Here is a 57,134-nt window from a genome sequence, read left to right on the forward strand (position 1 = left end):
TTGATATTTTGATTTTAAGCTTTCCGTCCATGTTTCCTAATCTGATAGTTGTGCTATACAGTGATCAATTTCGCGAATTAATGAATTTATTTTAAGCTTTGTCTCTCTCTTATTATTGTCGCTGCCGAGCAACGAATTGGCTATTTTTAGTGTTTCATATTGCTTTTTCAAAGCTTCAATTTCTTCAGATTGTTTCTGAATAATTTGAACAGCTTTGGTTAATTCTAATTGTAAAACCTGATTGTTTTTCTCCAGACCTTTTGATTTCTCAAACAGCCTCTGGACTTTATATTCAAGAGTATCAATTATTTCGGCAATTACACTCATTATAAATCCTATTCATTACTTAATCATACAAAGTTAGTATTCCTTTTTATTAATGCAATTTTTTATCGATTTTTTTACATTAAAAATAGGTAAGTTAATGAAATTCAATTATTTGTGTTTTTGTGTGTTAACTCTCGGTTTTTCCCTGTTAATTTTTTATCTTAGCAAAAATGTTAGTTATGAAATTCTCCGTATTTGCCTTTTTGTGTTGTCATTTTGTTTTCGCTCAGACACAATATCCTAAAGATTATTTTCGCCCCCCACTTGATATTCCAATGCAGCTTTCGGGAAATTTCGGGGAATTAAGGCCGAATCATTTTCATGCGGGCTTTGATTTAAAAACAAATCAAAGAGAAGGATTAAATGTTTATGCGATTGCCGATGGCTATGTATCGAGAATAAAAATTTCGACTTTCGGAAACGGAAAGTGTATCTACATAACCCATCCAAATGGCTATACTTCTGTTTATGGCCATTTACAAACTACAGTGGGCTCAATTCAGGAATATGTTACTAAAAATCATTACAAAGAGAAGGCCTATGAAATTGAAATGTTTCTAAAACCAGGCGAACTTCCGGTAACAAAAGGACAATTAATTGCACTTTCAGGTAATACTGGATCTTCAGAAGGGCCGCATTTGCATTTTGAAATTAGGGATTCAAAAACTGAATTTGTAATTAATCCGATCTTTTTTGGTTTTGATAAAAATATCAAAGACACTAAAAAACCAACTTTGTCCAGTTTATATGTTTATCCGTTAGATAATTCAGTCGTAAATCAGTCAAAACAGCCTTTGTTGCTTAATTTAACTTTGCAAAAGGATGGAACTTATCTTGCCGGAAAAGTAAAGGCAAATGGGAAAATCGGTTTCGGAATTAATGCAGTTGATACTGATGATGTTTCGTTTAATAAAAATGGCGTTTTTAATGTTTCTACTTTTTTAAACGGAAATCAGAATTACAATTATCAGTTTAACACCTATTCTTTTGATGAAATGCGTTATATAAATGCATTTATTGATTATCCAAGATATAAAAAGACAAGTCAGCGTGTACAAAAACTCTTTATGAAAACTCCATTTGCATTGAGTATTATTAAAACAGATTCGCTTAGAGGGATAATTTCGGCTGAACCAAATTTGGCTTCTTCATATAAAATTGAAGTTTCGGATTATTTTGGGAACGCAAATTCAATTACTGTTCCGATTGAATATGATAATGCAACTCCGCTTGTGGCGCCGGAACCTGTCACATCTCCATATTTTGTGAGATATAATAAAGATACCAATTTTGAAAAAGATAATATGTCGGTCTTCTTTCCTGCTAAAACATTTTATGATGATTTTAATTTAAATTTTGATGTAAAAAACAATCGAATTTATATTCATGATGATACAGTTCCAGTGCATTCAAATTTTACAATTACCATAAAAAACGATACTTATCCGGAAAACTTGCGCGATAAACTTTTTATAGGAAGAATGAGTGGTGCAAGCAGTAGTTATAATGGTACAATTAGAAAAGGAGATGTTTTTACCGCCAAAGCTAAAATCCTTGGACAATACGGATTGGTTCTGGATACCATTGCTCCGGTTATAAAAATAACCAAACCGGTCGAAGGAAAATGGATTAGTGACCAAAGGAAAATTGAGTTTATTATAAGTGATGCATCATCCGGAATTAAATCGTACAACGGATTTTTAAACGGAAATTGGGTTTTATTTGAATATGAGAATAAAAATAGAAAAATTACACATACTTTTGATAATCAGTATTTAACCGAGGGTGAAAATACACTGAAAATTGAAGTAGTTGATAATGTAGGAAATTCTGCTATCTTTGAGACTAAATTTTTTAGAAGTCAACAAAAATAAAAACCAAGTCATTGAAGGTAAACAGGATAATATTCGCTTTTCTTTTTCTATTTTTTACAAGTCTTTCATTTGCTCAAAATGCACATGTTAAAGGAATTATTTTAGATAATGCAAATCATCCTGTATCCAATGTTAATATAACAACAGGAAAAAACAGTACACAATCTGATGCGAATGGTTTTTTTGAAATTGATGTGGTTTCAAATAAAAAAACTTCGATAATTTTTACTCATATTTCATTAAAAATGATAAGCTTGACGGTGAATTTAAAGCCAGATGAAGTTTTTGTTTTTAATCCTGTTATGAATAATTCCGAAGAACAGATGGGTGAAGTTTTTGTTTCTTCTAAAAACAGAAAACGTGTTCAGGGAATTGTTACTGTTGATGTTGGAACGATAAAAAGAATTCCTGGAGCCAATGCCGGAATCGAGAATATTCTTAAAACACTTCCGGGAGTAAATTCAAATAACGAATTAAGTACGCAATATGCTGTTCGAGGCGGAAATTACGATGAAAACTTAGTGTATGTTAACGAAGTCGAAGTCTATCGTCCTTTTCTGATTCGTTCTGGACAACAGGAAGGTTTAAGTTTTACCAATACAGATTTAGTGCAAAACGTTGATTTTTCGGCGGGTGGATTTCAGGCTAAATTTGGGGATAAATTATCTTCCGTTTTAGATATTACTTATCGAAAGCCAACTCAGTTTGGAGCCGCTTTTGAAGCGAGTTTTTTAGGTGGAAGTGCTGCAGTTGATCTTGTTTCTAAAAATAAAAAATGGTCAGCCGTTACCGGAATTCGCTACAGAAATAATAGCCTTTTGGTGAATAGCCAGGATACAGAAACCAATTATACACCAACTTTTGCAGATATTCAAACAAACATCAATTACGATATATCCGAAAAATGGCAAATAAGCTTTTTAGGGAATATTTCTGAAAACAAATATTTATATCAGCCTTTAACCCGCCAGACCAAATTTGGTACAGTCGACCAACCAATGGCGCTTGCGGTTTATTATGAAGGTCAGGAAAAAGATAAATACGATACTTATTTTGGGGCTTTAAAAACAACTTATAAAGTTTCACCAAGTTTAACTTTAAAATTAATTGGCTCTTTATTTCATACCACAGAACAAGAACATTTTGATATTTTGGCGCAATATCGTTTAGGAAATGTTGATGAAGAAGGAAATACAGAAAATATAGATTTTACACGCGGAATTGGTTCGCAGTTAAATCATGCCCGAAATGATCTCGATGCTTTAATTGCGAATGCCGAAATTAAAGGTTTTAAAGAATGGTTAAATGACAGTCAGCTGGAATTTGGTTTAAAATATACTCGCGAATCTATTCGGGATCGTGTTGTAGAGTGGGAGGTAATTGATTCAGCCGGATTTTCTATTAATCAGCCGCTTGTAATTTTGCCAAAAAACAATCAGCCTTATCAACCGTACGCTGGTCCATTATTGCCTTATCAGGATGTTCGTGCAACCAATTTTAATACAATAAACAGATTTTCGGGATACGCACAATTCAATAAGAAATCAGAATTGGGTTCCAATCAGATTTGGTATCATCTTGGAGCTCGTTTTCAGAGTTGGAATGTTTCCGGTGCTTCAGTCGAAGGTAAAAATCAAATTGTAGTTAGTCCGCGAGCTCAGTTTGCGATGAAACCAGACTGGGATATGGATATGGTTTTCAGGGTTTCCGGAGGATTGTATCATCAGCCGCCTTTTTACAGGGAATTACGTGATTTGAATGGCGTTGTGAATCCAAATGTAAAAGCACAGGAATCGGTACACATTGTTTTGGGTAATGATTATAATTTCAGAATGTGGAATCGCCCTTTTAAATGGGTTACCGAAGTATATTATAAATCACTTTCGGATGTAAATGTGTATTCTATTGATAATGTCCGAATTCGTTATATTGCCAATAATAATGCAAAAGCCTACGCGCAAGGTTTTGATTTTAGATTAAACGGAGAATTTGTTCCGGGAACTGAATCCTGGGTTAGTTTTGGATATTTAAAAACAGAAGAAAATTACGAGAACAAAGGTTATATCGCCAGACCAACAGATCAGCGTTTGAAATTTGCAATGTTGTTTCAGGATTATATGCCAAATATTCCAAGTGTAAAATTGTATCTGAATTTAGTTTATAATACTGGTTTGCCAGGCGGCGCTCCGGCTTACTCAGATCCTTATTTATATCAAAACAGATTAAACGATTATAGAAGAGTTGATGTTGGTTTTGCTAAAGTTTTTGTAGATGCAAGTAATCAAAGCACAAAAAAAAGCTGGCTTAAAAACTTTAAAGAGTTGTCTCTGGGATTAGAGATTTATAATCTTTTTAATAATCAAAATGCGATTACCAATACCTGGGTTCGTGATGTTTATTCTAAAAATGAATATGTGATTCCAAATTATATGACTTCCAGGGTTTTTAACGTTAAGTTGAATGCGAGGTTATGATCGAAAAACGTGAAAAAAGGAAAAAGATTTTTTACGTGCCGGGAATGATTTCTTTGGTCTTGATTCCTTTGTTTTGTTTTTATCATTTTTATAAAGTTGATGCCTTTAAAGTTGTTGGTTGTATAGATGTTAGTTTTCCGGATGCAAACTCAGAAAAAGTATTCTTATCTATAAAAAGAAATTATCAAAAATTTACATTTAATAACTCTTTGATTGTTGAGAAAGAAAAGTTGAATGATCTTGAGATTGCCTTAAGAAAATTAAATAAAGAGAATGATACAATAAATGGTATTCAGGTGCATTTAGGAAGTAAAATGCAATACGAAGTTTATATTAGAATAATGGATATTTTTGCAATTGAGCAGATGCCAAATTTCATGCAATATAAAAATGATTTCTTTCTTTTAATGATGCCCAAACCTAAGCCAAATAAAAATTTGAAAAAGATACATTATTTTCGATGTGCTTATGAAGAAGTTAATAGAGATTATTTTTTAGAAATAAGGAAAAGAGAAGAGTTTGAACGTAATATAGCTTTGTATAAAAAGAATTGGCTTATTTTTTTAGGTTATTTAGGATTGGTTCTTTTAAATGTACTTGCTTTAGTAAAATTCAATAAAACCAGAAATTACAATCAAAAATAGTATATTTGATATTCTAATATAATTGCCATAAATGAAAAACTGTTTAAAATATATCGCCTTAGTAATCATCGGAACTGTAGTGAGTTGTAAAGACGAAGCTAAGAAACCGAAGGTAATTTATGATGCTGCAAACAAATCAAGCGTGATTGCAAAAACAGATTCTACGCAAATAGAAATTGCAGATTTGCCTATTCAGATGGAAGGAACGAATTATTTAATTCACCCAGTTGGAGATTTACGAGTTTTTGAAAGAGGTTCCAAAGCGCGTTACGGATCATCTAGTGTAAACGATGTGAGTTTTACGATTTCTAATTTAGGAGATAATGAAATTACAGGATATTTACAGAATTTAAAATTTCAGAAAGTAGATTCAGATTCAATTCGCCCTTTATCAGATAAACCAGTTTTGATTTTAACCGCTACTTATTTAAAAACAGTAGCTGATAAAACTCAGAATAAAGTAATGGTTTATACTTTGACGGATTCTGATACTAATAAAGACGGAAAAATTGATACCGGAGATATTAAAACTTTATACTTAAGTAATATCAGCGGAGAAAATTTTACCAAAGTTTCACCGGATCTTCAGGAATTGGTAGACTGGAGTTTGATAGAATCTAAAAACCGTTTGTATTTCAGAACCATTGAAGATACAAATCAAAATGGTCAGTTTGATAAAAACGACGTTTTACACTATAATTATATTGATCTGGCTTCTAAAAAATGGGAAGTTAAATCGTATAAGCCTATTTAAGAGGCTGAGGTACTGAGGCGCTAAGGTACTAAGGTGCTAAGGTTTTTTGCAAATTAAAAAAAAATATAAAAAGAAAATCGTTTAGGAATTTAAAAACTCCTAAACGATTTTCTTTTTAAGTCAACATAACAAATTATTTAATCCTATAATCCGTGGCAAAAAAACTAAGAACCTTAGTACCTTAGCATCTCAGGTCCTTAAATAAGAATATCACTTTCTAAATCTGATTTTTCGATTTCAAATCCAAAGCCCAAGCGTTCCACCAATTCAATTACCAGTTTTTTATACCAGTTTTCAGATTTGGGGTGAATGTAAATCTTCTCAATTAACTGATCGATGTTGACATTGATTTTTAAGCCATCATTTAATTTAATGTCGCTTTTTGAAGTATCACTGAGAATACGAACTTCTCTTTCGTATTGAAAACTTTTTCTTTTAAATAAAAAGGGAAAGAATAGATCATTAAATGGAATATATTCTTTTTTATAATCGATGTAGTTGACTTCGCCAATATATTGGTCGAAATTGTTTTCTGGTTTTACAGCCTTTTGCAGTCTTCCAATTGTAGACTGAATAGCCAAACCTTCATTGTTTTTTGTAAAAATCTGCCACATGGCAAACGACTCGTATTCGTTAATATGCCAACTGCTTATCGCAACTTTTTCCCGATGTGTTTTATAGTAATTTAAAAATTCGGGATTATCTACCGCCAATTTTTTGATCTCTTCATAAGTAGGTTCGCTAAAAGTACCTTCGTACTGATCTTCAAACTTGTCAGAACGTGACATGAATAATTTTTTTGAAAGTAAAAGATCAAGAAATTTAGATAAATCTAGGTATTTCCAGACAATGGTATTTGGATCGTCTGGCAGTTTTATATTGGGGTTTTTAAGATACATTTCAGGAAGCGTTACAGGATTTATTCTTTAACTAACCTAAAGTTATAAAAATAAACACAGATTAAAGAAATTAAACTTAGTTTTAATATTTCCTTAATCTGTGTAGAATATTTGTGGTCTTTATAGAAATCTTAAGATTCGAAAGATTGCATCGTTACCAGTTTATTATAAGTTCCGTTGTGAGCAATTAATTCCTCATGTGTACCTTGCTCAACGATTCTTCCTTTTTGCATTACTACAATGACATCTGCTTTTTGAATGGTTGAAAGTCTGTGCGCAATTACGATTGAAGTTCTGTTTTGCATCATATTTTCTAAAGCTACCTGAACAAATTTTTCACTTTCGGTATCTAATGCTGATGTTGCTTCGTCCAAAATCATAATTGGAGGATTTTTCAATACTGCTCTTGCAATAGATAAACGTTGTTTTTGTCCGCCAGAAAGCTTGTTTCCACTATCACCTATATTGGTGTAAATTCCTTGTGGTAATTCACTAACAAACTCATAGGCATTGGCAATTTTCAAAGCTTCGATAATTTCATCATCAGTAGCGTCTAGTTTTCCTAAAGAAATATTTGCTTTAATAGTGTCATTAAATAAAATACTATCCTGAGTAACTAAACCCATTAAGCTGCGCAGCGATTGCAGATTCATGTCTTTAATGTTGATGTCGTCAATAGAAATTGTTCCGTCATTTACATCATAGAAACGAGTCAGTAAGTTTGCGATTGTACTTTTTCCACTTCCCGATTGTCCGACAAGTGCCACAGTTTGTCCTTTTTTAATTTGAAGAGAAAAGTCTTTTAAAACCGTTTCGTCTTCATATTTAAAGTTGACATTCTGAATATTGATATTGTTATCAAAAGTTGTTTTCTCAATTGCATTTTCTTTAGAAACGATAGTGTTTTCCTGTTCTAAAATCTCAAGAACACGTTCTGCTGCGGCATTTCCTCTTTTTACTCCATAAGAAGCTTTAGAGATCGCTTTTGCTGGTGTCAGGATATTATAAGCCAATCCCATGTAGGCGATAAATGCAGCTCCTTCTAAAGTTTTATCAATCAAAACCATTTGTCCTCCATACCAAAGTAATATGGCGATTACAGAAATCCCCATAAATTCACTTGCAGGAGAAGCTAAATTCTGGCGATTTCCAATACTATTTGATAAGTTGAAAAAACGTTCTGTAGAATTTTGAAAAACACTATTAAAATAATTTTCAGAATTATATCCTTTAACTACTTTTAGTCCACCAATTGTCTCTTCAATCGTAGAAAGGAATCTTCCTTGTTCTTCCTGAGCTTTGGTGGATTGTTTTTTAAGTTGTTTTCCGATTAATGAGATAATATATCCTGAAACTGGAATAAAAATAAAAACGAACAAAGTCAATTTAGCGCTAATGATAAGCATAGTAGCTATCGTAAAAATAATCGTTAAAGGCTCTTTTACGATAAGTTCAAGAATTGCTAAAAAGGAGTTTTGGACCTCATTTACATCAGCAGAAATTCTGGAAATTACATCTCCTTTTCTTTTTTCAGAATAAAAAGCCAAAGGAAGTTCTAGTGTTTTTTTGTATAAAGCATTTCGCATGTCTTTTAAAACTCCGTTTCGCAAAAAGTTAATAAAAAACATTGCCAGGTAATCGGCTAAGTTTTTTAACAAAAAGATTGAAATTATGATCGCCACCATTACAGATAAAACATAGCCCGATTCATGGGTTCCTTTTGTCGTTGTAATGTAATAGCTTAAATAATTTTCGCCATATTCTTTAAGTCCTAATAAACCGGTATAAACTGGTTTAATAGTATTTGCTTTTGTTTTATCAAATAAAACCTGAAGCATCGGTATTAAAGCAACAAACGACAGTGTGCTGAAAAGTGCATACAAAACATTAAAGAAAATGTTTAAGAATGCGTATTTTTTATACGGATATATAAAAGGGACTATTTTTTTGAAATTACTCATTTTTATGAATATTGTTTTGTGCTATGGCAATTGCTCTTTCGAGTTTTTCTAATAATAATTTTTTCTCTGGTAATTGGGTTAAATAAGCCGAGACTTTGATTTGTTCGTCATTGTCAAGCATTAAATAATTAATTTGTTCCGGTGATTTTTCACTGCACAAAATTAATCCAATTGGTTTGTTTTCACCTTCTTTCTGCTCGTTTTTCTCCAGCCATCGAAGATATAATTCCATCTGACCTTTATAAGAAGCTTTAAATTTGCCTAATTTTAAATCAATGGCAACTAAACGTCTTAAGCCACGATGATAGAAAAGCAGATCGATGTAGAAATCTTCATCATCAATTGTTATTCTTTTTTGGCGGGCAAGAAAGGCAAATTCGCTACCCATTTCTGTAATGAAATTTTGTAATTGAGCTAAAATGGAACTTTCTAAATCCTTTTCTGAGTAACTGTCGTGCAGGCCTAAAAAATCTAAAAAGTAAGGATCTTTAAAAGCTAAATCGGGACTTATTTGTTTTTCGTTTTTTAAGAGTGCTAAATCCTGAATAATAGTTTCTTCAGGTTTTTTGCTGATGGCAGTTCTTTCAAAAAGCATGCTGTCAATACGTTCTTGTAGTGTTCTCACACTCCATCGTTCGTGAATGCTCATTTGAATATAGAAGTCACGTTTTATGTGGTCTTCAATATAAATTATATTTCTAATATGAGACCAACTCAATTTTGCACACAGTGTGTGCAAAATTGTAAAGTCTTCAATTACAGTGTTTAGTTTGATGAAACTCTGTAAGTTTCTCTTGTTAAAACCAATGCCGTATTTTTTTGTTAAGGCTTCGCTAAGCGCAGGAATAATTTTCTTCCCATAATCAGCTCTATCGTTTTTCAGAATTTCATCATTGATGTTTTTTCCGATATTCCAATATAAGAGCGTTAATTCCTGATTAACTGTTTTAGCGACAAAATGACGACTCTGATCTATTAATCCTATAATTGAATTTAATAGTTCTGGTTGAGTAGTTGTGTCAGGTTTGTCACTCATTGATTATTAATTCAATTGCATATCTGCAATGATATTTTGTATTTTTTGATCTAAAAAACTTTCGGCTTCAGTGAAATCCAAAACCGATTCTATTTCAGCATTTACACTGATGTAGAATTTAATTTTTGGCTCAGTTCCGCTTGGGCGTGCACAAATTTTAGATCCGTCTTCTGTATAATAAATCAATACATTAGATTTTGGAATATCCATTGTAGTTTCTTCATTGGTCAATAAATTTAATGCAACAGAAGATTGATAATCTTCAACCATAATCACACGCTGACCATTGATTTCTTTTAAAGGATTCTGACGTAAATTAATCATCATTTGATTGATTTCTTCTAAGCCTTCCATTCCTTTTTTAGTTAAAGAAACCAAATGTTCTTTATAGAAACCATTTTCAACATAAAGTTGTAATAGTTCTTTGTAAACAGAACTTCCAGCAGCTTTTGCCTGTGCAGCAACTTCGCAAATTAATAAGGTTGCAGCAACGGCATCTTTGTCTCTAACGGCATCGCCAACCATAAAACCAAAGCTTTCTTCACCACCACCAATAAATTGAAGTTCAGGGAAATCTTTGATCATTTTTGCGATCCATTTAAATCCTGTTAACCCAACTTTGCATTCAACACCATAGCTTGATGCTAGTTCCATCATCATTGGAGTCGAAACGATTGTTGAACCTACGAATTGTTTTCCGTTAATTTTTCCAGCTTTTTTCCATTGTTTCAATAAGAAAGAAGTCATTAAAATCATGGTTTGATTTCCGTTAAGCAAAATCATTTTACCGTCATTATCTCTAACGGCAACACCTAAACGGTCACAATCAGGATCTGTACCTACGACAATGTCAGAATTTGTTTTATCTGCCAAAGCCAAAGCCATTGTTAATGCTTCAGGTTCTTCCGGATTTGGTGATTTTACTGTTGGGAAATCTCCATCAGGAATAGCTTGTTCAGGAACAATATGAACATTTTTGTAACCAGCCTGAGATAAAGTGTCAGGAATAGATTTTATAGAAGTTCCGTGCAATGAAGTAAAAACAATTTGTAGGTTGTCTTTTGCTTCTGCAGGAGTATTAAAACTTGCATTTTCGATAGACGATTTTATAAACGCCTTGTCGATATCGGTATCAATATATTTAATCAGGCTTTCGTTTGCGTCAAATTTAATTTTGTCGTAGCCTAAATTTTCAATTACATTTATAATGGCTGCATCCTGCGGAGGAACAATTTGACCTCCATCTTGCCAATAAACTTTGTAACCATTATATTCCGGTGGATTGTGAGAAGCTGTCAAAACAATTCCGCATTGACATCCTAAGTATTTAAGCGCAAAAGATAATTCCGGAGTAGGTCTTAAATCTGAAAACAAATAAACCTGAATTCCATTTGCAGAGAAAACATCAGCCACAACTTTTGCCAAAGTACTACTGTTATGACGACAATCGTAAGCAATAACAACTTTTAATGCTTCATTTGGAAAAACTTCATGTAGGTAATTTGATAATCCCTGTGTGTTTTTTCCAAGTGTATATTTGTTGATTCTGTTGTTTCCAACGCCCATAACGCCGCGCATACCACCAGTTCCAAACTCCAGGTTTTTGTAAAAACTCTCTTCAAGTTCTTTAGGAGAAGTTGTCATTAATTCCTTAACAGCAGCTTGTGTATCCTGATCAAATGTTGGTGTTAACCATTCGTTGACTGCGTTTAATATATTAGGAGCTATATTCATGTAAATGTCTTTTTAAATAATTGTTTCTAATTAAAGATAAGTTTTTTTTCAGGAGCTAGTCCTGCTGCCGATATCGATCGGGACTATATCTTTTCTGTCTAAAGAAGCTACAAAGAGAAGGTTGTTTTCATTGTAACCAGCTTCTTAAGTTAAAAGTTAACCTCTCTCGCTACTTTATATCGTGCTTCGTTACTTTTAGTTCTTAAAATAATTTCACCAAGAAATCCTGCCAGGAATAATTGAGTTCCCAAAATCATTGTGGTTAAAGCGATATAAAACCAAGGATTGCTGGTTACTAAACTATATTTCATTCCGGTATACATATGGTATAGTTTTGAAACTCCTATATATCCTGCTGCCAGAAATCCGATAATAAACATAATAGAACCCATGGCGCCAAATAGGTGCATAGGTCTTTTTCCGAATCTTGATAAAAACCAAATGGTAATTAAATCCAGGAATCCGTTTATAAAACGTTCCATTCCAAATTTAGTTTCACCATATTTTCTTGCCTGATGAATTACTACTTTTTCACCAATTTTCCCGAAACCGGCATTTTTTGCCAAAACTGGAATATATCGGTGCATTTCGCCAGAAACTTCGATGTTTTTAACGACAACATTTTTGTACGCTTTTAATCCGCAGTTAAAATCGTTTAACTCAACGCCAGATGTTTTTCTTGCCGCCCAGTTAAATAATTTCGATGGTAGATTTTTGGCCACAACAGAGTCGTATCGTTTCTTTTTCCATCCGGATACCAAATCAAATCTTTCTTTGGTGATCATTTCGTATAGTTCAGGAATTTCATCCGGACTATCTTGTAAATCGGCATCCATAGTAATAATCACATCGCCTTTTGCTTTTGCAAAACCTGCATGCAAAGCCTGTGATTTTCCAAAGTTTTTCATGAAACGAATCCCTTTTACATTTGGATTTTCGTTAGAAAAGCTTTCAATAATATTCCACGATTCATCCGTACTTCCATCATCTACAAAAATGATTTCATAAGAGTAATTGTTGGATTGCATCACTTTAATAATCCACGAATAGAGTTCTTTAAGTGATTCCTCCTCGTTTAGAAGCGGTATAAGTATAGATAAATTCATTTATATTTTTATTCTTGAGTAGATTTGCTTTTGAAAAATGCAGCTAAAATTAATCCTAAAATAGAATAACCAACTATGCTGAAAATCAACGCTTTTAATTGTTCAATAGTGGAGAAAGGATTGTTTTCTTTCATTTTAGCTAATGCTTCATTTATTGAAGCAGCCGGAGTTCCGAATTTTTGCAATGTTTCAGCCATATATTTAATCAATAAGTCGCTTATGGTCGCTTTTGCTTCGGGATCAATGACGTTAAATAACAGGATACTGAACAAAGTAGAAATTGTCACAGCAATTATTGTAGTTATAAAAAAGGTAGTAAATGCATCTTTAAAAGAGAAAAAACCATTGATGTCTTTTTTTGTTTTGACAAGTAATAAGATACCTATTACTACATAAATAACGAAAGTTAAACCGCCAATCCAGCCTGATACAAATAATTTTAAATCTATGGCATATATAGCTGCTGTAATTAATGCCAGAATAATTCCTAAGGTAATTCCGTAAGTAACACCGTTCTTTTTTATAACTTCATTAATCATATTTCTATATGTTTTAAAATTAATCCACAAATATAGTAATTCCCACTATAATCGGAGATAAAAAAAGCTTTTCGAAATAAACTAAAAAAAAGTGGGCTAAGTATTTGTTTATTAAAAAAGAATTGTAAATTTGCACACTCAAAAATAATTAAATTTTTAAACAAAAAAAGAGTAGTGTTGTTTATACCTTTTTCTAACCATGGAAAAGCTTCAAGATAAAAATGCTCTAAACAATAAATAAAAGAAAAGATGAAAAAAGGAATTCACCCAGAAAATTACAGATTAGTTGCATTTAAAGACATGTCAAACGATGAGGTTTTTATCACTAAATCTACTGCAGATACAAAAGAAACAATTGAAGTTGACGGAGTTGAGTATCCAGTTGTAAAAATGGAGATTTCTAGAACATCTCACCCTTTTTATACTGGTAAATCTAAACTTATCGATACTGCAGGACGTATTGACAAGTTCAAAACTAAATATGCAAAACACGTTAAAAACTAATAACTGTTTTTACTTATACAAAAGCCTTCCGATTGGAAGGCTTTTTTTATGCGATTAATTTATTAAAGGGATATAATTTTAAAATAAGTGTGCTGGTAAATTAATAATTGATGAATTTGTGGCTATTTACATAAAAACATGTTTAATGTAAAACATAAATATTTGTAACTTTGAACCCTATAACCAAATCAAGATTTTAACAAGTTCCAAACATTTTATTTATGAACTACATTCTTTTTGACGGTCCCGTCCGGAATGCTTTATTACCTTTTACTTTTACAAGGCCGGTGGCTGATATCTTAATCGGGATTATGACGATTCGCCAAAAATGGGAAGCCCGTTTAGGTTCTACTATAACTACAATTACTGAAGAATATCTTTCAGAGAAATTTCCAATGGTTGAATTGGAAGAAAACGTAATGATTAATGCAGCATATTTGCCAAATGATGTGCTTGCGGAAATGGTTTCTGATTTAAAAGAAAATCAGGCAATCTTCAAAGGAGATGACGTAATTGCTTTTTTTACAACAGAAAATCAGGAAGAAGTTGATTTTGATTCTTATGAAATCATTCAGTATAATGATGATTGTTTGACAGTTGAACATACCTGGGATATTTTCTCTAAAAATGATGCTGCAATTCGTGCCGATTTTGTTTACCTGACTGAAGATAGAAAATCACAGCCAATTCCGAAAAGCGTTAATGTAATTGCGCCGGAAAATATATTTATTGAAGAAGGAGCAAAATTAGAGTTCGTAACTTTGAATGCTTCAACTGGTCCTATATATATAGGTAAGAATTCTGAGATTATGGAAGGAACTGTAATTCGCGGTCCTTTTGCTTTATGCGAAAATGCTTCTGTAAAATTGAATGCTAAAATTTATGGCGCGACAACTGTTGGTCCGGGATCAAGAATAGGAGGAGAGGTGAAGAATTCTGTTTTATTTCAAAATTCAAATAAAGGACATGACGGATTTTTAGGGGATTCTGTTTTAGGAGAATGGTGTAACATTGGTGCAGATTCAAATAATTCAAACCTTAAAAACAATTACGAAGAAGTGAAATTGTGGAGCTACGAAACAGAAGGTTTTGCTAAAACGGGACTTCAGTTTTGTGGTTTAATGATGGGAGATCATAGTAAATGTGGTATAAATACCATGTTTAACACAGGAACTGTTGTGGGAGTAAGCGCTAATATTTTTGGTTCAGGTTTTCCTCGTAATTTTGTTCCGAGTTTTTCTTGGGGCGGAGCTGCCGGATTTACTACTTATGTAACTAAAAAAGCTTTTGAAACGGCAAGATTAGTTTTGAGTAGAAGAAATATTGAATTTGATGAAGTTGAAGCTTCAATCTTAGAACATATTTTTGAAGAGACAAAGAAATGGAGAAAGGATTAATTAGATAATTAGTCAATCTGAAAATTAGATAATTTTTGCAAACCCGACAGGTTTTTTTAAACCTGTCGGGTTTTATGTTATTTGTCAATTCTGACGAAATTTCCCTGAGTATCAAATATTAATTCAATATTGCTTGAAAGTTCTATTTCTGTGTGCGTGCTTTCTTTGTCAATTGAGGTTATGAATTGATTTACATAATTTGTAGTTACATAAGTATTAATTTTTTCAGGAATCAATTCGACTGGAACCGGCTGATGATTTCCGTCAATATCAACCCAGTTTCCGTTGGCATCAAAATCAATTTCAAAACCATTGGTTAAGTAAACATCATAAATTGAACCGTCCCGATCTGCTGTTTTTTGCTTTTTTACCAATTGGTAAGTAGCGTTAGGGAAATATGTAGTAATAAATGTGTTTACACTTGCAGGTAATTCTGTTGCGGGAATCGTATATTCTCTGTCATCGTCGTTATCGCATGAAGTTATAGTTAATAATAGTGATAAAGCTATAAATCCAGATAAGATTACTTTTTTCATGATTGTATTAATTTAATGTTGTTTAATTATCTATTCGTATAAAATTTCCTTTGGAATTAAATTCCAGTTCAATGCCATTGTTTAAATCTACTTCGTAACCCCAGCTTCCTTTGTCGATCTTTGTAATTGCAGTATTAGCGAAATTTGCTTTTACATAAGATAGAATCGATTTTGGGATCATTGTTGTTGGAATTTCGGCGTGGTTTCCATCAACTTCTTCCCAGTTTCCTTTGCTGTCAAATTCTACTTCGATATTATTTGCGAACTGAACTTTGTAATCTTTGGTAAAAGTTTCTTTGTCCTCAATAATGTAATTAGGTTCCTGACCTGTAAAATGAGTTTTTAGAAAAGTCTGGGCGTTTGCCGGTAAAGAAGATTTGGCAATTGGAGTCTTTTGCGCGCTAACCGAAAGTCCGAAGAGTAGCCCAATGCACAGACAGCCAATCAGATTTGATCTCGTTTTCATAATTGAATATTTAAATTTGATACAAGTCTACAACCTGAATCTGGAAACAATTAGGAAAGAATAAAGAAAAAGACTACTTTTTAGGAAAAGTGATTTTAAATTGATGGTGGTCGTTAAATACGTAGTCTACAGTAATAGAATAATTATTTATAATAGATTTTACTATCGATAAACCTAAGCCGGTAGATTCGCTGGTAGTGGTATGACGGTAAAATCTGTTGAAGATTGAATTTGAATTTAGTGGAGTATTGCTGCCGCTATTTGAAATTAAAATTTCATTGTCGTTTATTATAAAATCTACAAAACCATTTGGGTGATTGTGTATTAATGCGTTTTTCAATAAATTACTAATTAATGCTACGGCAAGACCTTTATTCATTGTAAAAAACAACGTAGCATTTTCGGTTATTGTGATTTTTACTTTTTTAAAATCTGCCAAATCAGAATAATCATCTGTTAATACTAAAATAAGTTGGTTGAAATTGATGTTTTCTTCTTCAGAATATTGTTGATTTTCGATCTTAGATAACATTAGCAACGATTTATTCAATCGGGTTAACCGGTTTAGGGTGTCGGTAATTTTGCCAATTTCGATCATTTGCTCGTCAGGTAGATTGGTGTTTTCTGCAAATAATTCTAATTTATTAATGCTAATGGCTAGCGGAGTTTGTAATTCGTGCGAAGCATTTTCGATAAATTGTTTTTGACTCGAATAAATAATTTCGTTTCGGCTGAGCATTTTTTCTACTTCAGCGGCCAGTGTATTAAATTCGTTTATAGGAGAATTTATGGGTTTTAGTTTATTTCCAGCTCCAAGTTTGATTCCTTTTAGATTCTCCAGGATAATGTGAAACGATTTCCATATTTTTTTCAAAAGCAGGTGATTAACAGCAAGGATGCTAATAACCAGCATAACATAAAGACCAATTAAAGCTAAAAACAAATCCTCAAGCAGTTCATCTTCTTCTACTATAGAAGCTTTTATGGTTAATTCGTGCGGGTTTCCTTTTTGATCCCTGAAAACCGTTTTTAAAATTCTAATGGGTTGATTCTCGTTATCATATTCCATGAATTCTTTTGTAGATGTAATTTTATCTTTGTAAGAGTAATTGCCTTTTGGGAGCGGTCTGATCGTAAATTTATTAATACCGAATTCAGGAGTATTCAATAGTTTTTGGTCTGCAAAAGCATGACGGATAATAATGATTTTTGAATTTTTTAAATCATCATCAATATTATCATAGACTTCATCTAAAATTAGAACATAAAAAATTCCGGCCCAGATTGGGATAATAATTAATAAAGTAAGTGCTAAATAGCGAAGCGTGTAGTTTTGTAATTTCATTACGTCATTTTATATCCAATCCCATAAACCGCCTGAATGTCCATTTCTGCCTGACTGTCTTTTAATTTTTTTCGTAAATTTTTGATTTGTGAATATACAAAATCCAAATTATCTGCCTGATCGGTATGATCGCCCCAGACGTATTCAGCGATAGCAGTTTTATTAATTAACCGATTTGGGTTGATGATGAAGTAATATAAGAGATCAAATTCTTTTCGGTTTAAAACCAATTCCTGACTGTTAATAGAAACCGTTCTTTGTTCGGGCGAAAGTGAGATGTTTTTCCAGACAATCGTATTGTCGCCATTGTGATTATTGCGCCTCATAGCCGATTTTACTCTGGCATGCAGTTCAGATAGATGAAACGGTTTACTCAAATAATCATCGGCACCCAGGTCAAGCCCTTCAACTTTATCTGTAACGGCATCTTTTGCCGAAATAATAATTACAGCGCTCTGCTTTTTTTGTTTTTTTATTTCTCTAAGAAGGTTTAATCCATTCCCGTCGGGAAGCATGATGTCGATTAAGATGCAATCGTAATCGTAAGTAACAATTTTGTCAAAACCTGAAATATAGTCTTGCGCTGTTTCTATACTATATTTTTCCTTTTCAAGTGATTGCTGAATCACTTCACGTAAACCAGCTTCATCTTCTATAATTAAAATTTTCATTCGTGCCTGTTTTTGTGTATTTCAAATGTAAGAATAGAAGCCCAAATTTAAGTTGACTTTCTGGAAACATTTGGGAATTTGGGTAATTAGATAATTAGAAAATGTGCCAATTAGATAATTCTTGTAACCTTAAACAAAACCCGACAGGTTTTGAAAACCTGTCGGGTTTAATTGCGCGTAAAATGGTCTAATTATCTAATTGACACATTTTCTAATTTACCTTATTTGTCAATCTTAATAAAAGTTTCTTTTAAGTTGAATTTTAATTCTAAACCGTTACTAAGTTTTGTTTCATAACCAGAACTTCCAATTTCTATTTTGCTGACATCTTCTTTTGGGAAATTTGTTTTTATGTAAGTAGCAATTTTTTTAGGAACTATAGATTTTGGAATTTTAGAGTTTTTGCCATCAACTTCTTTCCAGTTTCCTTTCTTGTCAAATTCAATTTCGATCTCATTGTCAAATTTAACTTTGTATTCTGTAGAAAGAATCTCTTTGTCTTGTAGTATGTAGCTCGGTTTTTTCGAACCAAAATGTGTCTTTAAAAAAGTTTGAGCATTTGCTGGCAAAGCCTCTTTTTTAATTACAGTTTTTTGAGCATTTGCAGAAAGTCCAAATATTAACCCTGCAATTAAGTAGATGGTCAGTTTTAATTTCGTTTTCATAATTTGCTGATTTTTAAAATTATACTACAAGATAAGACTAAAATTTTGAAATATTAAAAACCATTACGGTTTCGTTTATTACAATTAAGACATTATTTAATTGGTAAGTTATCTAAGTGACACATTTTCAAAATTATCTAATTATCTCATTGGTACATTATCTAATTTAAATCTATCTTTGCACCACGAAAAAAATGGGTGGTCAGATAAACGATTAACCGATTAAACAAATTAACAAAGACAAATGATTACAGTTAACGATATTTCGGTTCAGTTTGGTGGAACTACACTTTTTAGCGACGTTTCTTTTGCTATAAATGAAAATGATAAAATCGCCCTTATGGGTAAAAACGGTGCAGGAAAATCTACACTTTTAAAAATAATCGCCGGACAAAGTAAACCTTCAACCGGAAATGTTTCAACACCAAAAGATGCTGTTGTGGCTTATTTGCCTCAGCATTTATTGACTAAAGATGGTTCGACTGTAATGGAAGAAGCGTCTAAAGCTTTTGGTGAGATTTTTAGAATGAAAGCTGAAATTGACGAAATCAACGAGCAATTAACGGTTCGTACTGATTATGAAAGTGATGAGTACATGAAATTGATCGAAAGAGTTTCTGACTTAAGCGAGAAATATTATGCTATTGAAGAGGTAAACTACGAGGCTGAAGTAGAGAAAATTTTGGTGGGTCTTGGTTTTGAACGTGAAGATTTTACACGTCAGACTTCAGAATTTTCAGGAGGATGGAGAATGCGTATCGAATTAGCTAAAATTCTTCTTCAAAAACCGGATTTAATTTTACTGGATGAGCCAACCAACCACATGGATATTGAAAGTATTCAATGGTTAGAGGAGTTTTTGTTGACTTCTGCGAAAGCGGTTGTGGTAATTTCGCACGATAGAGCGTTTGTAGATAATATTACAAACAGAACTATCGAAGTAACAATGGGAAGAATTTACGATTATAAAGCTAAATATTCTCATTATTTAGAATTAAGAAAAGACCGTCGTATTCACCAGCAAAAAGCATACGATGAGCAGCAAAAAATGATTGCAGACAATAGAACGTTTATTGACCGTTTTAAAGGAACTTTTTCTAAAACAGATGCCGTTCAGTCTCGTGTAAAAATGCTGGAAAAATTAGTTATTGTTCAGGTTGATGAAGTAGATACTTCTGCGTTACGTTTGAAATTTCCTCCGGCGCCACGTTCAGGACAATATCCTGTTATTGTAAAGGAAATGTCTAAATCGTACGGAGATCATGTGGTTTTTAAAGATGCAAATATCGTAATCGAAAGAGGTCAGAAAGTTGCTTTTGTTGGGAAGAATGGAGAAGGAAAGTCAACAATGATCAAGGCGATTATGAAAGAAATCGGTGTTGATGAAGGAAGTGTTGAAATTGGTCATAATTCTCAAATTGGATATTTTGCCCAAAACCAGGCTTCTTTATTAGATGAAAATGCTACGATTTTTGAAACTATCGATAATATTGCGGTTGGAGATATCAGAACACAGATTAAAAATATCTTAGGAGCATTTATGTTTCAGGGTGATGATATTACTAAAAAAGTAAAAGTACTTTCGGGTGGAGAAAAAACGCGTCTTGCAATGGTTAAATTATTGTTGGAGCCTGTTAATTTATTGATTCTGGATGAGCCTTCAAATCACCTTGATATGAAGACTAAAGATATTATCAAAGATGCGTTGCGTGATTTTGAGGGAACTTTAATTTTGGTTTCTCACGATCGTGATTTCCTTGACGGACTGGCAACTAAAGTTTTTGAATTTGGAAACAAAAGAGTAAAAGAGCATTTTGAAGATGTTGCAGGATTTCTGGCGCACAAAAAAATGGACTCAATGAAAGAGATAGAAAAGTAGTTTTACTTTTTGAAAATATAAAAAGGCATAAGTTTAATACTTATGCCTTTTTTTGTGTTTTAAATTCTAATTCCCGGAGGAAGTAATTCTTTGTATTTTGGATTTTTTTTGAAGAAAGCAACAATTTTTGGATGAATTGGAACTACTCTGAGTTTCTTTTCGATGTTGATTTCCATGATATTCTTTAATAAAATGTCGATTGCTTCGGGGTTGTCAAAGTTTTCAGGTGTGTTGATTTTGGTTAAAAAAATCTTCTTTTCCTGAAAAGAATATTCAATAGTAAGCAGTCCTTCCGGGGTCATGCTTTCAAATTGGCGGGCAAAAGCATTGTCTTTAACTTCCATAGTAGTTGCAGTGGATTCCATAATTTGTCATGTTTTTTTAGTAGGTTCAAATGTTAATAGGTTTAAGGGCGTTAACAAGGTTTAAAATCTTAGATAAGAATATTAAACACGAGTGATTTGGAATGCAAAGGTAATCATTTGATTTTCAATATGAAATTATTTTTTTAAACAGTGTTCATAATACACTTTTGAAATTTTATTTGTTTTAATCTGTAATTATGGTGTAAGATTTGCTGTGCATGTAATTTAAAAAAGTAAATTTAACTGAAATTGAAACCCATAATCAAAATTCCTTTTCTAGCAAATGAGTAAAATCCCCGTTTATTTTATGCCCGGTCTGGCAGCTAGTCCGGCCATTTTTGAAAGAATTAAATTAGATGAAACTGTTTTTGAAATTTTTCTGCTCGAATGGGAAATTCCCAAACCAAAAGAATTATTATCAGATTACGCACTTAGAATATCTAAAAATATTAAACATGATAATCCGGTTTTAATTGGAGTTTCTTTTGGCGGAATTCTGGTTCAGGAAATAGCAAAACATATTCAGACCAGAAAAGTGATTATTATCTCGAGTGTAAGAAGTAATGCTGAATTTCCTCGAAGAATGAAAATCGGAAAGACAACTAAAGCTTATAAGTTGATTCCGATGAAACTAATTTTGAATATTGAGAATCTTGCGAAATATTCTTTTGGAGAAAAAGTGAATAAAAGAATAAAATTATACGAAAAGTTTTTAGCAGTTCGTGACCTTAATTACCTGCAATGGGCTGTAGAATCGGTAATTTTATGGGACAGAAATCAAATCGATGATAATGTTGTGCATATTCACGGCGATCAGGATGATGTTTTTCCTATAAAATATATCAACAAATGTATTGTTGTAAAAGGCGGAACTCATATTATGATTCTCAATAAATATAAATGGCTTAATGAGAATTTGCCTTCTATTATTCTAGAATAAATCCAGAAATTTTTTAAAATTCGAAATTCCAAATGTTTTACGGTTCTAGACCTTTGTCAAAGTTTAAAACTTTGACAAAGGTTTTGTATAGGTATAACAAAAAAAATCCCAAATACCAGAAATTGGAATTTGGGATTTTTTTTTAATATTGTAATTTAAAGAAGCTAGATTTTCTTCATTTGTTCTTTCATCATTGTAATTTGATCTTTCAGCATACCTTGTTTGTCTAATTTTTTAGCTTCGTTTAATAAATTAGTCGCTTCAAGCTTTCTTCTGCGTGACATTGCAACTCCTGCAAGGTTTAATTTAGCTACCGCTAAGTCCATATCCATTGATAGTCCAAGTTCGATTGCTTTTTTGAAATGTTTCTCAGCCTGATTGATATTCGTTTGAGACAACATAATTCCGTGAAGGTAATTAAAGTATCCTTGTTGTTTTCTTACCAATGCAGCTTCAGGATTTTTAATATATGCCAGCCAGCTTTTAGCACCTTCAAAGTCTTGTTTTCTTAATTTTAGGAAAGCTAAAAGGATAAATTCATTTTTAAAGTAAAGAAAAATTGGAATTACAGTCAATAAAATAAGGAAGATTCCGTTTCCGATATTACTTTCTGTAAATTGCCAAATGCCCGCAACTACTAGAAGTCCGGCCAAAATAAGTTTAATATTTTTGTGAAACATAATTATTGTAAATTTGTGATTGCAAATATAGTAAAATGAATTAAAAATATTTTTATTAAAGTACTTGCCAGAAAAAAAAGTCTTTGTATATTTGCACTCGGTTTTTGAGCAAGGAAATTCAAAAACAGAAAAAGAGATATTAGACACCATTTTAAAGATACAAAGCAATGAGCAAAAGAACATTTCAACCATCGAAAAGAAAAAGAAGAAATAAGCACGGATTTATGGACAGAATGGCTTCTGCGAATGGAAGAAAAGTTCTGGCGCGTAGAAGAGCTAAAGGAAGACATAAATTAACTGTTTCTAGCGAACCTAGACACAAAAAATAATGTTTTTATAAACATACATAAGGCGATTACTTTTTTAGTATCGCCTTTTTTTATACCTTGTCGGTAAAAATTTTCTCAACATTCTAGTTTATAGCATACTAGAGATGTTTTTTAAAGTACTTATATAACTACACAATACATACAAAATGCCTAAAGACACATCAATAAAATCAGTTTTAATAATAGGTTCAGGACCTATTGTTATTGGACAAGCTTGCGAATTCGATTATGCGGGATCTCAATCTGCACGTTCGATTCGCGAAGAAGGAATTGAGGTTATCTTGATTAACTCGAACCCAGCGACAATTATGACCGACCCATCTATGGCCGATCATATTTATCTGAAACCATTAACTACAAAATCGATTATTGAAATTCTGAAGGAACATCCACAAATTGATGCTGTTTTACCAACTATGGGAGGACAAACAGCTTTGAACTTGTGTTTGGAAGCAGATGAAAAAGGAATCTGGCAGGATTTCGGAGTAAAATTAATTGGAGTTGATGTTAACGCTATTAATATTACTGAAGACAGAGAGCAGTTTAAACAGCTTTTAGAAAAAATTAATGTACCTACTGCGCCTGCAAAAACGGCTACTTCATATTTAGAAGGAAAAGAAATTGCACAGGAATTTGGTTTCCCACTTGTAATTCGTCCTTCATTTACACTTGGAGGAACAGGAGCAGCAGTGGTTTACAAAAAAGAAGATTTTGATGAGCTTTTAACAAGAGGTCTTGAAGCTTCACCAATTCACGAAGTTTTGATTGACAAAGCTTTGATGGGATGGAAAGAATACGAATTAGAACTTTTAAGAGATAAAAATGACAACGTTGTAATTATCTGTTCGATCGAAAATATGGACCCAATGGGAATTCATACCGGAGATTCGATTACAGTTGCACCTGCAATGACATTATCGGATACAACTTTCCAGAAATTACGTGACTACGCTATCTTAATGATGAGAAGTATCGGAAATTTTGCGGGAGGATGTAACGTACAATTCGCGGTTTCTCCAGACGAAAAAGAAGATATCGTAGCGATCGAGATTAATCCTCGTGTATCTCGTTCTTCTGCATTGGCATCAAAAGCGACTGGATATCCAATTGCAAAAATTGCTTCTAAACTGGCTTTAGGTTACAACTTAGATGAGTTGCAAAACCAAATTACAAAATCGACATCGGCTCTTTTTGAACCAACTTTAGATTATGTAATCGTGAAAATCCCACGTTGGAACTTTGATAAATTTGAAGGTGCTGACAGAACTCTTGGACTTCAGATGAAATCTGTAGGAGAGGTTATGGGAATCGGACGTTCTTTCCAGGAAGCTTTACACAAAGCGACTCAATCTTTAGAAATTAAGAGAAACGGAATAGGGGCAGACGGAAAAGGATATAAAAACTACGAACAAATTATCGAGAAACTAACTTTTGCAAGTTGGGATCGTGTTTTTGTAATTTATGATGCAATTGCAATGGGAATTCCGTTGAGCCGCATTCATGAAATCACAAAAATTGATATGTGGTTCTTGAAACAATACGAAGAGCTTTATACTTTAGAGAAAGAAATTTCTAATTATAAGGTTTCAAATTTACCAAAAGAGTTATTACTTGAAGCAAAACAAAAAGGTTTTGCCGACAGACAAATCGCTCATATGATGAATTGTCTGGAAAGTGAAGTGCATACTTTACGTATGGATATGAACATTAATCGTGTGTTTAAACTTGTAGACACTTGTGCGGCAGAGTTTAAAGCAAAAACACCTTATTACTATTCTACTTTTGAGGCTGAAATCGAAAAAGCAAATGGTGAGCGTTATGTAGATAACGAAAGTGTTGTAACGGAGAAAAAGAAAATCATTGTTTTAGGTTCGGGACCAAACAGAATCGGACAAGGAATCGAGTTTGATTACTCTTGTGTTCACGGAGTTTTAGCAGCTAAAGAATGTGGTTACGAAACGATCATGATTAACTGTAATCCTGAAACGGTTTCAACAGATTTTGATACTGCTGATAAATTATACTTCGAACCTGTTTTCTGGGAGCATATTTATGATATCATTCAGCATGAGAAACCAGAAGGTGTAATTGTACAGCTTGGTGGACAAACAGCATTGAAACTGGCTGAAAAATTATCTAAATACGGAGTGAAAATCATCGGAACTAGTTTTGATGCACTTGATTTAGCCGAAGACAGAGGACGTTTTTCAGATTTATTGACAGAATTACATATTCCTTTCCCTAAATTCGGAATTGCTGAAACGGCTGACGAAGCTTCTGCGCTTGCAGATACTTTAGATTTTCCATTATTGATTCGTCCTTCTTATGTATTAGGAGGTCAGGGAATGAAAATTGTAATCAACAAAAAAGAATTAGAAGAGCACGTTATCAACTTATTGAAAACAATTCCTGGAAATAAATTACTTCTGGATCACTATTTAGCCGGAGCAATTGAAGCTGAAGCGGATGCGATTTGTGATGCTGACGGTAATGTTTACATCATCGGAATTATGGAGCATATCGAACCTTGCGGAGTTCACTCTGGAGATAGTAATGCAACATTGCCTCCTTTTAACTTAGGAGAATTCGTAATGCAACAAATAAAAGATCATACTTATAAAATTGCGAGAGCGCTTAAAACAGTTGGTTTAATCAATATTCAGTTTGCAATAAAAGATGATACAGTTTACATTATCGAAGCAAATCCTAGAGCTTCAAGAACGGTTCCGTTTATTGCAAAAGCTTACGGAGAGCCTTATGTAAACTACGCAACAAAAGTAATGTTAGGTCACAGTAAAGTAACCGACTTTGATTTTAATCCGCAATTAAAAGGATATGCAATCAAACAACCGGTTTTCTCTTTCAGTAAATTCCACAACGTAAACAAAGCGTTAGGACCAGAAATGAAATCAACAGGAGAAAGCATCTTGTTTATTGACGACTTAAAAGACGATCAGTTCTACGAATTGTACTCTAGAAGAAAAATGTATTTGAGTAAATAAGCTCAGATTCTGATATAAAAAAAGCTCCAATGAAAATTGGAGCTTTTTTAGTTGTATATATTTCTGAAATTTACTTGTTCTCAGCAAAGTTCATATTGTCTCTCGTATTTTTTTGTACCGAAATAGCACCAAACAATGCTAATAAAAAAGCAAAGGCATAAAAACCCTTCTCGCTTGGTAAAATAGTTGCATTTGCTAATCCGATAATTAATAAAGCAATAGATAAAACGGTTCCGAACCAGCAAATACCATAATAAATATTTGTAACCGGAAGGTTTTCAAGTTTGTCTCTAACGCTTTTTTGCAGTGAAATAACAGCAAAAAGTCCGAACATTAAAACTGTAAAATAATATCCTTTTTCGTTTAAAAGCATTTCGGCTCTGGCAAGTCCAACTATAAATCCAACTGTTCCTGCTGCAAGAGCTACCCACGATGCCGCGATAAAGGCATTTGATGTTTTTTGTATCATGATTAATTAGTTAATAATATTTCTGTTAGCCGCAAATATAGCAAAATTCAATTCATATGAAAAGGAAATCTATTTGGAATTATAAAGAATAATCTTTCTTATTTTGCCAGTGTAAGACTGGGAAATATTTTGCTTATTAATTAATTATAGTAAGTTTCAAAATACTGTAAAATGTTAAATTGTAAGAAAAAGAATATATTTAATAGTTGATATGTAGCTTTTTATGTATATTTGAATTTAACCTAAAACTAAAATATTATGGTAAAAAAGAATCTAATTGTAATGATGATATTCTTTTGTCTTACACCGTTTTTTATTCAATGCTCTAGGGATGATAAAGTTGTTGAAGAAGTAAAAGTAGATTATAATGAAGAGGTTATGATGTTAAGAGGTTTTATCTCAAATACATTATCAATAGATGCAAAAAAAATAATTTATGATTCAGAATGGGAGTCTTTTATAATTGATGGAGATATGTTAATGTCTTTACAAGATGCTAGAGATCGTTTTAATTATTTGAATTCAAAAAGTGCAAGCAAAACTAATCAAAGAAAGGATACATACATAGTGAGTCCAGAAAAAGCGGGATCAATAACAGTATATGTTTCTTCTGAAGTTTCAGTAGATTGGAAAAGCGCAATAAATCAGGTAATAAACAATTGGAATACTTTAAATTCTAGTATTAATATTACTATAGTAAATGTTCCAACAGCAGGAAATATAAAAATTAGTTCATCGAATTTAGGTGACTCAAAGGGACTGGCATATGCTAGTGTACCATCTTATAATGGTAATCCGGGGGTTTCTATATCGATAAATACTTATTATAATTTAACCGCATCTGAAAAAATTAAAACTATGACACATGAATTTGGTCATACTTTAGGATTGCTTCACACAGAAGAATCGCTAGGAGATCTGATACCGTGTACTCCAGTTGCAGATTATTCTTCTGTAATGACTTCAGGACGTAGGGATTGGGCAGGTTTTAGTTATTATGATAATATTGCAATCAGTATATTGTATCCTGTTGCTATAGGAACTGAAAAAATATATAGGTATAAAAAAAATCAATATTTTTTTTATACAACAGATCCATGTGAAATAACTCCAGGAAAAGATAGTTATATTTTTGATGGTGATGCGGGTTATTTATATTCAACTCAAGTTTTAGGAAGCGTACCTTTGTATCGATCGTATAATGCGACTTCAAAAGATCATGTGTTATGTACCTTTCAAACTTCATCAGCAGATATAGTCTTAGGGTATTTGTATCTTACTGAGAAACCTGGAACAGTTCCACTTTTTGGAGTCAGACACTATGATTATGAAGGAGTGCCACCTGGAAAATCTATTATCCATTATTTGTATACAACACATGACCAGGGCGCTATAGGTCAACTAACTTTAGGATATCTTAAAAGTAATTCTTTTACAAAAAAGCGAGATCTCATACTGTTTTAGATAATAAGAAAATATTAGTTTTTAAATCGTTTAAAAGATTTATTAATTAGTTTAAAAAAAAACAGCTCTAATTTAAAGTAGAGCTGTTTGATTTTTAAAGTAAGATGGTATTATTATTTTATCAATTGTTGCAAAGGTTTTAACTGCTCCATATCAATATTTGATTTTTGTAAAACCGACATAATTGTCATAATGTTATTCGGATTCATGTTTTTTCCCAGAACGCGAACAACTGCAAAACCATTTTCTTTTCTGTTGGCAAAAATGACAAACTCTTCGATGTTTTCGTCAGAACCAACATAACTTATTGAAGCGCCGTCTTTACCGGATCCAACTTTCATTAATTGCTGATATTTCGGATCTTTTAAAATTGCATTTACTTTTGTGCGTTCTGTCGCAAATTCAGCTTGGTTTTTATCGTTGGCTTTAAAAGCTAAGATATTCATTTTGTCAAACGATTTCAATGCTTCATTTTGCTCTGCAGTTAGATTTGCCTTGTCTAAATTTAAAATATTAGAAGAAACATCAAGAGCGATAAAATCTTTTTTCTCTGTGTGTTCTACAAAATATTTTTGCAGAGAAGGTTCAGAATTACAACTTACTAAACTAAGTAATGCTAAAAGGACTAAGGTAAAAACGGATGGTTTCATAAGTGTATGATTTATTTTTTTCCTTTAGAAGCCTTTTTTAAATCTGAGCCACCAGGAAGTTGCATTTTGTCTGTTAATACAGAGATTTCGTTTAGATCAAAATTACCTGTTAAAGATAATAGTACCGTTTCGTCGCTTTTTGCACCGTCTACAAACATTAGCAATTCTCTAATTTGCGTATCGCTTGCTCCGGATTTAACCATTATTCTAACATTTTTGCCGCTATCATTTACTCTCATTAACTCTTCTAAACCTGCAGTTTTAATATATTTATCTGCAGAAGCTTTCATATCAGCTTCGATTTTAGGGTTTTTGGTTGTAAACACTTTTAGGTAATCCAGTTTTTTAATCAGATTGATGTATTGCTGCGTTTCTTTATCAGAAGCATCAACTTTTACTTTACTCATTAAATCGAACATTTTTTTGTTTACAATTACAGATGTTACATCGTCCTGACCGTCAAATTTGTCAAAAGCGCCTTGTGCATAGAATGTATGAGTGAAAAAGGCGAAAACTAGTGTTATGATGAAATTTTTCATTTTTGATTGAGTTTAATTACTGTTTAAAAATTCTATTTTTTGATTGTTCATATTCGTTAATGTATTGTACACTTTCAATACCTACATTAACATTGTTTGATAATAATGCCAAAGCTTTTTGCGTTGCTTTTAAAGCTTCTTCGGGATTATCATAGGTTCCTAATTCTGATTGCGCTACAGTCTGATCTGCATTTTTTTCGCTCATAAAGAAATAAGTCCCAATTCCTAGTAAGACAACAACTGAAGCTGCAATTGACAACCACGCTACGTTTCGTTTTTTAGTTTGTAGTGGAATCTCCTGCGTTGATTTTTGTTGTTTTACCTGAGAGAAATAACCAAACATTGGTTTGTATTGCTCTAAATGCTGCGCAACATTTGGAGAAGAAAAGTATTCTTTAAGTTCTTTTTCTTCAGCAATAGTAGTTTCTCCCTGAAAGTATTTTTCTAATATATTTTCTATTTTATCTAATTCCATAACTGTGTGTATTAACCATTGATTCTCGTATTTTTTTTCTCGCTCTCGAAAGTGCTACTCTTATAGCCGTTTCATTCATGTTGACAATTTTTGCAATTTCCTCAAATTCATATTGTTCAACATCGCGAAGCTGAATTAATATTTGGAGCTGTTCCGGCAGCTGATTTATAATTTTTTCTACCCATTCTAAACTGTTTGAATCTTCCAGTTTTTTATCTAGTTGAGGTTCGCGGTCTGTAAAATTGTTGTGTACTATTTTAAGATTTCCAGCCCGTTTAGATTTTAACTGATCCAGACAATAATTTTTGGTCATCGTCATGGCAACTGCTTCAATATTATTATAGGTATCTAAGTTGTCTTTTTTATTCCATAATTTTACCATTACTTCCTGAGTAGCATCTTCTGCTTCTTCGGTACTTGTGAGCAATCGTTTTGCCAGACGAAAAACTTTGTCTTTAAAAGGATTAATCAATTCTATAAACACATTCTGATTCATAAAATTTGGTGGTTATTCGTTAGCTTATATAGTCAAGACGAGGTACTATTATTTTTGTTACAACAGCTTTTGATTTTTTTTTCTGAAAAAACGCAATAAACTTAATAGAGTTAAAACTAAAGGTAGTATTTTTACGTTAATATTACAGAAATACCACTATATGAAAACAATTTTAAAGAATTTATTGCTAATTTTTGTGCTTGCATTTGCTTTGCAGTCCTGTGAAGACGAGGATGATGTTAGAGCTCCTGCAACTTTACAAGTAAATGATTTTATCTGGAGAGGATTAAATCAGGTTTACTTGTGGCAAGCGGATGTGCCTAATTTGGCCGACGACCGTTTTAGTACAAAAGCAGAATTAAATTCTTACCTGGCTGGATATTCAGATCCTAACGAATTATTTCAGGATTTATTAAATAAACCAATAAGTAAATACCCGGCAAGTGCAATTGATCGTTTTAGCTGGATTGTTGATGATTATACTGTTCTGGAACAAGAATTAAACGGAATTACAAAAAATAATGGGGTAGATTTTAAGCTTACAAGAGTAGCAGAAGGATCTAATGATGTTGTAGGTTTTGTACGTTATATAATTCCGAATTCTGATGCTTCGACAAAAGCAATCAAGAGAGGCGATTTATTTACTAGCGTAAATGGAACAAAACTTACGGTTTCTAATTATAAGGAGTTATTAATTAATCCTGATAGTTATACTTTAGAATTTGCAGATTATAATGGTGCTACATTTACGTTGAATGGTAAATCGGTTTCTTTGACCAAAACAACTTTAGAAGAAAATCCCATTTTGATCAATAAAGTAATTCCTTCCGGAGGACATAAAATTGGTTATTTAATGTATAATGGTTTTTATGCCGATTATGATATTAAGCTAAATCAGGCTTTTGGCGAATTAAAAGCTCAGGGTGCAACAGATCTTGTTTTAGATTTAAGATATAACGGCGGTGGTTCTGTACGTTCTTCAACTCGTTTGGCAAGTATGATTACCGGACAGTTTGATGGCAAAATATTCTCAAAACAACAATACAATCTTAAATTAATGGCGACAATGAATTCAGAAGATTTGGAGTCTTTAAATCAGAGATTTGTAAATAATATTGATGGTACTACTATAAATAGTCTGAACTTAACAACGGTTTATATTTTAACGACAACAAATACTGCATCTGCAAGTGAGTTAATTATTAATGGTTTAAAACCTTATGTAAATGTTGTTCAGATTGGAGATAATACTATTGGTAAAAATGTAGGTTCGTTTACTGTTTATGATTCTCCAACTTTAACAAAATCAAATGTAAATCCAAATCATAAGTACGCTATGCAGCCGTTAGTCTTTAAAATTACTAACGCTAATGATTTTGGAGATTATACGCAAGGATTGGCTCCAACGTATCTTCAATATGAGTATATCAATAATTATGGTGTTTTAGGAGAAACTTCTGAACCATTATTAAATTTGGCTATTTCTAAGATCACAGGATCTACTGCTAAAAGGATCCAAACTGACGATGAGTTTGTTTTGCCTTATTTAAGTGATTCAAAAAAGATCAACGGACTACGAAATGAAATGTATTTAGAAAATGCTCCTAAAGGTTTTCAAAAACTATAAAACAATAAAAAAGGCTTTCAGAAATGAAAGCCTTTTTTGGTCCAAAAATATAATAACTAATTCTAATTGTTCGAATAAAAACCATTTGGTCCTAAACCAACAGTTAAAGTTTTTAATACCGTTCCTGTAGAAGTGTAAACCGTAACAGTTCCGTCTTTAGTAAATGCATTTGCATCTCCTGAATATATTTTTCCGTCAATTACACCAAAGCCGTAAAAAGTAGACCAGCTATTGTCTGTAACAGAAAATAATGCTTTATCTGAAAAAGAGGTAGCATTTAAAGTAATGGCGTAAACACCAGTTCCCTGAGTATAATAGATTTTGTCTCCGTCAATATCCATGTTTAAAGCACCTTTTACAGTAGTAGATTCTATAGAGGTTGAATTATCAGTTGAAGCGTTAATTTTGTAAATTATACTTTTAGTAGCATTTCCGGCTAATACATATACATTTCCGTTATTTGCTTCGATAGAGTTAATTCCATCTTCAAGAGTTAGGGTTTTAGTAACTGTATTTGTTGCAGGATTGATTACAGTAACTTCGTTTCCGCTTCCGTAAGCAGCATTTGTTACATAAAGTTTTCCGTTTGCAGCTACAATTTTTTCAGCTGTTTTGTTTAAAGGAATTGAAGCTACATAAGCATATGTTTTAGCATCATAAATTGTTACCGCCTTAGAGATTGAATTGGTTACATACAATTTGTCATTTAGAACAACACTGTAACGCGGGTTTTCAAGTTTTTCAGTAATTGTACCAAGACTTTTAAAAGTATAACGGTTTACTACTTCTACTTCGTTAGAATTATTTACCACAATAAAAGCTTTTTCATTACTGAAACTCATAGATTGTGCAATATCTCCCAGAATAGTTGGCGCGTTAACTACTTTAAAAATATCATTTTGAAAAGTAGCCAGGTCATTTGAAAGGTAAGATACCGAAGCATTTACATCTTTAAAGTTTCCTTCATTTAAAATAAGTACTCCGTTGTCGTATGCACCCAATGGAACATCATTGTTCTCATCATCATTGCTACAAGAAGCAAATAGAAAAGCAGATGCTATAATTCCTAAATAAAGATTTTTAAATTTCATGTTATTAATAATTAAGGTTTAAATAAATGGTTAAATTTCGTCCGGGCATAAAGCGATTTGGTAATGCTTCGTATTTTTCATTCCAGATGTTGGCTGCTTTAACGCCCAATTTGAAAATATTTTTTTTGCTAAAATTATAGTCTACCCCAATGTTTGAAACATTGTAAGCATCCAGTATATATTTAGGATTATTGTCTGATGTAGTAAAGATTTCTCCCGTATACATAATTTGATAATAAGCCGAAAGTTTCTTGTAATAATAAGATAGCGAACCTGTAAGTTTATGATATGGAACGTAAAAAAGCTGCTTATCGGTTTTGTCATCCAGTGAAACGGTGTAGGCATAAGTTCCACTAAAATCAAACGTATGTTTGTTAAACGATTTTTTCCATCCTAAAAGCGCTTCAGCACCATAAATAGTAACTCTGTCGGTGTTTACAGGAGACCAGTTTCCGGTATTGTTAGGCAACCAGCGAATCATGTCTTTAATCTTCATTCCGTAAGCCGTAACAGTCAATCGGAAATCTTTATATTTAAATTCATTTCCTATCTCGGCCTGAAATGAACTTTCGGGTTTTAAATCAGGGTTTCCGCTTCCTTCCCAATATAAATCATTAAATGTTGGGATTCTGAAGTTTCTGGAAACGTTGAATTTAAGCTTATAGAAATCTGAAAAATTATATCTTGATCCCGCAGAAAAAAGCACCGGACTTTTATAAGCATCAGAAACTTCTTTTCTGGCACTCAATTCATAATTCCATTTCTCGGTAAGCTGGTGTTTCCATAAAAGACTTGCGCCGCCAATTTCGCGAGTGCTTCGACCAATTCCCGAACCAACACCATCATTTTTGGTATAATCTAAAATAGTACTGATTTTCATTTTAGATGATATAGTGTAATCAAGATCGTATTTTCCGATAAAGCTTTTAACTCCGCCCGAAGTAAATCCGTCCCGATTGATATCTTCAAAATAATTGTAATGCTCTGTGATGTAAGCCAACTTTACATTTGATTCGAATTTACTAAAAGAACTACTCCAGGTTAATAAATTACGGGTATTGTAATCCTGATATTTTGTTTTGGTTTCGTTTGGCGAGGTCAAAGAAAAATGACGCTCACCATCATATATTTCGCTGTAAAACTTAAGACTGTTTTTATCGTTTATTTTATATCCAATCGCAGCATCAAGGGTGTTATTATAGTATTGTCCGTTTTTGTTCCAGACTTCCTGACCTACAAATTTAAAATCATTGTCGGAGCTGTTTCTGGTAAAACTGGCATCGACACTCCATTTTTTAGTAGCGGCAGTAATACCATAAATAGCACTTAAAGTATTGAAATCACCATAATAAATCTGAAAATCATTTTTGAATGTATCCGTAAACTTCAAATCATTATTTAAGTGAATGGTTCCACCAATTGCACCGCTTCCATAAACGACACTTCCGCCACCTGCTTTTACATCAATAGAATTGAAACCACGAGTTGAAATAGTATTGAAATCGGCCTGTCCTAAAAGTTGTGAGTTAACATTTATACCGTTCCAGACTACAACAGTTTGTTGCGAAGTTGTTCCTCTGAATGAAGGAGAAGAAGTCATTCCTAATCCGTTTTCTTTAAAATAAATAACGGTATTGTAATTTAACAGAGAAGTTAACGAGGATTGGTTTTTGTTTATGATCGAATCGTTTAATCGTTGTAACGACTGAGTGTTCGAGAAACTTTTCAGATTATTATCGGAAACGACAACTTCTTTTAATTTTGTAATAGAATCGTTTTGTGCTAAAATCAATTGGCACAAGAAAAGGAAACAGAAAGCAAAGCGTATTTTTATAGTCATAATTTCTACACTCTTTTTCCCGAGAGCTCGATATTAGTTATAAAGGCAGGTCTCCTGGCTTGCGTTTTGTTGTTTACCTTCCCATTCGCCGGGGCGAGCAGTGGTTTTGCAGTTTACAACAAACATTCTTTTCAGAACTAAGCTTACAGTTGCGGGTACAGCTCAAGATTTAACTTGATTCCCTTTTAATGTGTTTACTAATAACACAACCTTAATTTTGTGCAAAGATAAAGTTAAAAATATCGAATTTTCAAATTTACAAGGTATTTTAGGTCAAATTATAAATAAAAACTTTGTTAGAGCTCTATTTTTATAACTTGCCCAAAATCGACTTTGTTCTGAAATGCTTCTTTTAACGGTAATGAAGTTTGATGACAGAGAATACTTCTGATAATTCCCGCGTGCGCAACAATCACAATTGGATGCATGATATTTTTTGAAAGTTTTTCAGCTATAAAAGCACCAACTCTGTTATGTAACTCCACAAAAGATTCTCCATTTGAAACCTGAATGTTGACAAAATCTTCCATCCACGGATTTAGTTGTTCCGGCGAAATTTCATCCCATTTTTTTAGTTCCCAATCGCCAAAATTCATTTCCATCAAACGCTCGTCTTCCTGATACGATATACTTTTAATGTTTTCTTTGATATGATTTGCCAAAAGCACGCAACGCTTTAAAGGACTCGAAAAAATCATCGCTTCTGATGGTAACTGCAATACGACTTCGTTGAAAATCTCAGTATAAGGTTCTGCAATAGCAACATCAGATTGTCCGTAGCAAATTCCTTTTTCGCAGATTGTTTCGGTGTGTCGGACTAAATAAATTTCCATATAAAAAGAAGGCTTAAGTAAAAAATAACTTCGCATACTTGTTGCGTTGCTCCCAGACAATCGCCTGTGTAACCATCAATCCATTTCTGAAAATACCTTGCTAAAAAGTATCGGGTTAAAAATACCGGAATTAAAACCAATAGAATTTCGAATTGAAAGCAAAAATAGGAGAGTGCTATTAATGGAAGTAAACCAAAGAAGAAGGATCCTGAAATTTCTTTCCAGGTATGTTTTTTTGCAATGGGTTTGCTTTTGCTGGTTGCATCATCTCTGGAATATTCATGTGTAAAAATAATGCTGATGGCAGCCAGACGACTTACAGAATGCGCACTAATAAAAATTAGGAAAACCAAAAAGTAGTTTTTCTGATTTATATAAGGCAAAATAGATTCTGAAAGTAATTTGAATTTAGCTAAAAATAATAAAACCAGTCCAATTGCGCCATAAGCTCCAATTGCACTGTCTTTCATAATTAGAAGGATTTTTTCTTTGGTCCATCCTCCGCCAAAACCATCACAAACATCTGCAAAGCCATCTTCATGAAAAGCACCTGTTGTTAAAATAGAAGCAATAATAGCAAAAATAACAGCTGTTTCTGTTGAAAGAAATAAAGAGAAAACATAAAAAGCAAAAAATGAAATACTGCCGACAATCCAGCCAATAAAAGGAAAATATCGTGTTGCCTTATTTAAATAATCCGGATCATGAGTGATGTTTTTAGGACATGGTATACGGGTATAAAACATTAAACAGGTAAAAAAAATATGTAGTTCTTTTTTCATGGTGAAGATGAATTGGGTTAATTCTGTCATTTCGACGAAGGAGAAATCGCACGCGGAAATCGACAAAGTTTAAAGACAATCTATGTGATGTTTCTAATGTGATTTGCTTCGCCTGTTCGCTAATGCTCAGGTCTCTTTCGTCGAAAGGACAAAAATGAGAATAAATCGCAACGAAACATAATTATTTTGAAAAATGGAATATTATTTTCTACTAACTCCGGCGCTCTCAAAACTAGCCATTTCATTCAAAAAAGCTTCAGCTGATTTTAGAATAGGGAAAGCAATCGCGCATCCTGTTCCTTCGCCCAGACGCAAATCAAGATTTAAAATTGGTTTTGCATTCAAATATTCAAGTAATTTTTGATGTGCTTGTTCTGCAGAGCAATGACAAAAAACAGCATTTTGTATAATTTGAGGATTCAGTTTAAAAGCAATTAAAAATGCAGTGCTGCAAATAAAACCATCTACGAGAATTAGCATTCGGTTTTCAAAAGCCGTTAGCATTCCGCTGGCCATTTGTAAAATTTCAAAACCTCCAAAATAAGCGAGTTGCTCTTTTAATTCGGCTTGACCGGAATAATTCTTAATTGCTTTTTTAAGCAGACTTTGCTTTTGAAGTAGTTTTTCATCGTTAATTCCGGTTCCTTTTCCAACGCATTCCTGTAGAGGTAAACCAGTTAAAAGACTCATTAATACAGAAGCTGTTGAAGTGTTTCCAATTCCCATTTCACCAAAACCAATACAGTTAGAACCGTTTTTTGCAATTTCTTCCACTATTGATTTTCCTTTTTCAAAACACAAATTAACTTCGGCAGTGCTCATAGCCGGAACATGAAGAAATGATTGTGTTCCTTTGGCAATTTTTGCATCAATCAGTTTTGCGTTTGTCGGGAAATCATAATTAACACCAGAATCTACAATCGATAATTCAATTTTATTCTGATTGCAGAAAACGTTTATTGCCGCACCGCCATCGAGAAAATTAGTAACCATTTGGCGTGTTACATCCTGCGGATAATCACTAACGTCATGATTTGCAATACCGTGATCTGCTGCGAAAACGACAATATTTGGATTGATAATTTTTGGAGTTAACGTGTTAAAAACCGTTGCCATCTGAAAGGCGAGTGTTTCTAAAGTTCCTAAAGCGCCAATTGGCTTGGTTTTAGAATCTATTTTTTCCTTTAAAAGCGCAGTGAAATCTTCTGTTATGTGATTGGAAGATGTGGAATTTATATTGATTTCTGAAATCGAAGTTGTATTCAGATCTTTAATTTCTGTACAAAGCGGAGTTTCAGATTTTTGTTTCCAATGCAGTTGTTGCAGCATTGGCTGATTGTTATAATTTGTTGCCGGTTTACCAATACAGAAATATCCCAGAGGTTCTATGTTTTCAGGCAGATCAAGGATCTTTTTAAACTGATAATAATTCAGGATAGAAACCCAGCCCATTCCGTAACCTTGTTCTGTAAGTGAAAGCCAAATGTTCTGCGCTGCACAAACCGAACTGAATTTTACCGCCTCATTACTGCCAACAGTTCCAATCGTGAATTGATTTAAAACCGAGCGATCATACGCAATTATTAAACCAATTGGAGCTTCCTCAATCGCTTCTAATTTCAGGGATTTGTAAAGTTCCTTCTGTTCAGGATTGTCAGTAAGTTCTTCGGCTTTTTTATTATAATCTAAAAACAGATTTTTAATTGCACTTTTAACTTCATTAGATTTTATAAGATAATATCGTGTCGCATCTGTCAGACCAACAGAAGGTGCCCAATGTCCGGCCTGTAAAGCTTTTTCGATTACTTCATCAGGAACTTCATCGGTTGTAAAATGTCGGGTATCACGGCGTGATTTTAAAATATCGTCTAAATAACTCATGCGATAAAATTACAATTTTTAAATCCCAAATTCCAAACGGCAAAGTTAAATCCCGGAAAATTGAAACTGTAAAATCTTAGCAATTAAAAAGTTTTGAATTTTATTAACCTTTAATTTTTACCGGAATTCCGGAAACCATTAAAACAACTTCATCAGCATTTGAGGCCAAAAATTGGTTCATCCAGCCTTGAAGTTCTGTGAATTTTCTGCCAATATGAGTTTCAGCATGAATGCCCATTCCAATTTCATTGGTTACAATTATTAGAGTGGCATCTTGTTGCGCTATTTTACTAAATTCGGCTTTGGCTTCTTCCAGCGATAATGAAACATCATTTTTGGTGTCAATAAAAAAGTTTGTGAGCCATAAGGTTACACAATCGATTAGTGCAACTTTGTCGGAAAAATCAATTTCACTTAAATGCTTTTCTTTTTCAATATTGGTCCAGCGTTCATCACGTTCTTGCTGATGTCTGTCGATTCTGTTCTGGAAATCGGGATCCCATTTTCTGGCTGTTGCCACATACATTGGTGAGTCGGAAAGTTGCAAGGCTAAATTTTGTGCATAACTGCTTTTTCCAGATCGTTCGCCACCGGTAATTAAGTAAATCATTTTATCAAGTTGTAAGTTATGAGTTATAAGTTATGAATTTTGAAGAAAGTTGAATACAACTTATAACTCATAATTCATAATTTATAACTTTTTAATAAGGACAATGTCGGCAATCGTTTCCACAACAATTACCTCTTTTAAGATGGAACCAGGCTTTAAAAACATAATTTCCATCTTCAATATAATAGTCAATTCCTTCGATTAGTTTTTCGGTTGCAGGTAAAGATTTTGCTTTATTGGTTAGTGCTTTTTTAGGAGTCATTGTTTCAATGTAGGCGTCGATTTTGTCTTCGCAGGCTTCTTTGAAACAAGCCGGACAAAGACAATCTCCTCCTTCAGAAAGATTAAAAATAGGAGGATAGTCATTACACCAGCATTTATTTTCAACTGAACTATCTCCACAGCTGAAAGTAGATTCACAGCTTGAGCAAATTTTTGTTTTTGTGGTATTCATTTATGTAAAGATACAGTTTGTTGAATTTTGTAAGAATAAAAGTAAACAAAAAAATTAGAAAATGCTTTACCTTTGTCCCTATCCAAAACGTTAAATATGAAATTTTATTTACCTAAGTTAGTATTTTTTCTTTCTTTTTTTATCCTTACAGGGTGTAAAAAACAAGAAAATATTGAGGTTGCGAAATCTGATGTAGCAAAAAACAGTGTAGAATTTGCTTCTGGGCTTTCAATTGTGAAATATGAAGGATATTCGGTAGTAACAATTTCAGATCCCTGGCCAAACGCTAACAAAGATTTCAAGTATATTTTAAAAGAAAAAGACGCCAAAGTTCCGGATAGTCTTCAGAGTTATACCACAATCAAAGTACCATTGGAATCTGTTGTGGTAACTTCAACTACAAATATCCCTTATTTAGAAATGCTGGAAGTTGAGGATAAACTGGTTGGATTTCCGCATACCGATTATATTTCTTCTGAAAAAACAAGAGTGCTTATTGATAAAGGTTCAGTTAAAAATGTTGGACAAAACGAAAAACTAAATATTGAACAACTGATAGAATTGTCTCCGGATTTAATTGTGACTTTTGGAGTAGATAATAACAATCCGATGTTGGACAATTTGGAAAAAAGTGGTTTAAATGTTTTAATTCAGGGTGACTGGATGGAACAATCACCACTTGGAAAAGCAGAATGGATCAAGCTTTACGGAGCTTTATTTGGAAAAGAAGAGAAAGCCAAAGAATTGTTTGATAAAATTGAGGAGAGTTATAATCAGGCTAAAAAATTAGTAGCAGATAAACCGGCAACTTCAAAAGTTTTATACGGATCAATGTATGAAGATATTTGGTACGTGGCAAAAGGAAATAGCTGGGTGGCACAATTTATGAAAGATGCGCAGTCTGATTATTTATGGAGTAATCTAAAAGGATCAGGAAGTGAAGGATTGTCTTTTGAGAAGGTTTTAGATAAAGCTAAAGCAGCAAATGTGTGGATTGTTTCGGGGTCTTTTAAATCTTTGGAAGAATTACAAAAAGCGAATCCGCATTACGGGGAGTTTGATGCTTTTAAAAATAAAACAGTTTATACTTTAGAAAGTAAATTAGGAGCAACTGGCGGAACAATTTATTATGAATTATCACCAAGCCGTCCGGATTTGGTTTTAAAGGATTATATCAAAATTTTTCATCCGGATTTGTTACCAAGTTATGAGTTTACTTTTGCATTAAAACTGAATTAAATTGGCAAACAAAAAGCGAAATACTATTTTATTTATTGTTTTGGGTTTAGGGCTTCTTCTAATGTTTTTAGCGAGCATTAGTCTGGGATCTGTTACAATTCCGTTAAAAGATGTTTTTACAAGTTTAACCGGAGGTCAGGCAACAAAATCAACCTGGGAATATATTATCATTAATTATCGTTTGCCAAAAGCAATTACGACTGTGTTAGTTGGAACGGGACTTTCTGTCAGCGGACTTTTAATGCAGACTTTATTTCGAAATCCGCTTGCAGGACCAGATGTTTTAGGATTGAGTTCCGGAGCAAGTTTAGGAGTTGCTTTTGTGATTTTGGGTGCTGCATTTTTGCCAACGTTTTTAAGTGTGATTGCCTTGTCGTCATACGGAATTGTTTTAGCATCTACATTAGGGAGCAGCTTGGTTTTATTATTGGTTTTATTTGTTTCGCAAAGATTGCGTGATACCATGGCAATTTTGATTATCGGATTAATGTTCGGAAGTTTTACAACGGCAATTATTAGCGTTCTTAGTTATTTTAGTACTGCAGAACAACTTCAGAAATTTACTTTCTGGTCTATGGGAAATCTTGGAAATCTTTCGTGGTCAACAATAGTGATTTTGACTTTTTGTGTCTTACTCGGATTGCTTTTGAGCGCCAATAGTATTAAGTCTTTAAACGCTTTGCTTTTGGGTGAGAATTATGCAAAAAGTATGGGATTGAATTTTAAACGAGCACGATTAATAATCATTTTTGCAACAAGTATATTGTCAGGAAGTATTACAGCTTTTGCAGGACCAATCGCTTTTATTGGCATAGCGGTTCCGCATATTGCAAAGCTTACATTTCAAACCAGTGATCATACGGTTTTGTTTTGGAGCACTTTATTTTTCGGCTCTATAATTATGTTGTTTTGTGATATTGTTTCGCAAATGCCGGGATTTGATGTAACGCTTCCAATAAATGCGATAACGTCTATTATTGGTGCTCCGGTGGTAATCTGGCTTTTAGTGCGAAAAAGAAATATTTAAGTAAAAACTTACAAAATATTATTATCTTAGTTTTCTAAACACATAGGAACATAGTTTTTAGAACTTCAAAAAAGGCGTTTCACTTTTGGCAACAAACATAGCTTTGTGAAACTTTAAAACATGTTTTCTATTTTATATTAAACTAATGATTACGCAAAAATATTTAGATGAGTTAAGTTATAATGTAATAGGCTCATGCATTGAAGTTCATAAGGCTATTGGAAAAGGATTACTTGAAAATGTTTATCATGAATGTTTAAAAGAAGAATTGCAACATAGGAAGATTAATTTCTTAACAGAAATGAAAGTACCTTTAATTTATAAAAATAAAGAATTGAATGCAGATTTAAGATGTGATTTATTTGTAGAGAATTGTTTAGTTTTAGAATTAAAGGCATCATTAGAAATAAGCCCAATCCATGAAGCCCAATTAATGACTTACATGAAACTTTTAAAAGCTCCAAAAGGAATTATAATTAATTTTAATTGCTTTAATATTTTTAAAGAAGGTCAGAAAACATTCGTAAATGAATATTATAAATTATTGCCAAAGTTATAAGCACAAAGCTATGTGTTAATTTACAAGTAAATTTTCAATCAACTTTCCGATAAAAAGAAAATCTATGCTTCTATGTGTTTAAAAATTAATTCAAAATGAAAATAATTCTCTCGACTTCACATTTAACTATTGGATACAAATCCAAGAAAGGAGTTACGACTATTGCTGAGAATCTAAATTTGAATCTAGCTTCCGGGAAACTAATTACATTAATTGGCGCAAACGGAATTGGAAAGTCAACTTTACTGCGAACAATTACCGGAATTCAGAAACCATTGTCAGGAAATGTTTATTTGAATGAAAAAAATATTTCGATTTACAAACCTTTAGAATTAGCACAAAATTTGAGTTTGGTTTTAACGGAGAAACTACCGCCAAGTAATCTTTCGGTTTTTGAGTTGGTCGCATTGGGACGTCAGCCGTATACCAATTGGGTGGGGACATTAACTGCGGAAGATATTGTAAAAGTAAATGAAGCTTTATCATTAACTCAAATTAGTCATTTGGCGAACAAAAAACATTTCGAAATCAGTGATGGACAATTGCAAAAGGTTTTAATTGCAAGAGCTTTGGCTCAGGATACGCCACTAATTATTTTGGACGAACCTACAACACATCTTGATCTACTGCATAAAGTTTCACTATTCAAATTATTGAAAAAACTGACTCAGGAAACTCAAAAGTGTATTCTGCTTTCCACACATGATATTGATCTGGCAATTCAATTAAGCGATGAAATGATTATGATGACGCCGGAAAATATTACACAAGATCAACCGTGTAATTTAATCTCAAACGGAAGTTTTAGTAATTTGTTCAAAGACGAACATATTGTTTTTGATGCTGAAAAAGGGAAGTTTATAATTACTTAAGCAATATTATTTTCTCTTTTGTATCTATTTCTCTGTACTGTAAGAGTTATTGTTAATTCATTAATATCTGTGCTAAAATCTGCTAGATTAAATTTCATGATCTGATCTGAATCTTTGATATAGTAGATGAAATAATGACGGATATCTTTTTCATTTCTATATTCAGTAATTATTCTTTCATTTTCAATATTGCTCCACGGAACGAGAATTAAATTTTGATACTGAATTCCTTCAGAATTAATTCTAAATTGAATTTCGTCAATTCTTTTTATTTCTTTAATTAGATAGGGAATTTGAAATAAGAAAATGCCAGATAATACAAGTGATACAGTAGGTTGATTTTGATTTATAAAATATATTGCAGCAACTACAAGTCCAATTAAAAGGAATATTCTAAGAAGAATATTTGTTCTGGTATAATAAATTAAGAATTCTTTCGAATAACTTAAGTTATTTACATCAATTACAGGTCTCATATTAAACCTTCAACCCAATTTGCCTCTTAGCTTCTCCAACAACAAAAGCCACTGAATTAGCAATATTAAAACTACGAATCAAATTTGACATCGGAATCGTTAAATGATTTTCAAATAAAGCTAAAACTTCTTTACTTAAACCAACACTTTCTTTTCCGAAAACAAGCCAGTCTCCATCTTGAAAATCAGTTTCAAGATATGATTTTTCAGCATGAGAACTCATTAAAAAAACACGGGATTTATCTGGAATTTGTTGCATCCATTCTTCTACATTCTGATATTCGGTTACGTCAAGATGTACCCAATAATCCAAACCGGAACGTTTTAGATTTTTATCATTAATTACAAATCCAAAGGGATGAACTAAATGCAGTCGGCTTTCTGTACCCACGCACAATCTTCCGATATTTCCGGTATTATTTGGTATTTCTGGTTCTACAAGAACAACGTTTAGCATCTTTTTTATTTATGAATTATAAGTTATGAATTAGGAGTTCCAATAATTATCAAATTACCACATTCTCTAATTCTCAAATTGATCAACTTCGAGAACATCACCCGCTTTTAGGTTTTGCAAATATACATTACCAATTCGAACGCGAACCAATCTTAAAGTAGGAAAACCTACTGCAGCGGTCATTTTTCGAACCTGGCGAAACTTTCCTTCATTCACGGTAATTGAAGCCCAGGAAGTGGGACCGTGACGTTCGTCTCTGATCTTTTTGGCTCTTGGACCGAAATCCGGAATTTCGGTAACTATAAAAGCAGCGCAGGGTTTTGTTTTGTATTTTCCGCCATCAAGGCCTATTTCTACCCCTTTTTGCAATTGTTCAATTGCTTCAGGAGTTATAATGCCATCAACCTGAACGTAATATTCTTTGTCGACTTTTTTGCTTCTTATTTGTTCGCTTACTTTTCCGTCGGTTGTCAATAAAAGCAGACCTTCAGAATCTTCATCCAATCTTCCAATTGCCATTGTGCCTTCGGGGAAATCATGCAATTCGCCCAAAAGTTTTTTCTTTCTTTTCAATTCATAAATAAATTGACTCAGATAGCCATATGGCTTAAAAAGAATAAAGTGTCGATGCATGATTAATTTTTTGCAAAGATAGTTCTTTAGTAAAACTAAAAGAGAAAGTTTAGGCTTTGATTTTTTTTATCCATAAACAGATAAACCAAATTGCTGTTATAGCAAAAATGATAAGTAGCTCCGGATAATAGTTCCTGAAAAAGTCATGAAAATAGCTTCCCACTAAAATATAAGCGGAAGCCATACATAATTTGATGATGATAAATTCGGCATTCGACCAGCTGGTTTTTATTTTGAAGAAATTCATAATATCATACTATTAAGTTGCTCTTATTAAAGGTACTGAATTTTGAAAAAGTGGCAATTATAAAACAAAGACAATGTAAAGCCATAATTTTTTCGAGATTAGAATTCGTAATATTATGATTAGAATTTAAAATAGTAAAATTATGGAAACGAATAATTTAGGCTCAAAAAAGATAAACGGAGTACAGAAAAATATAGATGAATCGAAAGGGAAAAATGTATCGCATGATGGTGAATCTGAAAATGCAAACCTGAAAAAAGAAGTAGTGACAGATATAGGGGGAAATAAGGAAATAGTTGAAAGAGCACGAAATGAAAATGAAGAAATAAAAAAAGTATCCCACGAGATAAATCCAGATAATCCAAATGCAAATCGCGGAGTTAAAACAGAAGAGGAAGCCAATAGAACGATTGAAAATAAAGATCGAAATTCTGATATTACTCCAAATCGATATCCAAACTCACATCCTGACAATCATGAAGACAGAGGTAATATGAAATTAGACGAAGACGAATAAGTTTATACGATTTTTTTATGGTTTCTGAGGACAATTTAACATCAATAACATTTGCTTGGCATATGGAGTTAATGTTATTATAAACCGAGGGTTTTAAGGTGCTCAAGGTCTAATATCTTCGTAAATTGTAGTTTCAAATTTAAATATTAAGAATATGGCACTTTTAGAAAACAAAGTGGCTTTTGTATCTGGTGGAGGTTCAGGAATTGGACGCGCTGTGGCAAAAGCTTACGCTCGAGAAGGAGCAAAAGTAGTAATCTCAGATATTAATGTTGAACATGGTGAAGAAACCGTAAAAAGTATAAAGGACAGTGGAGGAGAAGCCTTTTTTGTAAAAGGAGATTCTTCTGTTGCAAGCGATAATAAACACATGGTTGAGGTTGCAGTTTCAAAATACGGCCGATTGGATATCGCCTGTAATAATGCGGGAATTGGCGGTCCGGCAAAACCAACGGGAGAATATGATCCGGAAGCTTGGGATCGCGTAATTGCGCTTAATTTAAGCGGAGTGTTTTATGCCTGTCGTTATCAGCTGGAACAAATGGAGAAAAACGGTGGCGGCAGTATTGTAAATATTGCTTCAATTCATGGTCAGGTTGCAGCGCCAAACAGTCCGGCTTATACGGCCTCTAAACATGGAGTTGTGGGATTGACTAAAAATATTGCGGCAGAATATGCTTTAAAAAATATTCGTTGTAATGCCGTAGGTCCCGGTTATATAGAAACCGCTTTATTAAAAGATAATCTCACGCAAAACCTAATGGATGCTGTTGCAGCAAAAGCACCAATGAATCGTTTAGGTACTGCAGAAGAAATTGCCGAACTCGTTACTTTTTTGAGTTCTGAAAAATCTTCTTTCACAACAGGAAGTTATATTATTGCTGATGGTGGATATACCGCAGTATAAAATTATATAAATGTTATTGTTTAAAGCCGTCTGAAATTCAGACGGCTTTTTTTTGTTTTTTGAAATATTTAATAAAGAGGTTTTTACTTGTTAATTTGATTAAGCAGATCATTTTATATTTAAATCATTAAAAAAAGGCTGAGGGCAGATTATAGCTATTAAGTAAGAAAAATAGGGGAGTAGAATTTTAGCTTCTTTTAGATGTTGTTCTGAAATAACTTACAATTAATTTAAGTTTTTACAATATTCTCTTAACTTTAAACACGATAAATTTGAACTCTAAAACTCTATTCGAAAACCTATGAAAAACAATTACACTTTCCGTCATCTCATGACATTTTTAGTTTTTTTATTTTGTTTCTCACTCAACATAAGTGCGCAAACAATGCCAGCGGTACAGGATTTACCCTTTAGCCAAAAATTTACAGGATGGGCGGCTAATTCTGCAATTTATCCCGACGGTTTTCAGGGCTGGGTTGCCAATGCTGCCGGAAATACTGCGGTATACAATACCGGCTTATCTGGAGACAGAACCATCATAGCTAGTAGTAACGCTGGACAAACGAATGGTAACATACATAATTATAACAGACTGATTGGTTTTCTAAATTCAACATCTGTTGATTTGGCAATTGGTTTGGCATTTTCAACTTCAACAAGTAAAGATATAAAAGTCGAATATGATGCCATGGTTTTCCGAAATCCGTATGACGGAGTGGCGACAAATCGCCTTCAGGAAATGTCTTTGCAATATCGTGTTGGAATTACAGGGCCTTTCATAACATTGCCTGCTACAGCTTACTCAAATAATAGTACAGTTGCCAGAATAACAGCTAGTGCTCCTGATCCTATAGCGACAAGAAAAGCGGTTATACTACCTGCAGAATGTAATTACCAGCCTGTTGTACAAATAAGATGGATTGCAAGATTAATTTCTGGTTCAGCCGGTGGTCGCCAGTCTTTTGCAATTGATAATATCGATATTAAAAGCGATACCGAAGCTCCGGTTAATGCTACAGGTTATCCAAAAATTACTAATGTCTTAACAGAGAGTTTTGATTTTATTTATAAAATTAATGAAATTGCAAAAACGTATTATGTGTTATTGCCTTCAGGAAGCGTAGCGCCAACAATTGCACAAATAAAAGCAGGTCAGGATTCAAACGGTGCTACAGCTTTACAATCTGGGATTTTTGATGTTACTGATTTTAATGCAGAATACGTAAAAACTTTTTCGGGATTAAGTATAGATACTCCATATTCTATTTTTTATGTTTCTGAAGATATTATTGGAAATATATCAGCCGTAAATAAACAAGATGCTTCGACGGCACCGGTTTTAATTCCTTCATTATCTACAACAGTAACGACATTAGACTTAGGTGCTTCTGAACCAAATTATGAGTCAGAAATTTTAAGCTATCAGATTGCCGCTACAAATCTTACTAAAGATGTTGTGGTAACTTCTCCTGCAAACTTTACGATTTCAAAAGATAATACTACTTTTTCATCCTCTTTAACATTTGCAGCAACTGATTTTGCCTCAAATGCTACACCAACTGTTTATGTGAAATTTGCACCAAATGCGATTGCCGGTTTTTCAGGATCAATAACTCATGTATCTGCTGGTGCAAGTACAAAAGAAGTTGTTCTTAGCGGATACGGTATTAATCCCTACACGCAAAATTTTAACGACCCAAATGTCCTTGCCAATAGCGGGTGGAAACAATACGATATTTCCGGAACTGCTAATAAATGGTCATACACAAATGCAACCCGAAATGTTAACAGCGCTCCGGGGGCAGTTTTAATAAATGGATATTCAGATAATGGTCCAAGTAAAGACTGGTTGATTTCACCAAAATTGCATTTAGATACATTTGGTCAATTCCCATTATTGTCTTTTTATTCTCGTAAATTCTACGCTGGACCAGGTTTAAAATTAATGGTTTCTGTAGATTATGATGGAAAAAGTAATCCGGAAAATGCTACCTGGACAGAGATACCAGCTAATTTTCCAACCACTACAGGAACGTATACCAGATCTCAATACATTAAATTAGATAATTACAAAACAAGTCATACCTATTTAGCATGGGTGTATGAAACTACAGCCGGCGGAAATAATTTTGCAGCCGAATGGTCTTTAGACGATGTAGCCATTACAGATGAATCTGGATATATAGCTTCAAATCCTATTTTAGATTTTGGAGATGTTTTACCAAATGGGATTTCTGCGAGCCAATCTTTTAATTTTATTGCCGAAGGTTATGGTGATATTACAATTGCTGCTCCGGCTTCATACGAGTTGTCTTTAGATAATGTTTCGTTTCAGGGAAGTGTTGTGGTTACAGCAGCAGACGCTATTGCAGGAAAAATAGTGTATGCAAGATTTGTTCCTGTTACCAAAGAATTATCAATTTCTGGAGAATTAACAGTAACCGGGAATTCATTAAATAAAAAAATAGGATCACTTACAGGTTCTTCAATACCAAAAGCAGATACTTTTGATGTAGTAAGTTATAATTTGGAATTTTTTGGAACTGATGTTAAAGATAAAACCGGTAAAGAATTTGGACCAACAAATGATGCTTTGCAAATTGAGAATGTTGCAAAAGTTATGAATAAGCTAAATGCAGATGTTTATGTCGTTCAGGAAGTTTCGGATGAGCCAGCACTAGATGCTTTAATTCAAAAAATTAGTATAAACGGAAAAACATTTGATAAGGCAATCTCAACTTCTTGGTCGTACTCATTTAAACCTTTAGATCCTTATTTTCCACCTCAGAAACTGGTTGTAATTTATAATACAGAAACTACTACCGTAAAAAGTACAAAAGTATTATTTAAAGATTTGTACGATCAAATTCGTCTTAATACAGTAGTTTTACCAGGTTATCCGGGAACAGAAACTCCAGAAGAGAATGATGATAGTTTTTTCTCATCAGGACGTCTTCCTTATTTAGTTCAGATTGAAGCCAATATTGGCGGTATTAAAAAAGAGATTAATCTGATTGATCTTCACGCACGTGCAAACAGCGGAACAGATATTTCAAAATACAATCAGCGTAAATATGATATTGATTATTTAAAAGACGCATTAGATGCAGAATATCCAGACGCAAATTTAATTCTTTTAGGAGATTTTAATGATGATGTAAAAGCTTGGGTTGGAAATGCAAGTACAGTTTCATCTTATAAGAAATTTGTAGATGATACTACTAATTATAATGCCTTAACATTAGGTATTAGCCAGGCTGGAGCTTATAGTTTTTTAAGTTCACAAGGATTCTTAGACCATATTTTAATTTCAAATGAATTAACAGATCAGTATATCGACAAATCAATTGCAGTTTATGATCCACGTGCCGATATTGCCGATTATACAACAACAACATCAGATCACGGACCTGTAATCGCTCGTTTTGAATTGAAAAAAGATGTTTTGTCAACTGTTGATTTTGAAACAAACAAAGGGTATCTGGTAAATGCTTTCCCTAATCCGTCTTCTGATGTGGTTAATATCGAAGTAAAAACAAAAGACGATAAAAACCTGACTTTAAATCTTTATGATATTGCAGGAAGAACTGTAATTAAATCAATTCAAATAAAAGGGACTCAGGAAAAGAATACGGCAATTGTTCAATTAAGTAATCTTAAAACTGGAATTTATGTTTACACTTTAAGTGAAAATGGTAAAGTAATTTACAGCAATAAGATTGTTAAAAAATAGATTTCAAAAAGAGTAAAATAAAGAAAGGCGATTCAAATTTGAATCGCCTTCTTTTATTGGATAAAAAGCTTTGTGAATTTTTCTATTTCCGTTTCCGGAATTATACTGTAAAAATAATCCAGCTGCCATTTTTGTGTTTTTTGCGCCTGTTTACTGTTTGCTTCATCCCAGGGCGGATAAACACGCGTAGCTCTAATTCCTTCCTTAGTAGCTGTGGTGAAAATTCCTTTTTTGAGAAGAATCTCTTTTGGGAATACAAATTGTCCAAACAAATCCTCTTTTCGTACACTTACAATAACAAAATCGATTGGATCATTATAATCAAAAGGTTCAATTGTTCCTTTTATATTTCTTTTCCATAAGGTTACAAACTGCCCTGTTTTTGTTGGTGTAATTTTAGCCGATCTGAACTTTATTGACCTATCATCAATTTTAAAATCAAAAGCATCATATTCTTTACTTTCAATTTCCGGCTGAGGTTCAGAACAAATAAATCCGCAAACATCGTAAATTAATTTTTTTGCAGTAATTAAATTTTTTGGCAAAGATGTTTCATCTGTCCAATTATTTTCAGGTATCATTTATACTTTATATTTCTGTAAAATTATATAAAATACCTGCCAATTAAAAAGAAACATTAAGTCCAAAGTTCAATCCCCATTGAACCTGATTGAAAGATTGGCTGTTTAAAGGATTTACATAATAATTGACAGCAGGCTCAACAAAAACATTTGTTTTTTTATACACGCGATATTGTACTGTGCTGCTTAAAGTTGAACCGTAAACAAAATCATTTGCATTTACATTTTTACCAATAGAATAGCCATCTAAAGCAACATTGTTAGAAATTAACTTACCAACAAATCCTCCGGTGTTTAAAGTAATGTTTGCCTTGTTTTTTGAGAAAATAGCATAGGAAACTTCCAAAGGCATTTCGACATATCGTAAGCTCTGATCTAAATTTCCACTTTGAATGTTATCACTTTTTAGTGCATTTTTAGTACTATTAGAAACCAGTACATAATCTTCATTTGTTGCAATTTGCGGAACAGTAGAATTCTGAACTAAATAATCGCCAGTACCAAAGAAAGCATTGCTTTTTACATTCATATAAGCCACATTTGCAACGCTTTGTCCTAGCTCATTGATTTTGAAGCCAGAAGCAACCGCCCATTTCTTAGCGACTTTGTATTTTGTTTTAACCCCGTAACTATTACTTTGTTTAGAATCGTTGACATTACCTAAAGTTCTGTCGTTTTTGTAGTTTTCTGAACTGGCAACACCCGCAAAAACCTGAACTGCCCATTTGTCTGTTTTGTCTAAAGATTCTTCTTTCTTGTCTTTTTTATCTTTTTTGTTTTCAGGAGCCTGAGCGATAATTCCTTTTTCTAAATTTTGAAGTTCAGCCAACTGAATAGAATCTTGCTTGCTTAAAGCACTACCAAATCTTGAATTGTTTTTTAGATTGTTATCTGCAATTGCTTTTTCTGAAGTTGTTTTTTCAGATTTTATTTCAGTACTAAATTCTCTTTTGCTTCCGCTTACAACAGCTTGTTTATCATTTTTAAACGAGTTTGAAGCGACAGTATTTGATGAATTGTATTTTTCGAAAATTGAATTCGTTGGTAAAGCAGTTGAAGCAGTATTAAAGCTATTTGTTTTACCAGCCTTAAATGTTTTTTCAGCCAAAACTTTGTCCGCATTTTTCTTTTCAGGATCAGAAACATACATTTTTGAAGCTGAATTAAAAGAGTTTTGCTGTTTAGGATAATATCCTTTTTCTGCTACACTTTGATTTTTACTGTTTTTTGATGTGTTTAAATTCGGATGTTTTGAAAACGAATTAAACTGATTTTCTTTTTCTGAAACTGAAGTTTTTTGTGCCGATGAATTATTATTAATCTTATTATCCGTACTAACTACTGCTGATTTTGCATTTGAAACAGCAGGATTAGAATTGACATTAGAATAGGTATTAATTATGGCATTTTTGTCTGTTTGATTTTCAGGATTTTCTACAACTTGTTTTTCTGTTGTATTCGACTTTTGAACGTTGTCATTTTTATTTTCATCTAAAGTTATTGAGCTTTTATCTTTAGATTCCTTTTGATTTTCGTCTAATACAACACTATTGTTATTGATGATATCACCATTTATAGTTTTAATTCCTGAGTTTGATGTAAAATATAATACAGAAGGAAGCAGTAAGCCCAGTAAAAGGCATGCCGCAGCTGACCACCAAAGAATTGCTCTTTTCTTCTTTTTAGGTTTATCTAGTTTTTCTTCAATATTTGCCCACAATTCCGGAGGTGGAATACTTGCGAAGTTTTCCATTGATGAAAAAATATCTTCTATCTTTTCTTTTTTCATGCTATTTTAAAATTTTTTATGCTCAAAATTCTTTTCTGCAAAATGCCTTTCGCTCTATTTAAATTAGATTTTGATGTTCCTTCAGAAATATTCAGTAACTCGGCTATTTCTTTATGTTTCATTTTTTCAAAAACATACAAGTTGAAAACCGTTCGATATTGATCGGGTAAATCCCTTATATATTCTAATAATTTTTCTTGCTCTATGGGAATAGTATCTAATTCTTCTTCTTCAATAAAATCACTGTCAGGATCAAAGACATCCAGAAAAAAACTTTCTTTTTTCTTTTTATTTAGAGTTTCTATCAGTTTATTGATAAAAATACGTTTTAGCCAGCCTTCAAAGCTTCCTTCAAATTTGTATTGGCTTATTTTCTGAAAAACGATTACAAATGCTTCCTGAAAAACATCTTTTGCATCATCTTCATTTTTCATATACTTCAAGCATATACCATACAAAACAGGAGAGAACAACTGATAAATTTTCAGTTGTCCTTCCCGGTTATTTTGTATGCATAACCTAATGTATTTTTCTAAATCGTCTTTCAAAAAGTGGTATTGTTTGGTTTTGCAAAAATAGTTTTTATAAACTTAAAAAACTATCTTTTAAATATACTACGGCTAGCGTCCTGGTTGTTAGTAGCAATTGTTAGATTCTGATTATCAAGTTTTTCTATGATGTATGTCTTGCCTTCAAAGGTAATCAGGTCATGTTCTGTCTTATCAGAAAAACCAATTCCCTTTTCAATTTGATACGTACTGTTTCTAATTTCTACATCGTTTTTATAAGTAATTACTCTTCCATCCGGAGTAAAGACAATCTTTTTTGTAAAACCAATTGTTTTAGGAGTTGCAGTATAAGGATTACTCAATCCGCCGGTAGATTTTTCCCATATCCATGTATTTACAATTGATGCCGAGTCGTATTTTACTGGTTCCAATGAATATCCGGTAGAGAAAAGTCCAAAGAAAATGAAGAATAAAAAATGTTTTTTCATAATACGATTATTTTAAGCTTTCGATTTTATCTTTAATTGCTTTCTTAAAAGTTTTTATTTCTGCACTTTGGTCATCAGTATCAGCATTGTCTATGTAAACTTTGGTAACAATGTTTCCTTGACGCAATTGAAAGTAAATTCCACCCTGATCTGCAGCATCAGGAGAACCATATGTTTTTGTTTGCCCTTTAAGGCTTAAAATTTCTGCAGGGACATTTTTAAGGAACGCAGAATATTCCCCTTTTTTAATTAGGCTTGTAGATTTGTACTGCTCGAATTCATATTTTCCAGCTACAACATTTTGAAATTTCATTACATTGAAATTGTTTAACTGAAAGAATTTTTGGCAATCAGGACCAGTACAATAAGTAGCATAAGTTCCTACTATAATATTGTCTGAGTTTTCATTAACTTTATTAAAAACGATAGGTTTATTTGTTAATGGTATTAATATAAAATCTGATGGATAAGTTGGAGTTTGTAAAATTACTTCGCCGGCTTGTGGGCTGCTTTCATAAAAATTAATCACCATTTGACAGTTGTTTTCAACAATCGAAGTCATTTTTATACCGTAGCCATTTGTAGGTTTCACTCCCGAAAAAATTCCTACCAGTAAATTTTTTGTAAAATCAATAGTTGGATCACTTGGAACCGTACAGGTATTTTCGTGTTTTGTAAAGTATTGATCTACTTTTTCTTGTGAACCTAAAACTACAGCAACCGGATTTGTTGGCAAAGATTTTACACTATAATTGCATAAAAGTGGAAACCCTGTAAAAGCTACATCTTCATTTGCACCACAATCAGTATTTATGTCATCATTATTAAGAGAACAAGCACTGAATCCAAAAGCTATAAATAAGCTCAACATTAATTTTTTCATGATAATATTTTAATACGTTATACTAGATAGATGGCATTCTGTTTAAATGGTTGCGTAGAAGTTTTTTTTTATTTGATTTTTTTTAATGTTTAGTTTGTTTAGAATCAGGACTTATTCGTGAAATTTTTATTTTAAGACTAAGTACTACGTATTATTGCGTACTTTTACTTAAAAAAAACGTAGTTATGTTCGACTTTATTCCGCTTTTAGCAGCATTTGTAATCGCTCTTTTTCTTGGGATTTTCTTGGGAAAAATGTTCTTTTCGGTAAAAGCGCAGTCAGAAAAAGTTAGTTTGGAAGAAAGATTGAATGCAAATGTCAATCAATTGCAAATGCAGAAAGAACAAACTGAAAACGACAGGAATAATTTTAATAAACAGCTTCAGTTACTGAATGCTGAGAAAGAAAATATAAGAACAGAAAAAGATAGTCTGGCAATTCAGCTTTCTAAAAAAGAAGTCGATTTTGAGAATTTATGGGAGCGTCATAAAGAACAGAAAAATGAAATAACAGTGCTTCAGGAAAAATTCACCAAAGAATTTGAAAATCTGGCCAATAAAATCCTGGAAGAGAAATCAGCAAAATTTACAGAACAGAATAGCGAAAACATGAAAAATATCTTGTTGCCGCTGCAAGATAAAATTCAGGGATTTGAGCAAAAAGTAGAGCAGACGCATAAAGAAAGTATCGATTATCATGCAGCACTTCGTCAGCAAATTGTAGGATTGAGTGAGATGAATGCACAAATGAGCAAGGAAACCTTAAACTTAACCAAAGCGCTAAAAGGAGACAGTAAAATGCAGGGAAATTGGGGAGAACTTGTTTTAGAACGCGTCCTTGAAAAATCAGGTTTAGAGAAAGGTCGTGAATATGATGTGCAGCAAAGTTTTGTAAATAGTGAAGGCAATCGTGTTTTTCCTGATGTTGTAATCAATTTACCCGATGGCAAAAAAATGATTGTAGACTCGAAGGTTTCTTTGGTTGCGTATGAAAAATGGATCAATGAGGAATCGGAAATTCTTAAAACAGATTTACTTCGCGAACATGTAAATTCGATTAAAAGGCATGTTGAACAACTCGGTAATAAAAATTATCACGACTTGTATCAAATAGAAAGTCCTGATTTTGTATTGCTTTTTATTCCGATGGAACCTGCCTTTGCAATTGCTTTAAATGAAGATCCGGCTTTATACACCAAAGCATTCGATAAAAATATTGTGATTGTTACGCCAAGTACTTTACTGGCAACTTTAAGAACAATTGACAGTATGTGGACGAACCAGAAGCAACAGGAAAACGCATTTGAAATTGCCAGACAAGCAGGTGCCTTATATGATAAATTTGAAGGATTTGTTAGTGACCTGGTCAGAATTGGAAATAAAATAAAAGATACTAAAACCGAGTACGAAGCTGCGATGAACAAATTAGTTGACGGAAAAGGCAATTTGATCTCGAGTGTAGAGCGACTAAAAAAAATGGGAGCAAAGGCAAAAAAAGCACTTCCTGAAAGTATTATTGCCCGCGCTTCAAATGACGACGAAAACCAATTTTTAAATTAGAATTTTAACACATAGAAACATAAGATTTAGGATTGCGTAATAAGTCGTTTCATTCGCATAGCTATGTGTTAGAAACGAGTTTCTTTCCATAATCTTTCAAAAAAAACAAAATCTATGTTTCTATGTGTTTAAAAAATATACGTAACAGAATAAAAATCATGTTAACCTTTTTTAATCTGTGGCAAAAAAATAAACTAAACTATTAAGATAATACCAAAAACAAACATGACTACAGATTTTAAACCCGTTTCATCCTCAAAGATTAGTATTTCAGAATTGATGCTGCCATCGCATACTAACTTTAGCGGTAAAATTCACGGAGGATATATTTTGCAATTACTGGATCAGATCGCATTTGCATCGGCATCAAAATTTTCAGGGAACTATTGTGTAACCGCTTCTGTTGATACAGTAAACTTTTTAAAACCAATTGAAGTTGGTGAACTGGTAACAATGAAAGCTTCTGTAAATTATGTAGGGCGCAGCTCTATGGTAGTTGGAATTCGTGTTGAAGCAGAGAACATTCAAACCGGAGCAATTAAACATTGTAATTCGTCTTATTTTACCATGGTGGCAAAAGATAAAGAAGGAAAAAGTGTTCAGGTACCGGGGCTTATTTTATCTAATCTGGAAGAAGTTCGTCGTTTTAGAAAAGCAATAAAACATATCGAAATTAAAAAAGAGATAGAAGAGCACGAAAAAATTGCCAATATTAGTTCAATCGAAGATTTAGCGAGTTTAGATAAATACAATGTTCTTCTTGAAATCAGCTAATTTTTCCTATCTTTAATTAATACGCATTAAATAAAGAAATCATGGTAAAATTTGGATATACAATTTTGTACGTTGAAGACGTAGAAAAATCAATAGCGTTTTATGAAAACGTATTTGGATTTACAAGAAAATTTATAAGTCCGGGTAGCGATTATGGCGAACTGAATACAGGTGAAACAACTATTTCTTTTGCATCAAAAAAACTTGCCGCTCAAAACTTAAAAGAAGGCTTTCTTGAAAGTAATCTGGAGGATAAACCTTTTGCAATAGAATTAGGTTTTATTACAGATGAAGTGGGAGAGCTAGTTCAAAAAGCAACTTCGTTTGGAGCCGTATTAGTAACAGAACCTGCTAAAAAACCATGGGGACAAATTGTTGCTTACGTGAGAGATACAGATGGTTTTTTAATTGAGATTTGTACAGAAGTAGAAGGGTAGGAATTAATGTTTTATTAGAATGAAATACATAAAAAGTAAACCTTATATTCTATTTTTGGCAGTAATAATAATTGTTTTGAGCTTTGGCTTTTACAAAGGAAGAGAAGAT

At 32.8% G+C, this 57,134-nt stretch carries 59 protein-coding genes and 1 riboswitch (2 of these 60 cut by a window edge); of the genes, 23 read left to right on the forward strand and 36 right to left on the reverse strand.

Translation table 11 applies throughout. The features are described from left to right. Both KHA98_RS16840 and KHA98_RS16845 read right to left on the reverse strand, forming a co-directional pair. Positions 1-31, reverse strand: partial view of a cell division protein ZapA gene (locus KHA98_RS16840; RefSeq protein WP_213259060.1) — the beginning only. 263 nt of this gene lie to the left of the window's left edge; 31 of the gene's 294 nt are visible here — the first part of the coding sequence; the start codon lies at positions 29-31; its stop codon lies beyond the left edge, outside the window. Positions 32-36: 5 nt separating this feature from the next. Next, a complete protein-coding gene (locus KHA98_RS16845) occupies positions 37-327 on the reverse strand; it encodes a hypothetical protein (protein ID WP_213259061.1) in 291 nt (96 codons plus the stop codon). 179 nt (positions 328-506) lie between these two features. On the opposite strand from KHA98_RS16845, the gene KHA98_RS16850 reads away from it, so the two are divergent. From KHA98_RS16850 to KHA98_RS16865, 4 genes are read left to right on the forward strand one after another with little or no spacing between them, the layout of a single operon-like run. Beyond that, entirely contained in the window at positions 507-2,201 is a 1,695-nt protein-coding gene (locus KHA98_RS16850; protein ID WP_213259062.1) for a M23 family metallopeptidase, read from the forward strand. An 11-nt stretch (positions 2,202-2,212) separates the two neighbouring features. Then, positions 2,213-4,675, forward strand: a complete 2,463-nt coding sequence (locus KHA98_RS16855) for a TonB-dependent receptor (protein WP_213259063.1) — start codon at positions 2,213-2,215, stop codon at positions 4,673-4,675. Between the two features lie 44 nt (positions 4,676-4,719). Then, entirely contained in the window at positions 4,720-5,319 is a 600-nt protein-coding gene (locus KHA98_RS16860; protein ID WP_246522399.1) for a hypothetical protein, read from the forward strand. 31 nt (positions 5,320-5,350) lie between these two features. Beyond that, on the forward strand, positions 5,351-6,073 hold the full coding sequence (locus tag KHA98_RS16865) for a hypothetical protein (protein WP_213259065.1): 723 nt from the start codon (positions 5,351-5,353) through the stop codon (positions 6,071-6,073). A gap of 197 nt (positions 6,074-6,270) precedes the next feature. Here KHA98_RS16865 and KHA98_RS16870 read toward each other — a convergent pair whose 3' ends face one another. The 6 genes from KHA98_RS16870 to KHA98_RS16895 form a co-directional block, all read right to left on the reverse strand. Then, positions 6,271-6,972 carry a hypothetical protein gene (locus KHA98_RS16870; protein WP_213259066.1) on the reverse strand — a complete coding sequence of 234 codons (702 nt, stop codon included), beginning with the start codon at positions 6,970-6,972 and terminating at the stop codon, positions 6,271-6,273. A 131-nt stretch (positions 6,973-7,103) separates the two neighbouring features. Then, a complete protein-coding gene (locus KHA98_RS16875; protein ID WP_213259067.1) occupies positions 7,104-8,933 on the reverse strand; it encodes an ABC transporter ATP-binding protein in 1,830 nt (609 codons plus the stop codon). Further along, positions 8,926-9,969, reverse strand: a complete 1,044-nt coding sequence (locus tag KHA98_RS16880) for a PDDEXK nuclease domain-containing protein (RefSeq protein WP_213259068.1) — start codon at positions 9,967-9,969, stop codon at positions 8,926-8,928. The genes KHA98_RS16875 and KHA98_RS16880 overlap by 8 nt, the downstream gene beginning before the upstream one ends. A gap of 6 nt (positions 9,970-9,975) precedes the next feature. After that, positions 9,976-11,703: a phospho-sugar mutase gene (locus tag KHA98_RS16885; protein ID WP_213259069.1), complete on the reverse strand. Its 1,728-nt coding sequence runs from the start codon at positions 11,701-11,703 to the stop codon at positions 9,976-9,978. A 149-nt stretch (positions 11,704-11,852) separates the two neighbouring features. Beyond that, a complete protein-coding gene (locus KHA98_RS16890) occupies positions 11,853-12,809 on the reverse strand; it encodes a glycosyltransferase family 2 protein (RefSeq protein WP_213259070.1) in 957 nt (318 codons plus the stop codon). A gap of 8 nt (positions 12,810-12,817) precedes the next feature. After that, the gene (locus tag KHA98_RS16895) at positions 12,818-13,348 is read right to left on the reverse strand and encodes a DUF4199 domain-containing protein (protein WP_213259071.1); all 531 of its coding nucleotides are present in this window, start codon (positions 13,346-13,348) and stop codon (positions 12,818-12,820) included. Positions 13,349-13,597: 249 nt separating this feature from the next. Here KHA98_RS16895 and KHA98_RS16900 point away from each other — a divergent pair, with 249 nt between their 5' ends. Both KHA98_RS16900 and KHA98_RS16905 read left to right on the forward strand, forming a co-directional pair. Next, the gene (locus KHA98_RS16900; RefSeq protein WP_029272307.1) at positions 13,598-13,852 is read left to right on the forward strand and encodes a type B 50S ribosomal protein L31; all 255 of its coding nucleotides are present in this window, start codon (positions 13,598-13,600) and stop codon (positions 13,850-13,852) included. Between the two features lie 221 nt (positions 13,853-14,073). Continuing rightward, positions 14,074-15,249: a GlmU family protein gene (locus KHA98_RS16905; protein WP_213259072.1), complete on the forward strand. Its 1,176-nt coding sequence runs from the start codon at positions 14,074-14,076 to the stop codon at positions 15,247-15,249. Between the two features lie 77 nt (positions 15,250-15,326). On the opposite strand, the gene KHA98_RS16910 is transcribed toward KHA98_RS16905, so the two are convergent. The 5 genes from KHA98_RS16910 to KHA98_RS16930 all read right to left on the reverse strand — a co-directional run bounded on the left by KHA98_RS16910 (position 15,327) and on the right by KHA98_RS16930 (position 18,932). Continuing rightward, on the reverse strand, positions 15,327-15,785 hold the full coding sequence (locus KHA98_RS16910) for a PepSY-like domain-containing protein (RefSeq protein ID WP_213259073.1): 459 nt from the start codon (positions 15,783-15,785) through the stop codon (positions 15,327-15,329). 22 nt (positions 15,786-15,807) lie between these two features. Then, the gene (locus tag KHA98_RS16915; RefSeq protein ID WP_213259074.1) at positions 15,808-16,251 is read right to left on the reverse strand and encodes a PepSY-like domain-containing protein; all 444 of its coding nucleotides are present in this window, start codon (positions 16,249-16,251) and stop codon (positions 15,808-15,810) included. Positions 16,252-16,324: 73 nt separating this feature from the next. Further along, entirely contained in the window at positions 16,325-17,596 is a 1,272-nt protein-coding gene (locus tag KHA98_RS16920) for a sensor histidine kinase (protein WP_213259075.1), read from the reverse strand. Further along, positions 17,596-18,267 carry a response regulator transcription factor gene (locus KHA98_RS16925; RefSeq protein ID WP_213259076.1) on the reverse strand — a complete coding sequence of 224 codons (672 nt, stop codon included), beginning with the start codon at positions 18,265-18,267 and terminating at the stop codon, positions 17,596-17,598. Before KHA98_RS16925 ends, KHA98_RS16920 begins: the two co-directional genes overlap by 1 nt. A gap of 221 nt (positions 18,268-18,488) precedes the next feature. Further along, positions 18,489-18,932: a PepSY-like domain-containing protein gene (locus KHA98_RS16930; RefSeq protein WP_213259077.1), complete on the reverse strand. Its 444-nt coding sequence runs from the start codon at positions 18,930-18,932 to the stop codon at positions 18,489-18,491. Positions 18,933-19,176: 244 nt separating this feature from the next. On the opposite strand from KHA98_RS16930, the gene KHA98_RS16935 reads away from it, so the two are divergent. Continuing rightward, positions 19,177-20,811 carry an ABC-F family ATP-binding cassette domain-containing protein gene (locus tag KHA98_RS16935; protein ID WP_213259078.1) on the forward strand — a complete coding sequence of 545 codons (1,635 nt, stop codon included), beginning with the start codon at positions 19,177-19,179 and terminating at the stop codon, positions 20,809-20,811. A 59-nt stretch (positions 20,812-20,870) separates the two neighbouring features. Here KHA98_RS16935 and KHA98_RS16940 read toward each other — a convergent pair whose 3' ends face one another. Then, a complete protein-coding gene (locus KHA98_RS16940) occupies positions 20,871-21,155 on the reverse strand; it encodes a GNAT family N-acetyltransferase (RefSeq protein WP_213259166.1) in 285 nt (94 codons plus the stop codon). A 304-nt stretch (positions 21,156-21,459) separates the two neighbouring features. Between KHA98_RS16940 and KHA98_RS16945 the strand changes: the two genes are divergently transcribed. Then, complete coding sequence (locus tag KHA98_RS16945; RefSeq protein WP_213259079.1) at positions 21,460-22,116, forward strand: alpha/beta hydrolase family protein; 657 nt, start codon at positions 21,460-21,462, stop codon at positions 22,114-22,116. A gap of 164 nt (positions 22,117-22,280) precedes the next feature. On the opposite strand, the gene KHA98_RS16950 is transcribed toward KHA98_RS16945, so the two are convergent. After that, positions 22,281-22,796 carry a DUF2892 domain-containing protein gene (locus KHA98_RS16950; RefSeq protein WP_213259080.1) on the reverse strand — a complete coding sequence of 172 codons (516 nt, stop codon included), beginning with the start codon at positions 22,794-22,796 and terminating at the stop codon, positions 22,281-22,283. Positions 22,797-22,963: 167 nt separating this feature from the next. Here KHA98_RS16950 and rpmH point away from each other — a divergent pair, with 167 nt between their 5' ends. Next, complete coding sequence (gene rpmH / locus KHA98_RS16955; RefSeq protein WP_008464848.1) at positions 22,964-23,125, forward strand: 50S ribosomal protein L34; 162 nt, start codon at positions 22,964-22,966, stop codon at positions 23,123-23,125. A gap of 146 nt (positions 23,126-23,271) precedes the next feature. Beyond that, positions 23,272-26,127 carry a carbamoyl-phosphate synthase large subunit gene (gene carB, locus KHA98_RS16960; RefSeq protein ID WP_213259081.1) on the forward strand — a complete coding sequence of 952 codons (2,856 nt, stop codon included), beginning with the start codon at positions 23,272-23,274 and terminating at the stop codon, positions 26,125-26,127. 70 nt (positions 26,128-26,197) lie between these two features. Here carB and yiaA read toward each other — a convergent pair whose 3' ends face one another. Beyond that, positions 26,198-26,596 carry an inner membrane protein YiaA gene (gene yiaA, locus KHA98_RS16965; RefSeq protein ID WP_213259082.1) on the reverse strand — a complete coding sequence of 133 codons (399 nt, stop codon included), beginning with the start codon at positions 26,594-26,596 and terminating at the stop codon, positions 26,198-26,200. A 258-nt stretch (positions 26,597-26,854) separates the two neighbouring features. On the opposite strand from yiaA, the gene KHA98_RS16970 reads away from it, so the two are divergent. Next, entirely contained in the window at positions 26,855-28,060 is a 1,206-nt protein-coding gene (locus KHA98_RS16970) for a M57 family metalloprotease (protein WP_213259083.1), read from the forward strand. Positions 28,061-28,173: 113 nt separating this feature from the next. Here the strand turns inward: KHA98_RS16970 and KHA98_RS16975 are convergent, their stop codons facing one another. Genes KHA98_RS16975 through KHA98_RS16990 form a run of 4 tightly spaced genes read right to left on the reverse strand, consistent with a single transcriptional unit; the run spans position 28,174 to position 30,220 of the window. After that, entirely contained in the window at positions 28,174-28,710 is a 537-nt protein-coding gene (locus KHA98_RS16975) for a DUF4252 domain-containing protein (RefSeq protein WP_213259084.1), read from the reverse strand. A gap of 11 nt (positions 28,711-28,721) precedes the next feature. Next, the gene (locus KHA98_RS16980; RefSeq protein ID WP_213259085.1) at positions 28,722-29,249 is read right to left on the reverse strand and encodes a DUF4252 domain-containing protein; all 528 of its coding nucleotides are present in this window, start codon (positions 29,247-29,249) and stop codon (positions 28,722-28,724) included. Between the two features lie 16 nt (positions 29,250-29,265). Beyond that, positions 29,266-29,724: a hypothetical protein gene (locus tag KHA98_RS16985; RefSeq protein ID WP_213259086.1), complete on the reverse strand. Its 459-nt coding sequence runs from the start codon at positions 29,722-29,724 to the stop codon at positions 29,266-29,268. Beyond that, a complete protein-coding gene (locus KHA98_RS16990) occupies positions 29,711-30,220 on the reverse strand; it encodes an RNA polymerase sigma factor (protein ID WP_213259087.1) in 510 nt (169 codons plus the stop codon). The genes KHA98_RS16985 and KHA98_RS16990 overlap by 14 nt, the downstream gene beginning before the upstream one ends. A 160-nt stretch (positions 30,221-30,380) precedes the next feature. On the opposite strand from KHA98_RS16990, the gene KHA98_RS16995 reads away from it, so the two are divergent. Further along, on the forward strand, positions 30,381-31,847 hold the full coding sequence (locus tag KHA98_RS16995; protein WP_213259088.1) for a S41 family peptidase: 1,467 nt from the start codon (positions 30,381-30,383) through the stop codon (positions 31,845-31,847). 62 nt (positions 31,848-31,909) lie between these two features. On the opposite strand, the gene KHA98_RS17000 is transcribed toward KHA98_RS16995, so the two are convergent. From KHA98_RS17000 to KHA98_RS17030, 7 genes are all read right to left on the reverse strand, one after another. Then, positions 31,910-32,938: a YncE family protein gene (locus tag KHA98_RS17000; protein ID WP_213259089.1), complete on the reverse strand. Its 1,029-nt coding sequence runs from the start codon at positions 32,936-32,938 to the stop codon at positions 31,910-31,912. Positions 32,939-32,942: 4 nt separating this feature from the next. Next, on the reverse strand, positions 32,943-34,778 hold the full coding sequence (locus tag KHA98_RS17005) for a TonB-dependent receptor plug domain-containing protein (RefSeq protein ID WP_213259090.1): 1,836 nt from the start codon (positions 34,776-34,778) through the stop codon (positions 32,943-32,945). 27 nt (positions 34,779-34,805) lie between these two features. Then, a riboswitch (cobalamin riboswitch) is annotated at positions 34,806-35,007 on the reverse strand. A 67-nt stretch (positions 35,008-35,074) separates the two neighbouring features. Continuing rightward, a complete protein-coding gene (gene cobC / locus KHA98_RS17010) occupies positions 35,075-35,611 on the reverse strand; it encodes an alpha-ribazole phosphatase (RefSeq protein WP_213259091.1) in 537 nt (178 codons plus the stop codon). Continuing rightward, the gene (locus KHA98_RS17015; RefSeq protein ID WP_213259092.1) at positions 35,596-36,393 is read right to left on the reverse strand and encodes an adenosylcobinamide-GDP ribazoletransferase; all 798 of its coding nucleotides are present in this window, start codon (positions 36,391-36,393) and stop codon (positions 35,596-35,598) included. Before KHA98_RS17015 ends, cobC begins: the two co-directional genes overlap by 16 nt. 201 nt (positions 36,394-36,594) lie before the next feature. Then, the gene (cobT, locus tag KHA98_RS17020) at positions 36,595-38,274 is read right to left on the reverse strand and encodes a nicotinate-nucleotide--dimethylbenzimidazole phosphoribosyltransferase (RefSeq protein ID WP_213259093.1); all 1,680 of its coding nucleotides are present in this window, start codon (positions 38,272-38,274) and stop codon (positions 36,595-36,597) included. A 103-nt stretch (positions 38,275-38,377) separates the two neighbouring features. Then, the gene (gene cobU, locus KHA98_RS17025; protein WP_213259094.1) at positions 38,378-38,884 is read right to left on the reverse strand and encodes a bifunctional adenosylcobinamide kinase/adenosylcobinamide-phosphate guanylyltransferase; all 507 of its coding nucleotides are present in this window, start codon (positions 38,882-38,884) and stop codon (positions 38,378-38,380) included. A 91-nt stretch (positions 38,885-38,975) separates the two neighbouring features. Continuing rightward, the gene (locus KHA98_RS17030) at positions 38,976-39,338 is read right to left on the reverse strand and encodes a DUF5522 domain-containing protein (protein ID WP_213259095.1); all 363 of its coding nucleotides are present in this window, start codon (positions 39,336-39,338) and stop codon (positions 38,976-38,978) included. A gap of 96 nt (positions 39,339-39,434) precedes the next feature. Between KHA98_RS17030 and KHA98_RS17035 the strand changes: the two genes are divergently transcribed. The 4 genes from KHA98_RS17035 (at position 39,435) to KHA98_RS17050 (ending at position 43,035) form a co-directional block, all read left to right on the forward strand. Continuing rightward, positions 39,435-40,577 (forward strand): ABC transporter substrate-binding protein, encoded by a 1,143-nt coding sequence (locus KHA98_RS17035; RefSeq protein ID WP_213259096.1) that lies wholly within the window; start codon positions 39,435-39,437, stop codon positions 40,575-40,577. A 1-nt stretch (position 40,578) separates the two neighbouring features. After that, positions 40,579-41,604, forward strand: a complete 1,026-nt coding sequence (locus tag KHA98_RS17040) for an iron chelate uptake ABC transporter family permease subunit (protein WP_379732171.1) — start codon at positions 40,579-40,581, stop codon at positions 41,602-41,604. Positions 41,605-41,749: 145 nt separating this feature from the next. Beyond that, on the forward strand, positions 41,750-42,163 hold the full coding sequence (locus KHA98_RS17045; protein ID WP_213259097.1) for a GxxExxY protein: 414 nt from the start codon (positions 41,750-41,752) through the stop codon (positions 42,161-42,163). A 95-nt stretch (positions 42,164-42,258) separates the two neighbouring features. Continuing rightward, the gene (locus KHA98_RS17050) at positions 42,259-43,035 is read left to right on the forward strand and encodes an ABC transporter ATP-binding protein (RefSeq protein WP_213259098.1); all 777 of its coding nucleotides are present in this window, start codon (positions 42,259-42,261) and stop codon (positions 43,033-43,035) included. Here the strand turns inward: KHA98_RS17050 and KHA98_RS17055 are convergent. The 4 genes from KHA98_RS17055 to KHA98_RS17070 form a co-directional block, all read right to left on the reverse strand. Next, positions 43,032-43,511: a hypothetical protein gene (locus KHA98_RS17055; RefSeq protein WP_213259099.1), complete on the reverse strand. Its 480-nt coding sequence runs from the start codon at positions 43,509-43,511 to the stop codon at positions 43,032-43,034. The two genes, KHA98_RS17050 and KHA98_RS17055, sit on opposite strands and share 4 nt — an antisense overlap. A 1-nt stretch (position 43,512) precedes the next feature. Continuing rightward, positions 43,513-43,968, reverse strand: coding sequence for a tRNA (cytidine(34)-2'-O)-methyltransferase (locus KHA98_RS17060; protein WP_213259100.1), 456 nt, complete (start codon positions 43,966-43,968; stop codon positions 43,513-43,515). 66 nt (positions 43,969-44,034) lie between these two features. After that, positions 44,035-44,601: a pseudouridine synthase gene (locus KHA98_RS17065; protein ID WP_213259101.1), complete on the reverse strand. Its 567-nt coding sequence runs from the start codon at positions 44,599-44,601 to the stop codon at positions 44,035-44,037. A 49-nt stretch (positions 44,602-44,650) separates the two neighbouring features. Beyond that, entirely contained in the window at positions 44,651-44,848 is a 198-nt protein-coding gene (locus KHA98_RS17070) for a hypothetical protein (protein WP_213259102.1), read from the reverse strand. Positions 44,849-44,990: 142 nt separating this feature from the next. Here KHA98_RS17070 and KHA98_RS17075 point away from each other — a divergent pair, with 142 nt between their 5' ends. The 3 genes from KHA98_RS17075 (at position 44,991) to KHA98_RS17085 (ending at position 50,005) form a co-directional block, all read left to right on the forward strand. Beyond that, positions 44,991-45,365, forward strand: coding sequence for a hypothetical protein (locus tag KHA98_RS17075; RefSeq protein WP_213259103.1), 375 nt, complete (start codon positions 44,991-44,993; stop codon positions 45,363-45,365). Between the two features lie 154 nt (positions 45,366-45,519). Then, positions 45,520-46,272: an SDR family NAD(P)-dependent oxidoreductase gene (locus KHA98_RS17080; RefSeq protein ID WP_213259104.1), complete on the forward strand. Its 753-nt coding sequence runs from the start codon at positions 45,520-45,522 to the stop codon at positions 46,270-46,272. A 301-nt stretch (positions 46,273-46,573) separates the two neighbouring features. Then, complete coding sequence (locus KHA98_RS17085; RefSeq protein ID WP_213259105.1) at positions 46,574-50,005, forward strand: T9SS-dependent choice-of-anchor J family protein; 3,432 nt, start codon at positions 46,574-46,576, stop codon at positions 50,003-50,005. 53 nt (positions 50,006-50,058) lie between these two features. On the opposite strand, the gene KHA98_RS17090 is transcribed toward KHA98_RS17085, so the two are convergent. The 5 genes from KHA98_RS17090 to KHA98_RS17110 are packed head-to-tail and all read right to left on the reverse strand — an operon-like array spanning position 50,059 to position 54,255. Next, positions 50,059-50,586: a MepB family protein gene (locus KHA98_RS17090; protein WP_213259106.1), complete on the reverse strand. Its 528-nt coding sequence runs from the start codon at positions 50,584-50,586 to the stop codon at positions 50,059-50,061. A 43-nt stretch (positions 50,587-50,629) separates the two neighbouring features. Continuing rightward, complete coding sequence (locus tag KHA98_RS17095; protein ID WP_213259107.1) at positions 50,630-52,375, reverse strand: hypothetical protein; 1,746 nt, start codon at positions 52,373-52,375, stop codon at positions 50,630-50,632. Continuing rightward, positions 52,372-52,923 carry an RNA polymerase sigma factor gene (locus KHA98_RS17100; RefSeq protein ID WP_213259108.1) on the reverse strand — a complete coding sequence of 184 codons (552 nt, stop codon included), beginning with the start codon at positions 52,921-52,923 and terminating at the stop codon, positions 52,372-52,374. Before KHA98_RS17100 ends, KHA98_RS17095 begins: the two co-directional genes overlap by 4 nt. Before the next feature lie 50 nt (positions 52,924-52,973). Then, positions 52,974-53,372 carry a hypothetical protein gene (locus KHA98_RS17105; protein WP_213259109.1) on the reverse strand — a complete coding sequence of 133 codons (399 nt, stop codon included), beginning with the start codon at positions 53,370-53,372 and terminating at the stop codon, positions 52,974-52,976. Positions 53,373-53,379: 7 nt separating this feature from the next. Beyond that, positions 53,380-54,255 (reverse strand): protease complex subunit PrcB family protein, encoded by an 876-nt coding sequence (locus KHA98_RS17110; RefSeq protein WP_213259110.1) that lies wholly within the window; start codon positions 54,253-54,255, stop codon positions 53,380-53,382. Positions 54,256-54,440: 185 nt separating this feature from the next. On the opposite strand from KHA98_RS17110, the gene rmuC reads away from it, so the two are divergent. The 4 genes from rmuC to KHA98_RS17130 form a co-directional block, all read left to right on the forward strand. Then, positions 54,441-55,814, forward strand: a complete 1,374-nt coding sequence (rmuC, locus tag KHA98_RS17115; protein WP_213259111.1) for a DNA recombination protein RmuC — start codon at positions 54,441-54,443, stop codon at positions 55,812-55,814. Between the two features lie 225 nt (positions 55,815-56,039). Next, positions 56,040-56,588: an acyl-CoA thioesterase gene (locus KHA98_RS17120; RefSeq protein ID WP_213259112.1), complete on the forward strand. Its 549-nt coding sequence runs from the start codon at positions 56,040-56,042 to the stop codon at positions 56,586-56,588. 41 nt (positions 56,589-56,629) lie between these two features. Beyond that, positions 56,630-57,025 (forward strand): VOC family protein, encoded by a 396-nt coding sequence (locus KHA98_RS17125; RefSeq protein WP_213259113.1) that lies wholly within the window; start codon positions 56,630-56,632, stop codon positions 57,023-57,025. A gap of 19 nt (positions 57,026-57,044) precedes the next feature. Next, positions 57,045-57,134, forward strand: the 5' end (the start) of a protein-coding gene (locus tag KHA98_RS17130; protein ID WP_213259114.1) for a hypothetical protein. The gene runs 363 nt beyond the window's last position; the window shows 90 of its 453 coding nt (coding positions 1-90); the start codon lies at positions 57,045-57,047; its stop codon lies beyond the right edge, outside the window.

This window comes from Flavobacterium branchiicola (assembly GCF_018383905.1).
GTDB lineage: Bacteria > Bacteroidota > Bacteroidia > Flavobacteriales > Flavobacteriaceae > Flavobacterium > Flavobacterium branchiicola.

What these genes read in the sequence shown, in the direction of transcription:
- KHA98_RS16865 (WP_213259065.1), top strand. Translation starts at nt 5,351, where the DNA reads ATGAAAAACTGTTTAAAATATATCGCCTTAGTAATCATCGGAACTGTA.
- KHA98_RS16975 (WP_213259084.1), bottom strand. Translation starts at nt 28,710, where the DNA reads ATGAAACCATCCGTTTTTACCTTAGTCCTTTTAGCATTACTTAGTTTA.
- KHA98_RS16925 (WP_213259076.1), bottom strand. Translation starts at nt 18,267, where the DNA reads ATGAAAATTTTAATTATAGAAGATGAAGCTGGTTTACGTGAAGTGATT.
- KHA98_RS16850 (WP_213259062.1), top strand. Translation starts at nt 507, where the DNA reads ATGAAATTCTCCGTATTTGCCTTTTTGTGTTGTCATTTTGTTTTCGCT.
- KHA98_RS16995 (WP_213259088.1), top strand. Translation starts at nt 30,381, where the DNA reads ATGAAAACAATTTTAAAGAATTTATTGCTAATTTTTGTGCTTGCATTT.
- KHA98_RS16985 (WP_213259086.1), bottom strand. Translation starts at nt 29,724, where the DNA reads ATGGAATTAGATAAAATAGAAAATATATTAGAAAAATACTTTCAGGGA.
- KHA98_RS17095 (WP_213259107.1), bottom strand. Translation starts at nt 52,375, where the DNA reads ATGAAAAAAGAAAAGATAGAAGATATTTTTTCATCAATGGAAAACTTC.
- yiaA (WP_213259082.1), bottom strand. Translation starts at nt 26,596, where the DNA reads ATGATACAAAAAACATCAAATGCCTTTATCGCGGCATCGTGGGTAGCT.
- KHA98_RS16915 (WP_213259074.1), bottom strand. Translation starts at nt 16,251, where the DNA reads ATGAAAACGAGATCAAATCTGATTGGCTGTCTGTGCATTGGGCTACTC.
- KHA98_RS16940 (WP_213259166.1), bottom strand. Translation starts at nt 21,155, where the DNA reads ATGGAAGTTAAAGACAATGCTTTTGCCCGCCAATTTGAAAGCATGACC.
- KHA98_RS16885 (WP_213259069.1), bottom strand. Translation starts at nt 11,703, where the DNA reads ATGAATATAGCTCCTAATATATTAAACGCAGTCAACGAATGGTTAACA.
- KHA98_RS16860 (WP_246522399.1), top strand. Translation starts at nt 4,720, where the DNA reads ATGATTTCTTTGGTCTTGATTCCTTTGTTTTGTTTTTATCATTTTTAT.
- KHA98_RS17045 (WP_213259097.1), top strand. Translation starts at nt 41,750, where the DNA reads ATGATTACGCAAAAATATTTAGATGAGTTAAGTTATAATGTAATAGGC.
- cobU (WP_213259094.1), bottom strand. Translation starts at nt 38,884, where the DNA reads ATGATTTACTTAATTACCGGTGGCGAACGATCTGGAAAAAGCAGTTAT.
- rmuC (WP_213259111.1), top strand. Translation starts at nt 54,441, where the DNA reads ATGTTCGACTTTATTCCGCTTTTAGCAGCATTTGTAATCGCTCTTTTT.
- KHA98_RS16880 (WP_213259068.1), bottom strand. Translation starts at nt 9,969, where the DNA reads ATGAGTGACAAACCTGACACAACTACTCAACCAGAACTATTAAATTCA.
- KHA98_RS16980 (WP_213259085.1), bottom strand. Translation starts at nt 29,249, where the DNA reads ATGAAAAATTTCATCATAACACTAGTTTTCGCCTTTTTCACTCATACA.
- cobT (WP_213259093.1), bottom strand. Translation starts at nt 38,274, where the DNA reads ATGAGTTATTTAGACGATATTTTAAAATCACGCCGTGATACCCGACAT.
- KHA98_RS17120 (WP_213259112.1), top strand. Translation starts at nt 56,040, where the DNA reads ATGACTACAGATTTTAAACCCGTTTCATCCTCAAAGATTAGTATTTCA.
- KHA98_RS17125 (WP_213259113.1), top strand. Translation starts at nt 56,630, where the DNA reads ATGGTAAAATTTGGATATACAATTTTGTACGTTGAAGACGTAGAAAAA.
- KHA98_RS17030 (WP_213259095.1), bottom strand. Translation starts at nt 39,338, where the DNA reads ATGAATACCACAAAAACAAAAATTTGCTCAAGCTGTGAATCTACTTTC.
- KHA98_RS17065 (WP_213259101.1), bottom strand. Translation starts at nt 44,601, where the DNA reads ATGCATCGACACTTTATTCTTTTTAAGCCATATGGCTATCTGAGTCAA.
- KHA98_RS16945 (WP_213259079.1), top strand. Translation starts at nt 21,460, where the DNA reads ATGAGTAAAATCCCCGTTTATTTTATGCCCGGTCTGGCAGCTAGTCCG.
- KHA98_RS16950 (WP_213259080.1), bottom strand. Translation starts at nt 22,796, where the DNA reads ATGTTTCACAAAAATATTAAACTTATTTTGGCCGGACTTCTAGTAGTT.
- KHA98_RS17080 (WP_213259104.1), top strand. Translation starts at nt 45,520, where the DNA reads ATGGCACTTTTAGAAAACAAAGTGGCTTTTGTATCTGGTGGAGGTTCA.
- KHA98_RS17050 (WP_213259098.1), top strand. Translation starts at nt 42,259, where the DNA reads ATGAAAATAATTCTCTCGACTTCACATTTAACTATTGGATACAAATCC.
- cobC (WP_213259091.1), bottom strand. Translation starts at nt 35,611, where the DNA reads ATGGAAATTTATTTAGTCCGACACACCGAAACAATCTGCGAAAAAGGA.
- KHA98_RS17105 (WP_213259109.1), bottom strand. Translation starts at nt 53,372, where the DNA reads ATGAAAAAACATTTTTTATTCTTCATTTTCTTTGGACTTTTCTCTACC.
- KHA98_RS16900 (WP_029272307.1), top strand. Translation starts at nt 13,598, where the DNA reads ATGAAAAAAGGAATTCACCCAGAAAATTACAGATTAGTTGCATTTAAA.
- KHA98_RS17060 (WP_213259100.1), bottom strand. Translation starts at nt 43,968, where the DNA reads ATGCTAAACGTTGTTCTTGTAGAACCAGAAATACCAAATAATACCGGA.
- KHA98_RS17110 (WP_213259110.1), bottom strand. Translation starts at nt 54,255, where the DNA reads ATGAAAAAATTAATGTTGAGCTTATTTATAGCTTTTGGATTCAGTGCT.
- KHA98_RS16910 (WP_213259073.1), bottom strand. Translation starts at nt 15,785, where the DNA reads ATGAAAAAAGTAATCTTATCTGGATTTATAGCTTTATCACTATTATTA.
- KHA98_RS17035 (WP_213259096.1), top strand. Translation starts at nt 39,435, where the DNA reads ATGAAATTTTATTTACCTAAGTTAGTATTTTTTCTTTCTTTTTTTATC.
- KHA98_RS17070 (WP_213259102.1), bottom strand. Translation starts at nt 44,848, where the DNA reads ATGAATTTCTTCAAAATAAAAACCAGCTGGTCGAATGCCGAATTTATC.
- KHA98_RS16895 (WP_213259071.1), bottom strand. Translation starts at nt 13,348, where the DNA reads ATGATTAATGAAGTTATAAAAAAGAACGGTGTTACTTACGGAATTACC.
- KHA98_RS16970 (WP_213259083.1), top strand. Translation starts at nt 26,855, where the DNA reads ATGGTAAAAAAGAATCTAATTGTAATGATGATATTCTTTTGTCTTACA.
- KHA98_RS17090 (WP_213259106.1), bottom strand. Translation starts at nt 50,586, where the DNA reads ATGATACCTGAAAATAATTGGACAGATGAAACATCTTTGCCAAAAAAT.
- KHA98_RS17055 (WP_213259099.1), bottom strand. Translation starts at nt 43,511, where the DNA reads ATGAGACCTGTAATTGATGTAAATAACTTAAGTTATTCGAAAGAATTC.
- KHA98_RS17000 (WP_213259089.1), bottom strand. Translation starts at nt 32,938, where the DNA reads ATGAAATTTAAAAATCTTTATTTAGGAATTATAGCATCTGCTTTTCTA.
- KHA98_RS17085 (WP_213259105.1), top strand. Translation starts at nt 46,574, where the DNA reads ATGAAAAACAATTACACTTTCCGTCATCTCATGACATTTTTAGTTTTT.
- carB (WP_213259081.1), top strand. Translation starts at nt 23,272, where the DNA reads ATGCCTAAAGACACATCAATAAAATCAGTTTTAATAATAGGTTCAGGA.
- KHA98_RS16935 (WP_213259078.1), top strand. Translation starts at nt 19,177, where the DNA reads ATGATTACAGTTAACGATATTTCGGTTCAGTTTGGTGGAACTACACTT.
- KHA98_RS17005 (WP_213259090.1), bottom strand. Translation starts at nt 34,778, where the DNA reads ATGACTATAAAAATACGCTTTGCTTTCTGTTTCCTTTTCTTGTGCCAA.
- rpmH (WP_008464848.1), top strand. Translation starts at nt 22,964, where the DNA reads ATGAGCAAAAGAACATTTCAACCATCGAAAAGAAAAAGAAGAAATAAG.
- KHA98_RS16845 (WP_213259061.1), bottom strand. Translation starts at nt 327, where the DNA reads ATGAGTGTAATTGCCGAAATAATTGATACTCTTGAATATAAAGTCCAG.
- KHA98_RS17015 (WP_213259092.1), bottom strand. Translation starts at nt 36,393, where the DNA reads ATGAAAAAAGAACTACATATTTTTTTTACCTGTTTAATGTTTTATACC.
- KHA98_RS16905 (WP_213259072.1), top strand. Translation starts at nt 14,074, where the DNA reads ATGAACTACATTCTTTTTGACGGTCCCGTCCGGAATGCTTTATTACCT.
- KHA98_RS17075 (WP_213259103.1), top strand. Translation starts at nt 44,991, where the DNA reads ATGGAAACGAATAATTTAGGCTCAAAAAAGATAAACGGAGTACAGAAA.
- KHA98_RS16930 (WP_213259077.1), bottom strand. Translation starts at nt 18,932, where the DNA reads ATGAAAACGAAATTAAAACTGACCATCTACTTAATTGCAGGGTTAATA.
- KHA98_RS16875 (WP_213259067.1), bottom strand. Translation starts at nt 8,933, where the DNA reads ATGAGTAATTTCAAAAAAATAGTCCCTTTTATATATCCGTATAAAAAA.
- KHA98_RS16920 (WP_213259075.1), bottom strand. Translation starts at nt 17,596, where the DNA reads ATGAAATTACAAAACTACACGCTTCGCTATTTAGCACTTACTTTATTA.
- KHA98_RS16990 (WP_213259087.1), bottom strand. Translation starts at nt 30,220, where the DNA reads ATGAATCAGAATGTGTTTATAGAATTGATTAATCCTTTTAAAGACAAA.
- KHA98_RS16870 (WP_213259066.1), bottom strand. Translation starts at nt 6,972, where the DNA reads ATGTATCTTAAAAACCCCAATATAAAACTGCCAGACGATCCAAATACC.
- KHA98_RS16890 (WP_213259070.1), bottom strand. Translation starts at nt 12,809, where the DNA reads ATGAATTTATCTATACTTATACCGCTTCTAAACGAGGAGGAATCACTT.